Consider the following 57671-nt stretch of genomic DNA (forward strand, 5'->3'; position numbering starts at 1 on the left):
AGCCATGCGCAGAGAATAGCCGAAAACTAGAACACGTTCTACTACTCGAGTGAATGACGAGATCGCCGTGGCGCATCCGGATATCCGGTATCAAGGGGTGTGACCTCCGACAAGCTGCTCGAGCGGCCCCCGGCGCCCGCCGGGCGCCCGCGACCGCACCGCGTGGCCGCCGCCGTCGCGGGTGTGGTCGCCGTCGGTGCGGCACTCGCGGTGGGTGAACTGGCCGCCGTGCCCGTCTCGCCCAACGCTTCGCCCTACTTCGCGGTGGGTTCGACGGTGGTCGACCACACACCCACTGCCGTCCGGGAATGGGCGATCGGCACCTTCGGCACCTCCGACAAGACCGCGCTGTTCGTCGGGATGGGGGTGATCATCGTGGCGCTCGCGGCGGCGTGCGGCATCGTCGAACGACGGCGACCCCCGATCGGCAGCGTGGTGATCGCCGGGTTCGGGCTCGTCGGTGCGCTCGCCGCGTTCGGCCGCCCCGACGCGCGCTGGACCTTCGTCCTGCCGTCGCTGCTGGCCGGGTTCGTGGGGGTGGCGGTGCTGCGCACCCTGATCGCGCGACTCGACGACGACACAGGTGACGCACACGGCGCATCCGACTCCTCCGGCGAGCGCCGTTCGGCACCGGTGTCCCGCCGGTTCGTGCTCACCGCCGGCGGGATCGCGGCTGCCGCGCTCGTGGTGGGCGGGATCGGCCGTCGGCTGCTCGCCGACGCCGCGCGCACCGTCGCCGACCGCGCCGGCCTGCGCATCCCGGCACCCGCATCACCGGCACCGCCGATACCCGCCGGCGCCGACCTCGACGTCCCCGGCGCCACCCCGTTCGTCACCGACAACGCGTCCTTCTACCGCATCGACACCGCCCTGCAGGTGCCGCAGCTGACCACCGCCGACTGGTCGCTGCGGATTCACGGGATGGTCGACGAGGAGGTCACGATCAGCTGGGACGAGCTGCTCGCGATGCCGATGAGTGAGCGGCTGGTGACGCTGACGTGTGTCTCCAACGAGGTGGGCGGCGACCTCATCGGCAACGCACGCTGGCAGGGCGTCCCGATGAAGGCCCTGCTCGAACGCGCCGGTGTCCGCCCCGGCGCCGACATGCTGCTGTCGACGAGTTCGGACGGCTGGACGTGTGGCACCCCGGTGTCGGCGATCACCGACAACCGCGACGCGTTGCTGGCGATCGCGATGAACGGCGACCCGCTGCCCGTCGAACACGGTTTCCCGGTGCGCCAGGTGATCCCCGGCCTGTACGGCTACGTGTCGGCCACCAAGTGGGTCGTCGACTGGGAGTTGACGAAATTCTCCGACGCGCAGGCCTACTGGACCACCCGCGGCTGGTCGGCGCTGGGTCCGATCAAACTGGCCTCGAGGATCGACCGGCCCGCCGACGGCAGCGAACTGCGGGCCGGGCCCGTGATCGTCGCGGGGACCGCCTGGGCCCAGCACACCGGGATCTCCGCGGTGCAGGTGCGCATCGACGACGGCGCGTGGCAGCAGGCCGAGCTGGCCACCGAGTACAGCATCGACACGTGGCGGCAGTGGCGCTACACCTGGCAGGCCACCCCCGGCCGCCACACCGTGGAATGTCGCGCGTTCGACATGACGGGCAAGGCGCAGACCGAACAGTTCGCCTCCCCCATCCCCGACGGGGCCACCGGATTGGACTCGCGGACCTACACCGTGTCCTGACCGTTTGCCGGCACGGCCGGGCGGGTTGTGAGCAAGGCCATAGCTGTGATCTTGGCCCGGTGACGTCATGCTATGTTCATCGCACCGAATTTCAGACGGCGCGGTATTCGGGTGGCGATAGCCCCCGGGCTGCGCTCGACAGCGTCCGAGGAGCGTGATCGGCCCGAACACGGACCCGGTCATCGACGCGCAGACGCGAAACCCGACAGAGTGAGAAAAGAAGCGAAGACATGAGTGTGGGTGTCGTGCGCGAGACGGCCGATGGGGAGCGTCGCGTGGCGCTCGTCCCCAAGGTGGCCGCCGCGCTGGTAGGCAAGAAGGTCCCGGTGATCGTCGAATCGGGTGCGGGACTCGGGGCACTGATCCCCGACGACGCGTACACCGAGGCGGGCGCCACGATCGGCGATCCGTACACCGCCGATGTGGTGTTGCGGGTGTCGCCACCGTCGGATTCCGAGATCGCGCGGCTGCGCAGCGGGCAGAAGCTGATCGGCTTCCTCGCACCGCGTAACGCGGACAACAAGATCGGTGCATTGCGTGACGCCGGCGTGGAGGCCTACGCGGTGGAGGCCATCCCGCGTATCTCGCGCGCCCAGGTGATGGACGCGTTGAGTTCGCAGGCCAACGTCGCGGGCTACAAATCGGTGATCGTGGCCGCCGACCTGTCGACGCGGTTCTTCCCGATGCTCACCACCGCGGCCGGCACGGTCAAGCCCGCCACCGTCCTGGTGCTCGGCGTGGGCGTGGCCGGACTGCAGGCGCTGGCCACCGCGAAGCGCCTCGGCGCCCGCACCACCGGATACGACGTGCGGCCCGAGGTCGCCGAGCAGGTCCGGTCGGTGGGTGCGCAGTGGCTCGACCTCGGCATCGACGCCGCGGGTGAGGGCGGCTACGCACGCGAACTCACCGACGACGAGCGCGCCAAGCAGCAGCAGGCCCTCGAGGACGCCATCAAGGGATTCGACGTGGTGATCACCACCGCGCTGGTGCCCGGGCGTCCGGCGCCGCGGCTGGTCACCGCCGCCGCGGTGGAGGGCATGAAGCCGGGCAGCGTGGTGGTCGACCTGGCCGGCGAAACCGGCGGCAACTGCGAACTCACCGAGCCCGGGCAGACGGTGGTCAAACACGACGTGACCATCACCTCGCCACTGAACCTGCCGGCCACCATGCCCGAGCATTCCAGCGAGTTGTACTCCAAGAACCTGCTCGCGCTGATCGACCTGATGCTCGGCGACGACGGCGTGATAGCCCCGGACTTCGAGGACGAGGTCGTCGCGGCTGCGTGCGTGACCCTCCAGAAAGAGAGCGTGGCCTGATGTACACCGGTCTGCTCGCGAACATCGCGATCCTGGTTCTGGCCGGGTTTGTGGGATTCGCCGTCATCTCCAAGGTTCCCAACACCCTGCACACCCCACTCATGTCGGGTACCAACGCCATTCACGGCATCGTGGTGCTCGGCGCGCTGGTGGTGCTGGGTTCGCTTCCCGCAGATGCCAACTGGGGTACCCGGATCATCGCGTTCATCGCGCTGATCTTCGGCACGCTCAACGTGGTCGGCGGCTTCCTGGTGACCGACCGCATGCTCGGAATGTTCAAGGGTAAGAAGGAGTCCGCGAAGTGAGCGCCACTCTCGCCCCCACCGTGCTCGCGAGCGGTCCGACGGGACAGGTCAGCGAAGGACTCGGCTACGGCGTCACCGTCCTCTACATCGTCGCGTTCTCGCTGTTCATCTACGGCCTGATGGGCCTGACCGGCCCCAAGACCGCGGTGCGTGGCAACTGGATTGCGGCCACCGGTATGGGAATCGCGATCATCGCAACGCTTCTGGGCGTGTACAACAACGCCGGCGACGCCGGGGTGCCCGGCATCAACTGGATTCTCATCATCGTCGGCCTGGCCGTCGGTGTGGTGCTGGGCATCCCGCCCGCGCTCAAGACCAAGATGACCGCCATGCCGCAGCTGGTGGCGCTGTTCAACGGCGTCGGTGGTGGCACCGTCGCGTTGATCGCGTGGGCCGAGTACATCGAATCCGACGGCTTCACCAATGTGTGGCAGGTCCCCGACGTCGCGGTCATCGTCGGCTCACTGTTCGCCGCGATCATCGGCTCGGTCTCGTTCTGGGGTTCGCTCGTCGCGTTCGCGAAGCTGCAGGAACTGCTCAACAAGAACCTCGAGAAGCGACTCGTCGCCTCCGCCAAGCTCTTTCAGGCGGCCAACATCGTGCTGGCCATTGCCGCGGTCGTGATCGCCGTGATCATCGGACTCAAGGCCGATTCGTCCACGGCCACGCCGTGGTACTGGATCGTCGCGCTGTTGATCATCTCCGGCGTGATGGGACTGTTCGTGGTGTTCCCGATCGGCGGCGCCGACATGCCGGTGGTGATCTCGCTGCTCAACGCGCTCACCGGATTGTCCGCGGCCGCAGCAGGTCTCGCGCTGAACAACCAGGCCATGATCGTGGCGGGCATGATCGTCGGCGCGTCCGGTTCGATCCTGACCAACCTGATGGCCAAGGCGATGAACCGGTCGATCCCCGCGATCGTCTTCGGTTCCTTCGGTGGCGGCGACGAGGGCGGAGCCGGTGGCATGAGTGCCGCGGGTGGCACGGTCAAGGCCACCTCGGCGGCCGACGCCGCGATCCAGATGGCCTACGCCAACCAGGTGATCGTGGTGCCCGGTTACGGACTCGCCGTCGCGCAGGCCCAGCACGCGGTCAAGGAGATGGCGTCGCTGCTCGAGAGCAAGGGCGTCGAGGTGAAGTACGCCATCCACCCCGTCGCCGGACGCATGCCGGGACACATGAACGTGCTGCTGGCCGAGGCCGACGTGCCCTACGACTCGATGAAGGAGATGGACGACATCAACGGCGAATTCAGCCGCACCGACGTCGCCATCGTGATCGGCGCCAACGACGTGACCAATCCGGCCGCGCGCAACGATCCGAGTTCACCGATCCACGGCATGCCGATCCTCAACGTCGACGAGGCACGGTCGGTGATCGTGCTCAAGCGCTCGATGTCGTCCGGATATGCCGGTATCGAGAATCCGCTGTTCTTCGCCGACCACACCTCGATGCTGTTCGGGGACGCGAAGAAGTCGGTCGACAGCGTGGTGGAGGAACTCAAGGCGCTGTAGCGCCGCGTCGTAGCTGTTGGTCATGCGAGCCGTCGTTTCGCGCCGATCACACATCGATGCGGGTCATCGCCGGGGGTCGGGCCACCGGCGGGACTAGTGTGCTCAATCATGATCCGGTCGGTGTCGGCGCGTGTCCTCTTCGTCCTGGGCACCGTATGCCTGCTGGTGGGATTGCTGGCCGGCGTGGCCAATCGCGAGGCGGTCAACAGTGACCGATTCGCGGCGCACGTCGACTCGATGCGGCAGGAGCCGGCGGTGGCCCGGCAGTTGGGGCTGGTGGTCTCCGACAAGGTGATCGGGGCCTCGCCGGAACTCGTCGCGCTGCGGCCGCTGGTCGAGCAGGTGTCGATCTCGGCGGTGTCGAGTCCCGCCGCCGGACCTGCGGTACGTGCGGCCACCGCGTCGATCCATCGTTCGCTGACCACCGGCGACGCCAATGTGGTGCTGCGCCTGGCCGACCTGGGCGCGGTGACCGTTGCGGCGCTGCGCACGGTGAGACCCGATCTCGCCGCACGCCTTCCGGCCAACATGGATGCCACCCTGTCGTCGATCGGCGCGAGCAGCATCGACAACCGGCTGATCGCCGTGGCCCACTGGGTGCGGGTGTTGGCGTGGCTGCTGCCGCTGATCGGCGTGGTGCTGTTGCTCGGTGCGGCCTTTCTGCGCCCGCCGATCGGTGCCGGGCGCCACCGACGCCTGTCGACGATGGCGATCACTTTCGGCGACGCCGTGGTGTGGATGGCCGCGGGCCTGGTCGCGCTGATCCTCGCGGCCACCGTGATCGCCGCGTTCACCCCGACCGACGATCTGGCGAATGCCGTCGGGGTCGCGGTGGCATGAGGTGGACGGGCGGCTGTGGATCATCGCGGTGATCGCTCTCGTACTCGGGCTGGCCGTCCGCGCGGCGGGCACCATGAGTCCGGTCGCGGATCTCGAGGAGTTGCGCGAGCGACTGATCGACACCGTGGTTCGCCGCCCGCGCACGTTGTCGGCGATCGCCGCGCGCGGTGGTGTGCTGGTGCTGGTGGGTGTGCTCGCGGTACTGCGGCCGCAGGCGATGTTGACGTGTGCCGCGGCCGTGGCCGGGGTGGTGTTGCTGCTGTTCGGAGTCCGCGAACTCGTCTACGCCCTCGTCACACAGTCACGCACGAGTGCGAGTCGTCGCCGTGCGATGCGATTCGCCATCCCGTCGGTGGCGATCCTGGCGGTGATCGCGCTGGCCGCGCTGACCGGGGTGCTGGCGTGGTCGCAGGCCACGCCACCGTTGAGCCTGACCACGCGGGCCGACCCGGACGGGTGCAACGGGCACCGCGAACTGTGCGATCGCCGCTACACCGATGTGGCGTTCCCGGCGACGCACAACTCGATGTCGGCGCAGGACGGCAACGGCTGGTTCATCGCCGAGCAGAAGACCGGAGTGATGGGCCAGCTCGACGACGGTGTCCGGGTCTTCCTCATCGACAGCTGGTACGGACAGGTCTCCAACAAACCACCGATCGTGGCCAACACCGAGGACAGCCGCGCGCAGGCCTACGCCGCCGCGGAGGCGACCTACGGTCCCGGGGTTCTCGAAAGTGCGCTGCGGGTGCGTGATTCGCTGAATCTCACCCCTGTCGGGCCGGTACGGCCCTATCTGTGTCACGAACTGTGCGAGCTGGGGTCCACCGAGTGGTTGCCGTTGATGGTGAAGGTGCGGGAATGGATGGACCGGCATCCGCGCGAGGTCGTCACCTTCTTCGTCCAGGACATGGTGCGCCCCGCCGACGTGGAGACGATGCTGCGCGAGGCCGGCCTCTACGACATGCTCTACACCCCGGTGCCGGGAGAGCCGTGGCCGACGCTGCGCGAGATGATCGACTCGGGCCACCGGCTGGTCTGGCTCCACGAGAACGTCGGCGGCGGTCCGGAGCGCCCGTGGCTCCTCGACGGCAATACCTGGGTGCAGGACACCCCGTACGAGTTCCACACCGCAGAAGACTTCTCCTGCGCGCACTTTCGGGGAGCGCCGGATGCGCCGCTGTTCCTGGTGAATCACTGGTTGAGCAACTTCAGCACCCGAATCCGCGACGCCGGTGAGGTCAACCGCGAGGAAGTCTTGTTCAACCGGCTCGAACAGTGCCGCGCCGAGCGTGGCATGATCCCTAATTATGTTGCCGTGGACAATTATTCGATCGGTGACCTGTTCGCGTCGGTGGACCGCCTCAACGGGGTGGGCTGAGGCGGTTCACCGCTCCGGGCGGTGCGTTACCGACCCGACACCCGCTCGCGGCCCCGTTGTTGCCGCCACCGCCTACTGTTACGCGAGTGACTCGTGTGACGAGAGTGAAACGGTTCCGATACACCGCGGTGGCGGTGATCGCGGCCGCTGCCGTGGGCGGCGGGCTCGGTGCACTGCCCACCGTCGACCACATCCCGGTGCACACGACGGCCACCTCGATCGATCCGGCCTCGCTGTACAACTCGGCGCAGCAGAAGTTCGCCGGTGGCGACGTCGCCGGCGGACTCGACGTCCTCAAGCAGGCACTGACGGTGGCCCCCGCCGACGCCGACAGCCTTGCGCTGCAGGCGGTCTGGGCCGACCAGGCCGACGATTCCGGTACCAGCAAGGCGGCGCTGAGCCGCCTCACCATGATCAACCCGACGCTGGCCACCACCGCCCGCAACATCATCGAGGGTGTCACCGCAGCCGCCGCGATCGTGCCCGACACCACGCCCAAGTCCGTGTCCGGCAGCCCCGCCATCGTCATCCTCGGCTACGGCCTCGGCGCCGACGGGACGATGGCCCCCGAGCTCGTCAACCGGCTCACCGCGGGCAAGTCGCAGGCCGACGCGAGCCCCGCGTTGCCGATCGTGGTCACCGGGGGAGTGCCGAAGAAGGGGGTCACCGAGGCCGCCGCGATGCAGAAGTGGCTCGTCGCCAACGGGGTGGCCGGAAGCAGGATCACGCCCGAGGACAAGTCGGGTTCCACCGTCGCCAACGCCCAGAACACTGCCGCGATCCTCGCCTCGCGTGGCATCCGGGACATCGTCCTGGTGACCTCCCCGAACCATATCCGTCGCGGCGCAGCGGATTTCGCGGCAACCGGTCTGCGTGTGGTGGCCACTGTCACCACCGCCACCGACATCGGCAAATACACGAGCCCGCTCACCAGGGATCAGCAGAAGGGTATCCGCCTCGAGGCCACCCGGACCGGGAAGATCCCGGCCACCAAGCAATCGGGATTGCAGCTACCGCAGGACCTTCCGCAGAACCTGCCCGATACCGGACCCGGCCTCATCCCCGAGATCGGTGGCAAGATCCTGCAGCAGTTACTCGGGAGCGGATCGACGAGCTGAGTGACATCGGCCACAGCCCCTCGAGGTGCGCAGAAGCCCTCACAAACCAAACTCGGGGGCTGTGTCCAAGTCGTTACATAGGTACGTTCGTGCCATGTCGGCAACTACCGGGTTCTTTCCCCGTCCCAGTGACCTACTGAAGTACGACGTGCCCGCCTCCCTCGTGGTATTTCTTGTGGCACTGCCACTTTCGCTCGGGATAGCGGTCGCATCCGGCGCGCCCGTGATGGCCGGACTGATCGCCGCGGTGGTCGGTGGGGTGGTCGCAGGTCTCATCGGAGGTAGCCCACTGCAGGTGAGCGGACCGGCCGCGGGTCTGACGGTGGTGGTCGCGGGGCTCATCGCGGAATTCGGCTGGAAGACCACCTGCGCCATCACGGTGGGGGCGGGGATACTGCAGATCGTGTTCGGCGCGAGTCGAATTGCCGGCGCGGCACTGGCCATCGCCCCGGTGGTGGTCCACGCGATGCTCGCCGGTATCGGAATCACCATCGCCCTGCAGCAGATTCACGTGCTGCTGGGCGCGAGATCGGAGAGTTCGGCGGCCGAGAACCTCGGGGCGCTGCCCGGCAGCCTCGCCGACATCAACTGGGCCGACGCCGCGATCGGTGCCGTGGTGATCGTGCTGATGCTGACCTGGAAGTATCTGCCCCCATTGATCCGGAAGGTGCCGGCGCCGCTGGCGGCGATCGTCGCCGCCACGCTGTTGGCACTGGTGGCCGGGCTCGACGTCGATCGGGTCACCCTGAACGGCAACTTCTTCGAAGCCATCTCGCTGCCCGAACTCCCGAGCGGCGGCTGGGGTGCGTTCGCGTTGGGCGTCATCACCGTCGCACTGATCGCCAGCGTGGAGTCGCTGCTCTCGGCGGTCGCGGTGGACAAGTTGCATGACGGGCCGCGCAGCAACTTCAACCGCGAACTGCTCGGACAGGGCAGTGCCAACATCGTCTCGGGAATGATCGGTGGGCTACCGGTCACCGGGGTCATCGTGCGAAGCACCGCGAACGTCGCCGCCGGAGCGCGAACCCGCTGGTCGGCGGTCCTGCACGGTGTGTGGGTGTTCGTGTTCGCGGTGTTCCTGACCGGCCTCGTGGAACAGATTCCCACCGCCGCGCTGGCCGGACTCCTCGTGGTGATCGGCATGCAGCTGGTCAAGCTCGCGCACATGAGGACGGCGCTGCGCACCGGCGACCTCTGGGTGTACGGCGTCACCGTGGCGGGCGTGGTGTTCCTGAACCTGCTCGAAGGTGTGGCGATCGGCCTGACGTTGGCGGTGATCCTGGTGCTGTGGCGGGTGATCCGGGCCGACCTCCGGTCGCAACCGGTTGCCGGAACCGACGATTGGCTAATCCGCGTCCGCGGATCGTTGAGCTTCCTGTCGCTGCCGCGGCTGAATGCCGCCCTGCGCAAGGTGCCGCCGGAGGCCGACGTCACCGTCGAACTCGACACCGACTTCCTCGATCACGCGGCGTCGGAGATGCTCGAGGACTGGATGCGCGCGCATCGTGCGGCCGGTGGTGCGGTGACGTTGCGTGAGCGGGGTAAGGCCCGGCTCGAGCACGCGCCGCTTGCGCCGCCGCGCAGGCACACCGGCGGGGTGATCGGCCTGACCCCGTGGCGCAGCGCCCGCATCGACGTCGACGATTCCGGTGCCACCGAGGTGCCGCCACAGTTGCGGTCGATCATGTCCGGTGTGGCCGAGTATCACCGCGACCACTCGGATGTGTTGCGGGCACACCTCGACGATGTCGTGGAGTACCAGGAGCCGGATGCCTTCTTCCTCACCTGCGCCGACTCGCGGATCATGCCCAACATCATCACCTCGAGCGGCCCGGGTGACCTGTTCACCATGCGAAACGTCGGCAATGTGGTCGGTGGTCCGCGGGGAACCGCGGAAAGTGTCGACGCCGCACTGGATTTCGCTGTCGGCGAGCTCGGCGTGACCTCGGTGGTGGTGTGCGGTCATTCCGCGTGCGGCGCCATGCGTGCGCTGCTCAACGATTCGGTGGCATCCGGTGACGGGGCATCAGGTGACACATCGTCCGGTGAGGCGGGTGAGGGCCCGGTCTCGGCGGTCGACCGCTGGCTCTGGCAGGCACGCCCCTCGCTGGCCGCACTGCAACTGGGCCACCCGGCAGGCCGGGCCGCAGCCGCCATGGGCTTCAACGAGGTCGATCAGCTGGCGGTGGTCAACGTGGCCAAACAGGTCGAGAAACTCAGTCGCCACCCACTCGTGGGTCGGGCCGCGGCCGAGGCGCGGCTGCGGATCGTCGGCCTCTTCTTCGACATCGGCACCGCGCGTGTCCTCGAGGTCACCGCGCACGGCATCTGTCCGGCCGGTGGGGGACACCTCGTGTCGCCGGTGGCCGCGGGATCGCTCACAACCTGACCGACTCGCTCAGAACATGACCGAACGGAAGTGGGTGATCACCCGCTGACCGTCGAGGATGTGGAACGCGATCCCCGGGGGCTGGCCGCGGTTGATGATGTCCTTGCCCTCGAACGGCAGGTTCAGCGTCGACGCCACGCCCGGTGCCACGCACAGCGGGCGGTCGGCGAAGCGGGTGACCGCGGGGGTGTGCGCATGGCCGCACAGGAACGCGACGATGTTGGGGTGGCGTGCCACCAGCCCGGCCACCCGCTCCTCACCGGTCTGGCGGATGGTGTCCATGAACGGCATGTCGAGGATCACCGGGGGGTGATGGAACGCCACGAAGACCGGTGTCTCCGGTGGCACCTCGCCGATGCGTTCGGACATCCAGGCGATGGTGGCGTCGTCGATGAAACCGTCGTTGCGGTCGGGGATGGAGCTGTCGACCACCACGAACAGCACCCCGTCGATCAGTCGTGAGGCGTTGATCGGCTCCGACGACTCCGCGCCCAGCAGTCCCTGGCTGAATGTCTCGCGCACATCGTGGTTGCCCGCGGTGATCAGCATCGGCAACGGGCTGTCGAGCACCAGGCCCGCCTCGCGATACTCGCTCGGCGAGCCCTCGTCGGCGATGTCCCCGGTGACCAGCAGCGCGTTGATACCGTCGGCACGCGCGTTGATGTAGCTCAGCGTCGACTCGATGCGGGCACGGTTGAACCGCGTTCCATTGAAGTGGAGGTCGCTGATGTGGGCGACGACGAACAAGGGCTCTCCTGAGATCGGCTCACCTGAGGCTAGCCAAGGGTGATCGCGTGCGCTCACCCGATGGTGTTCGCGAGTAGCTTGCGCAGCTCGCGGTAGTGGTATTCCGCGGCGTCGTGGTTGTAGGCGTCGGTGTCGGCCATCGTGTATCCGTGCGGTGCGCCCGGGTAGACCGTGGCGATGTGGGTGACCCCGGATTCGATCAGCGCATGCTCGAACCGGGCGATCGCCTCCGCGGGCATCGAGCGGTCCCGGTCGGCGTGCACGGCGAGCAGGGTCGCCGACACGGTGCCCAGCCACAGGTGCGGACTCTGCGGAGAATCGATCACCAGTCCACCGGTGTGGAACAGCGCGACCGCGGCCACGTCGTCGGGCCGGGTGGCCGCGGCGAGCAGGGCCAGCCGCCCGCCGGCACAGTAACCGGTCACGGCGATCGGTCCCGGTGCCACCTTCTGCAGTGCGTCGATGTACGCGGAGAGGTCGGGCGTGACCACCTCCGGTGTCAGCGCCCGCATCCGCGGCAGGGCGACCGCGAAGAAGGCATCACGGCTCTGCGCATCGAGCAGATCGTCCTCGGGCGCCAGCTCGTCGGCCGAGCCGTCACGGTAGAACAGGTGCGGCACCAGCACGGTGTAGCCCCACGACGCGATACGGTCGGCCATCTTGCGGGTCTGTGCGCGTAACCCGATCGCGTCGACGATGAACAACACTCCCGGATGGGTGTCGCCGCTGCGTGTTTCGGGTGGTCGCGTCAGATAGGCCTCGGCGGTGCCGTCGGGCGTCGGTACCTCGATCGTCTCGCCGCTGATCGTGGTCATCGGACCTCCTTCATCGGGGGTGACACTGCTGGGGGCTACGGGGTGTCATAGGTCGCCGGGGAGTTTGTCGCGGCGGATACCCCGCCAGCTGGGGTGTCGCAGATGGCCGGTGCTGGTCCAGTCCATGAACCGCACCTCGCCCACGATCTTGGGCAGCACCCAGATGGCGGTGGATTCCACCGGCCGGTCGAGTTTGTCCAGAAAGGGACTCCGCGAGATCCGGAGGGGTTCGAGTTCACCGGCGAGCGAGGTGAGCTGGGCGTCGGTGAAGCCGGTACCCACCCGGCCCACGTAGCGCAGCCCGGTCTCCTCCGGCAGCCCGAGGAGCAGTGAGCCGATCGTGCCCGCACGGTTGCCGCGGCCGAGGCGGTAGCCGCCGACCACCACCTCGATGTCGCTCCAGTTCTTGTGTTTGAGCCAGGAACTACTGCGTCGTCCCTGCTGATAGACCGACGAGCGGCGTTTGGCCACCACCCCTTCCATGCCGTGTTCGCGGCTGAACTCGACGGCTTTGGCACCCGGTCCGGGAAGCAGCGCGGGGATCTCCACGTGCTGTGAGCGTTTGAACGCCGGTGCGAGTTCGTCGAGCAGTGCCCGGCGCTGCGACCACGGTTTGCGCAGCAGCGACGTGCCGTTGAGGTAGAGGATGTCGAACAGGTAGAGCTTGAGTTCGTACGGCTCGTCGGTGTTGTTGCGTGCGGTCAGGAGTGTGAAGTTGGTGCGGCCGGTGGCGTCGAGCGCCACCACCTCGCCGTCGAGGACCACGTCGATCAAACCCAGATCGTCTGTGATGGAACGTAATTCGGGAAAGTCGGCGGTCATGTCGATGCCCGAGCGGGAGGTGAGGGCGAACTCGCCGCCGATCCAGCGCACCAGGATGCGATAGCCGTCCCATTTGCCCTCGAACGCCCAGTCGCGTCCGTCGAGCCCGTCCACCGGCTCGTCGGTGGCCAGCATCGGCCGGGGATGGCGCAGGCTGTCGGGCAGGATGGGCCGCGGTTCGTCGCTCATCAGATGGGCGAGCCAGTTCTTGTTCCCGGTCTTGATCAGCGCGTAGCGTCCCTGCACCCGCTGCCCGTGCAGCCGGACGATGATCTCGTTGTCGCGCCACTTCTCGGTCTCATAGGTGCCGCGGTCCCAGATGTCCACGTGCCCGCCGCCGTACTCGCCGGCCGGGATGTCGCCGGCGAAGTCGGCGTAGGCCAGGGGGTGATCCTCGGTCTGTACGGCCAACCGGTTCTGGTCGGGGTCGATGGGCAGATTCTTCGGCACCGCCCACGACACCAGCACCCCGTCGCGTTCGAGCCGGAAGTCGTAGTGCAGGCGCCGCGCATGGTGTTCCTGGATCACGAAGACGGGCGCCGCGGAAGCCGCGCTCGGCTCGGTGTCGTCACCGAACGGTTCCGGTGTCCTCGATTCGTCCCGTTTGCGGCGATACTCGCCCAGGTCGATCACGCCGATCGGCTCGGACGCGACGTCAGCCGCCGCGGGCGTGGGATCGTCGAGACCGGCCAGCAGGTCGCCGTGGGTGGTCACCCGCTCGAGCACCTCGGGGTAGAGCAGCTGGGCCAGGTGGGGTTCGGCGAGCTCGTCCCAGGTCCGCGGCGCGGCGACCCACGGCTGCGCGCGTCCGCGCAGCGAGTAGGGGGCCAGGGTGGTCTTCGACGCACTGTTCTGACTCCAGTCGATGAACACCCGACCTTCACGCACCGATTTCGACATCGTCGCGGTGACCATGTCGGGATGAGCGGCGGCCAGCGCCGTGGCGATCTCCTTGGCCACCGCACGGGCGGAGTCGGGTGCCACCGGCCGCTCGAAACGGGCGTAGACGTGAATCCCCTTGCCGCCGCTGGTGACCGGATAGGAATCCAGACCGGCGGCCGACAGCATGTCGCGGATCCGCAGTGCCACCTCCGCGCACCGCTCCAGCGTCACCGACGGCCCGGGATCGAGGTCGAGGACCAGGCGGTTGGCCCGGATGCCGTCGATCCCCTTGGCGCCGCTCGACTTTCCGGGTCTGCGACCCGAGTGCGTCTGCGCGGTGTCCTCAGCGGGCACCAGCCATTGCGGCGTATGCAGTTCCAGCGCCGCCATCTGCGCCAGCCACACCAGCGTCGCCGCCGAATCGGCCATGACGTAGGTGATGGGCCGTTCGCTGTGTTCCACCCGGAAGCGCGGCACCCAGTCGGGTGCGCCCGCGGGCAGGTCCTTCTCGAAGAACGGTGTGGACTCCACCCCGTTGGGCCAGCGTTTGCGGGTGATCAGGCGTCGCTTCAGGTGCGGCAGCATCACCGGCGCGATCCGCGCGTAGTAGTCGACGACGTCGACCTTGCGGGTGGCCCCGTGAACACCGGACTCGGCGGGATAGAGCACCTTCGACAGATTTGTCAGGGAGACCGACCGGCCGTCGATCTCCAGACTCTGTTCGGGCGCCATGACTCCATTGTGCCCAGGTTGAGAGCCACCGATTGTGGCGTTGCGTGAGTTCAGGGTGACCACAATCGGGCTGCGCGGATGGCACAATGGGGCGCATGCGCTCGATCTGGAAGGGCGATCTGAGCTTTGGTCTGGTCAACGTGCCGGTCAAGGTGTACTCGGCCACGGAAAGCCACGACCGCAAGTCCTATCAGGTCGACTCCTCCGACGGCACCAGGATTCGATATCGGCGGGTGCGAGAGGGCACCGACATCGAGGTCGATTTCGGCGACATCGCCAACGCCTACGAATCCGAGGAGGGCCGGCCGGTCATCCTCACCAAGGACGATCTCGCGACCCTTCCGGTGCAGAAGAGTCCGGAGATCTCGATCCTCGAGTTCGTGCCGATCGACCAGGTGGATCCGATCTTCTTCGACAAGCCCTACTATCTCGAACCGTCGTCGAAATCCCCCAAGGCGTATGTGCTGCTCGCCAAGGCGCTGCAGGAGACCGAGCGGCTGGCGATCGCCTCGTTCACCCTGCGCAACCGCACGCGGATGGCCGCATTGCGCGTCACCGGACGTGGTGTGATGACCCTGCAGACGCTGCTGTGGCCCGACGAGGTGCGTAAACCCGATTTCGGCTTCCTCGACGAGGACGTCCCGATCCGCGACCAGGAATTGAAAATGGCGTCGTCGCTGATCGATTCGATGGCCACCGACTACGACCCCACCGAGTTCTCCGACACCTATCAGGAGGAACTGGCCAAGCTGATCGAGGCCAAGGCCGACGGGTCGCAGGCATTCCCCGAGGAGGCCGAGACACCGGCATCCGACGACGATTCCGAGGTCGCCGATCTCCTTGCCGCGCTACGTGCTTCGGTGAAGGATCGCGGGGGCTCGTCGGACAGCGGCGACGCGTCCGACGAGGACGAGTCGACGGCCGCGAAGACGACCGGCCGGAAAGCACCGGCCAAGAAGGCCGCCGCAAAGAAGGCTCCGGCGAAGAAGACGGCAGCAAAGAAGGCCCCGGCGAAAAAGGCGGCCGCGAAGAAGCGGGCGGCGAGTTGACGGCCAAAACCGCTGGCTGAGGACCCGGCCGCTGCGGCATGCTCTGTGAGTGACCGTGTCGACCCCCGCCACCCGCCTGCCGCGCGCCCTGCGCCCGCTGGCCGATGGCACCTTCCGCCGGCTGGTCACCGGACTGATCCTGGCGATGTTCGCCGACGGCGTCTGGACCATCGCGCTGGTGTGGCAGGTGATCGCGCTGGGCGGCGGGCCCGGGCAGGTGGCGTGGGCGTCGGGTGTCTCGGCGGTGGGCATGGTGGTGTCCACGCTCGCCGGTGGCGTGCTCGCCGACCGGGTGTCGCAACGCTCCATCATCATCGGCCTGGAGATCGTCAAGATGCTGGCCTTCGGCGCGGCCGGTGTCGCGTCGATGCTCGGGGTGCTGACATTGCCGGCTGTGGTGGTGGTCGCCCTGCTCGGCGGGGTGACCGTCGGCATGTACTACCCGGCTTACTCGGCGTTGCTGCCGCGCGTGGTGGCGGCGCGAGACCTGCAGGCCGCCAACGGAATCGAAGGTTTCGCACGGCCCGTGGTGTATCAGGCGCTGGGTCCGTTGAGCGCCGGCCTCATCATCGCGGCCACGGCGCCGGGTCCGGCCATCGTGCTCGCCGCGGTGGCCAGCATCGCCTCGGGCGCCTGCTATCTGACGATGCCGCCGCTACCGCCGCGCGCGCGTGCGGTGATCCTGGGCAATCCGGTGCGTTCGGTGGTCTCCGACCTCGCCGAGGGTTTCGGGTACGTCTGGCGGACCCCGTGGCTGTGGGCGACGCTGGCCTTCGCCACGATCCTGGTGCTCGCCACGATGGGACCGCTGGAGGTGCTGGTGCCCTTCGCGTTGCGCGAACGCGTGCATGGTGGCGCCGAAGACCACGCGCTGGTGCTGGCGGCCTACGGCGGGGGTGCCGCGATCGGCGCGGCGTACTTCGCCTCCATCCGGATGCCGCGCCGGTACCTGTCGATCATGTTCGTGATCTGGGGTCTGTCGAGCCTGTCGCTGGTGGTCATGGGCGTGGCGGCGCACACGTGGCTGTTCATCGTCGCCGGTGCGCTGCTCGGATTCGGATTCGACGCCCCGTCGGTGCTGTGGGGCACGTTGCTGCAGCGCCGGGTCCCGCCCGCGCTGCTGGGGCGGGTCGCGAGCCTCGACTTCTTCGTGGCGGTGGTGCTGATGCCGGTGTCGATGGCCATTGCCGCGCCGCTGAGTCAGGCGATCGGACTCACCGCCACCTTCGTCCTCGGCGGTATCCTGCCGGTACCGGTCGCGGCCGCCTGCTACCTGGCGGCACGGCTCTGGCGCGACGAGGTCGCCCATCCGCTGCGCGACGAGGTACACATGACGACGCTTGCCGACGATCGGAGTTGACCCGCCGTGCGCCATGAGATCGTCACGCTTGCCGCGGCCGCTTCGTGGCGTACCCCGGTGGTGTTGTGGCAGGGCCTGCGGGCACGCCGGGTGGTGATACGGCTGCCGCAGGCCGCCGGTGACCACGGTGTGATCGCGGAGCCGGCGAGCGGTCGGCGGACCCGCGTGGTGGTCCTCGGCGACAGCCTCGCCGGCGGGGTGGGCGTGACTCACCATGAGACGACGCTGGCCGGTGGCGTGGCCACCCGCATCGCCCGTCGAACGGGTGGACCGGTGGCCTGGCAGGTGCTGGCGCGGACGGGATACACCGCCCGCGAGACCATCTCGCTGATCGACGCGGACGTGCTGGGCGCCGCCGATGTGGTGGTGGTGTCGGTGGGTGCCAACGACACCAAGAACATGCACTCGGCGGCCCGCTGGCGGACCGACCTGACCGCGCTCCTCGACGAGGTGAGTGCGGCCGCTCCGTCGGCGCGCGTCGTGTTGCTTCCGGTTCCGATCCTGCAGATGTGTCCCGCGCTTCCGCCGGCGCTCGCACGGGTACTCGGCTCCCGGGCGGCACACTTCGACGCGATCGCCGACGATGTGTCCGCAGCCTATCCCGCGGTGTACCGGTTCGACCGCTTCGTACCGCCGGGCGACGATCTGTTCGCGGCGGACGGCTTTCACCCGTCGGCGACGTTTCACGCCATCTACGCCGATCAGATCGAGTCGGCGCTGTTCGCTCACCGGCCTTGACGCACAACGACTCTCGTCGCACACGTCAGCGCAGGTGCACCAGGGCCCGGTCGGTGGCCTCGACGATCAGATCGGTGAGTGCCGACAGCAACGCCGACCCCAGTGTCCAGTACTGCCAGTAGAGCGGGACGTCGACGGTCATCTCGGTGAACCGGATCACCTCGCCCGCCGCCAACGCGTCCCCTGCTTGCGCGAGTGGCACTGCACCCCAACCGATTCCGGCCTCCACTGCGCGGTGGTACTCGGCGGATGCGGGGATGTACACGGTCGGCGGTGTGGGCGTGGGCGAGGTCAGACGTTCCAGCACGGACTGTTGCACCCGGTCGTTGCGGTCGAACACCACCATCGGGGCTCGTGCCAGCGCTGCGGCGGTGGGACCCTCGGGCATCCAGGTGTGCAGGAACTCCGGGGTGGCCACCGGCAGATACCGCATCGCGCCGAGTGCTCGCACCGTGGTCCCGCGCACGGGTACCGGGTCGGAGGTGATCGCGCCCATCACGTCACCGGTCTTGAGGAGTTGCGCGTTGAGCGCTTCGTCGTCGCGCAGCACCTCCACCGCCACCGGGTGCTCGCGGTGGAACCGGGCCAGCGGCGGCATCAGCCAGGTGGCCAGTGAGTCGGCGTTGACGGCGATCGGCAGGACCACCCGCGGCAGGTCGGCGAGCGCCGTGCCGGTGTCACCAGCCGGGGCGGCGCCGGTCAGTTCGACGTCGGCCTCCGCGGCGAGCAACTCCCACTGCCGCGCCAACCGGAGCAGTACCTCGCCGTCGCGGGTGGCGGTGATCGGCTTGGTCCGGCGCACCAGCACCCGGCCCACCGCGGTCTCCATCGCCTTGATGCGCTGACTCACCGCCGACGGAGTCACGTGCAGCCGGTCGGCAGCGGCCTCGAAGGTGCCCGCGTCGAGCACCGCGGTGAGCGTGAGAAGACCGTCGCGACCCAAATCCACATAAGACAGTCTAATGATCCGTCAAAAACATTCGCTGGATTTGTGTTCTTGCGGGTCCTAGCGTCGGGATCGTGACCAGTTACCTCCTCGCCGCGGTCGCCGGACTCCTCACCGGCGCCGGCCTCATCGTGGCCATCGGCCCGCAGAACGTGTATGTGCTGCGGCAAGGCGTCCAGCGCGCGCACGTCGACCCGGTCATCGCGGTCTGCGCCGTCTCCGACATCGTCCTCATCGTCGCCGGGGTTGCCGGTCTCGGCGCACTGGTATCCGCGCACCCCGCCGTGGTGACGCTCGCCAAGGTGCTCGGGGGCGCCTACGTCATCGTTCTGGGACTGCTCGCCGCGCGGCGGTGCCTGCGCGGCAGCGCCGCGATCGCCGCCGAACCCGCTGCGGCGGGCACCACGTCACGATGGGTCGCCGTCGGTGCCGCACTCGCGCTGACGTGGCTCAATCCGCACGTCTACCTCGACACGGTGCTCACCATGGGCGCCGTCGCGAACAGTCACGGCACGGGCAGATGGGCGTTCGCCGTCGGCGCGTGCGTGGCCAGCGTCGTATGGTTCACGCTGCTCGGCCGGGGCGGAAGCAGGCTGGCGCCGCTGTTCGCCAAGCCCCGCGCCTGGCAGATCCTCGACGCCGCGGTCGCGGTGATCATGGTCGGCATGGGCAGCGCGCTGCTGCTGTCGGCGTGAGGACCCGAGCCGAAAGTAGGGGAAGAATATTCTTCCCCTACCTTCGCGATCATCCCCGGGAATTATCACGGGGAAGGTGCGAAAAGCGGGGGAAGAATATTCCTCCCCTAGTTTCAGCAGCGGCCGCACACCGCAGCGGCCGTGCACCGCAGCCCACGTCAGCGTGCGCCGACGGCGACCGGGTCCTCGCGATCGGTGGGGGTGCCGTCGTCGATCGGGATCTTGCGGATCGCGGTGCCCTCGATGTCGACGTTGGGCAGGATGCGGTCCAGCCAACGGGGCAGCTTCCACGCCCAGTCGCCCATCATCGTGATCACCGCGGGTACCACCGCCATCCGGATGATGAATGCGTCGAAGAACACCGCTGCGGCCAGCGCGAATCCCATCATCTTGGCGATGGTGTCCGGCGCGAGCATGAACGCGGAGAACACCGAGATCATGATGATGGCCGCCGAGGTCACCACGCGTGCGCCGTGCTGGTACCCGACGATCACCGACTCCTTGGCGGACACGTCGTGCACGTACTCCTCACGCATTCGGGACACCAGGAACACCTGGTAGTCCATCGCCAGGCCGAACACCACGCCGATGAGGAAGATCGGCAGGAACGAGATGATCGGTTTGGTGTGGTCGATGAGCCCGAGGTGACCCTCCTGGAAGATCCACACGGTGGCCCCGAACGTGGCACACACCGAGAACAGGAAGCCGATGGTGGCCGTCAGCGGCACCAGCAGCGACCGGAACACGATGGTCAGGATGATGAACGCCAGGCCCACCACCACGATGAGGAACGGGATCAGCGCGTCGCTCAGCTTGGTGGAGATGTCGGACATGATGGCCGTCTGACCGCCGACATTCACCGTCGCGCCGTCGGGTTTGGTCGCCGCGAAGCCACGGATCTGGTCCATCAGTGCGTGGGTTTCCGGACCGGACGGTGACTTGAGCGGGGTCACCGTGATCAGTGCGGCGGTCGCCCCGGCCTGCGGATCGGCCTTGTCGGGGCCGTTGCCCACCCAGGTGACCTGTGCGGCGTTGGCGACGTTCGGCAGCGTCTTGACGTGTGCCACCACGTCGTTCGCGGCGGTGGCGACGTTGCCGCCGTCGGCGTCGCTGACCACCACCAGCAACGGCCCGTTGACGCCCTCGCCGAATCCGCGCTCGAGCAGTTTGGTGGCGGCGTACTCCTTGTCGCCGGTCGCATCCATGCCCAGTTCCATCTTGCTCATCGGGATCGCGGCGATCGCCAGCAGCACGAGGCCCACCAGGGCCACCGGCAGCGGGAAGCGGGTGATGAAGCGGGCGATACGCAGACCGTTCGACGGTTGTGAATCGGGTTCGTCGCCGCGGCGCAGCCCCGGGATGTGGGGTGTGAACACGAAACGGCCGAATGCGCCGAGCAGCGCGGGGATCAGCGTGATGGCACCGAGCACGGCCACCACCACGGCCAGGCCCGCGGAGATCCCCATCTGGGTGATGAACGGGATACCGACCACGCTGAGCGCACACACCGCGATCACCACCGTCAGCCCGGCGAACACGACGGCCGAGCCCGCGGTACCCACCGCGCGCCCGGCGGCGGCCTCCCGGCTGCCGCCCAGATTCAGTTCGGAGCGGTATCGGGACACGATGAACAACGCGTAGTCGATGGACACCGCGATCCCCAGCATCGTGATGATGGTGGTGGCGCTTTGCTGCACGTCGAACACCTTGGCGCTCAACGTGACCAGCAGCATCGTGATGCCGACGCCGAAGATGCCGGTGACGATCGGGATGAACGCCGCCACCACCGCGGCGAACGCGATGATCATCACGATGAAGGCGATCACGAAGCCCAACAGCTCCGACACCCCGCCCTGCTGGAACACCTGCATCAGCGAGCCGGTGCCCTCCACCTGCAGCCCGTTGCCGCGGTACTTGGCGAGCAGATCCTCGAACTGCTTCATGTCGGCCGTGGTGAGATCGCGTGCCTTGATGTTCTGCTTGATCTGGATGAGGCCGACGGTGCCGTTGTCTCCGAGCACCTTGGGAGCCAGGGCCGGTCTGGCCTCGGCCACGGTGACGGGGTTGGCGATGGACTGCGGGTCTTCCACGTGCGGGAGGGTGCGGGCCTCGGCCACCAACGCGTCGATCTGCGCGGTGTGGTTGGCCAGCCCGTCGGGGGCGGCCACCAGGATGCTCGTCGACGAGTTGAGCAGTTGTTCGTTGGCCGCCGGGAAGTCCTGCTTCATCACCGACATCGCGCGATCCGAGTCGGTACCGGGGAGTTCGAAATCGGTCGCGAACTTCGGCGCCAGTGCCGCGGTGAGCGCACCGAGCGCCACCAGCACCACCAGCCACGCCGAGATCACCCACCACTTGTGCCGAAACGCCGACCGTCCGAGTCGGTACAACCAGATCGCCATGTGATCCCTTCCGTGGTGGGTGACCGCCAGCCTATCGACTGTTCCTGATACGGGTTCACCACCAACTGCGCCGCCGGTCCTAGCATGTGAGCCATGTCACCGCTATCTCCGGGACGCGCCCGCCAGAACGACATCTACACCGCAGGGCTGCACGGTCGTACGCCGCGCGTCCCCACCGATTTCACCGAACTCGAGAGGCGCGCACGAGCCGCGATGTCGGAGCGGGCCTGGGCCTACATCGCCGGCGGCGCGGGCGCAGGACGGACGATGTCGGCCAACCGGGCGGCGCTGGACCGCTGGGCCATCGTGCCGCGGGTGCTGCGCGACGTGTCCCAGCGCAGCCTGGCCATCGAACTCTTCGGTGACCGGCTGCCCGCGCCGGTGCTGTTCGCGCCGGTGGGGGCCGGTGATCTGGTGGCCCGCGACGCCGATCGGCTGATCGGGCGCGCCGCAGCCGAACTCGGCGTGCCCTACATCTTCTCCAATCAGGGTGGGGTGCCGATGGAGTCCGTGGCCGCGGAGATGGACCGGGTGCGTGCGGGTGCGCCGCGCTGGTTTCAGCTCTACTGGTCCACCGACGACGCGCTCGTCGACAGTCTGCTCGCCCGCGCCGAACACGCCGGCGCCTCGGCGGTCGCGGTCACCCTCGACACCACGATGCTCGGGTGGCGTCCGCAGGATCTCAACCGGGGTTCGCTGCCCTTCGCGCGGGCCGAGGGCATCGCGCAGTACACCTCGGACCCTCGCTTCGCCGAGATCGTCGAGCAGCGTGTGGCGGCCGACGACGGCGAGCGCCCCGAGATCTCGACCGGAGCCATCCGCACCCTGTTCGCGATCGCCCGCAACACGCCGGGATCGTTGCTGCGCAATCTGATTCGCCCGCAACCACGCACCGGGGTGCAGACCTTCCTGGACATCTACTCCCGGCCGTCGCTGAGTTGGGAGCAGATCGAGAGTCTGCGGACCCGCACCCGCCTGCCGATCGTGCTCAAGGGGATTCTGCATCCCGACGACGCCCGACGCGCCGTCGACGCCGGGGTCGACGGCATCATCGTCTCCAACCACGGCGGCAGACAGATCGACGGCGCGATCAGCTCGCTCGACGCCCTCGCGGCCATCGCGCCGGTTGTCGACGGCGCGATCAAGGTGCTCGTCGACTCCGGAATCTATTCCGGCGCAGATGTTTTCAAGTCGATCGCGCTGGGCGCCGATGCGGTGTGCATCGGCCGGCCGCACATGTACGGCCTCGCCATCGCCGGAGCCGCGGGCGCCCGCGACGCGGTGGCCGACATCATCGCCGAACTCGACCTCACCCTCGGGCTGGCGGGATACACCTCGGTGCGTGAGGTGAGCACCGACGCGCTCGCCAAGCTGGGATGAACGTGGCGATGACGATATGTTGGTTGCCATGAGCGGTGTGGGCGCGGAGGTGGGTGAGCAGACCGGCCGCTGGCGTGACTTCGGTGAACCCGACCTGCCCGTTCCGCTCGCGGCCGCGCTCGCGGCGTTCGCCGAGCACGGCTATCACGGCACCTCGGTGCGCGAGATCGCGGCGCGCGCGAACCTGTCGGTGCCCGGCCTCTATCACCACTACCCGTCGAAGCAGTCGCTGCTGCAAGGGGTACTCGAGCGCACCATGACCGATCTGCTGGCACGGTCCGAGCAGGCGATCGCCGAGGCCGGTCCCGAACCGGTCGACCAGTTCGACGCGGTGGTCGAGTCGCTGCTGCGATTCCACATGTACCGCCGTGAGCAGGCGTTTGTCGGGTCCACCGAGATCCGCAGCCTCGACGATTCCTACCGGCACACCTATATCGGGCTGCGGGATCGCCAGCAGCGGATGGTCGACGACATCGTGTTCGCCGGGGTGGACGCCGGCGATTTCCGCACCCGCTACCAGAAGGACGCCAGCCGCGCCGTCACCACGATGTGCGTGGGCGTCTCCACCTGGTTCAAGCTCGACGGCGAGTTCGGCGCGGATGAACTGATCTCCCGCAATCTGCAGATCGCCCGCGACGCGGTCGGCTACGTCGAGCGCTGAACCGGCATCTGAACCCTTGACGTGGCCCGCGGGGCTCTGGCATGGTGACGCCTACCGAGCGATCGGTCGGTCCCTGAGGAGGAACATGTCCATCGACTTGCGGTACGGCCCCGAGGTCGACGACCTGGTGAAGCGGACGTCGGCGTTCATCCGCGAGGTGGTGTTACCCATCGAGAACGCCAACAACGGTGACATCACCGCCGCCGGCGGCGACGACCTGCGGCGCGAGTTGAACCGGCAGGCCAAGGACCTGGGGATCCTCGCACCGCACGCACCGGTCGAGTTCGGGGGCGCCGGACTCTCGATGTCGGATCGGGTGCCGGTCTTCGAGGCGGGCGGTTACTCCACCTTCGGGCCCGCCGCCCTGCACATCGGCGCACCTGACGAGGGCAATGTGCACATGCTCGCCCATATCGCCGACGACGAACAGAGACTGACCTACCTCGCACCACTCGCCCGCGCAGACGTGCGCTCGGCCTTCGCCATGACCGAGCCCGCGCCCGGCGCCGGATCGGACCCCGACGCCCTGCGCACGCAGGCCACGCGGGTCGACGGCGGCTGGAAGATCAACGGGGAGAAGCGATTCATCACCGGCGCCGACGGCGCCGGCTTCTACATCATCATGGCCCGCACCGCCGGCGCCCCCGGTGATCGCGGCGGGGCCACGATGTTCCTGGCGCCGGGCGACACCCCGGGAATCGAGATCACCCGCCACATCCACACCACCGACCGGGCCATGATCGGCGGCCACTGCGAGGTCCGGTTCACCGATGTGTTCGTCCCCGACAAGGACGTGCTCGGCGAGGTCGACCAGGGATACCGATACGCGCAGGTACGCCTGGGGCCCGCCCGGATGACCCATGTGATGCGGTGGCTCGGGGTGGCCGTCCGATGCCACGAGGTGGCCGTCGACTACGTCGCGCACCGTGAGGGGTTCGGCGGCACGCTCGGCGACCTCGGCATGATCCAGCAGATGGTGGCCGACAACGAGATCGACCTCGCCGCCGCCCGTGCTCTGCTGGTGCAGGCCTGCCACGAACTCGATCTGGGCAACCACGCGTCCACCGAGACGTCGATCGCCAAGACCTTTGCCGCCGAGGCCTATTCGCGGATCGTGGACCGCAGCATCCAGATGTGCGGCGGACTCGGCGTGTCCGACGACCTGCCGCTGGCCCGGCTGCAGCGGGAACTGCGGCCCTTCCGGATCTACGACGGACCCTCGGAGGTGCATCGCTGGGCCATCGCCCGTCGCGCGGTGGGGCGGGCACGCAAACAGCGTCAGTCCCGCGATCACGGGGCGAGCTGATGGCCACCGCGCTTGCTCTGGAACCCGAACTGCTGCAACGATTCCTGGTCGATCAGGGGGTGCCGGTGGCCGGGCCGCTGCAGGTGCGGCTGATCAGTGGCGGCAAGTCGAATCTCACCTACACCGTCACCGACGGGGCGCATACGTGGGTGGCGCGTCGGCCACCGACGAGCGGCCTCACGCCGTCGGCCCACGACATGGGCCGTGAATGGGCGGTCACCTCGGCACTGGCGCACACCGATGTGCCCGTCGCCGCGCCCGTCGCGTTCGACGCGGACGGATCGGTCCTCGGCGCCCCCTGCACCATCGTCGAATTCGTCGACGGCACCGTGATCCGCACCGCCGACGACCTCGCCGCGCTCTCCGACGACGACGTCGAACGTAACGCCGACGCCCTGATCGCCACGCTCGCCGCCCTGCATGCCGTCGACTACGAGGCGGTGGGCCTCGGCGAGTTCGGGCGTCCCGCCGGATTCGCGCAACGGCAGGTGCGGTTGTGGGCCCGGCAGTGGACCCACGTGAAGACCCGCGACCTCGACGACGTCGATCGGCTGGTGGGTGCGCTCGGTGAGCGGGTGCCCGCGCATGCGGGCACCGCCGTGGTGCACGGCGACTACCGGGTGGACAACACGATTCTGGCTTCTGGTGATCCGGGAACCGTTGCCGCGGTGGTCGACTGGGAGATGTCGACACTCGGCGACCCGATCACCGATGTCGCCCTGATGTGTGTGTACCGCGCCCCGGTGTTCGATGCCGTCCTCGGTTTCACCGCCGCGTGGACCAGTGACCGGTACCCGACGGCCGACGAGATCGCGCACCGTTACGCGGCGGTGAGCGGCAACGATCTGGGCGACTGGTCGTTCTATCTCGCTCTGGCGAACCTGAAGCTCGGCGTGATCGCCGAGGGGATCAGCCACCGTGCGCGCGCGGGCGCATCGTCGGGCGAGGGATCGGAGAACGCGGCGGAGGCCACCGGCGAATTCATCGCGGCGGGTCTGCGCGAACTGTCACGCTGAGGCGCGCGATCTCAGCGGAAGGTGGCCACGCCGCCGTCGCGGTCGGAGAGGTGCGCGTATTCGTTGGTCGACACCACGGTCACGCCGCTGCGTCCCACGATCAGCTTGCTGAACGACGCATTGACCATCGAGCGGGCCAGCACCGGCCACCGCCGTGGCGGCACCTCCCAGAGGTCGGCGATCCACTGGGTGATGGTGCCGGCCGACGACACCACCAGCACCGTCTGTCCGCTGCCGGCCAGTTCGGTGGCCCGTGCGGCCGCCGCGGCCACCCGGGCGCGGAACTGCGGGTAGGTCTCACCGGCACTCGCCGACGGGTCGTCGCCCATGCTGGTCTGATCGATCCAGTGGGCCAGCCCGGCGTCGAGGCGCTGTTGATAGGAGCGCGAATCGGCGAACTCGTCGGCGGTCGCGGCGCCGACCAGCGCGGGTAACGAGTACTCGTTCCAGCCCGGATCGACGATCGGGGCGGGTGCGGAGCCGAAGCGTGCGAGCACCGCCGAGAGCGTTTCGGTTTGCCGGGCCAGATCGCCGCTGATGGCCGCGGTGAAGCCGCCCACCTGCGAGGCGAGCAACGCCCCCGTCAGTCCGGCCTGCACCAGGCCCTTGTCGGTGAGGCCGGGCCCCATCGAAGCATCGACGGTCTCGCCGGTCACCCCGTATGCCGTCGGGTTGGCCTGGCCGTGGCGCACGAGATAGATGGTTCCCATGCGGTCCGAGACTATGCGGTCGGATTCGGAGCGGCCGCCCTACCCCGCCGCTGTCGGTGGCCGCCTAGTGCCAGGGACTCGGTGCGGTTCTGGCCGGCGCGTCGTACGGCGCCGGGGGCAGGCCGAACCGGGCGAAGTCCTCTTCCATCGTGTCGCTGAAGAATGCGACCACGTGGGCCACACTGCCGGACTCGTCGGTGTCGCGGACCTGCAGGTCGAGCACTTGGAGCTGGAACGGGCGGTGCACGCCGTCGGGTTCGCGCATGTACAGGCCGAACGCAGCCTGTCCATTGGCGATGGCGGGCAGCAGGATCTGATCGCCCGGCCCGGAGGCGGGACAGTTTCCGCGGATCAGGGCGGCGATGGCCTCGGGGCCCTGATACCAGCCGGTGTACGGCGGCATCTCCCAGATCGCCTTGTCGGTGAACATGGCCACGATCGCGTCGACGTCGTAGCGTTCGAACGCCGACACGTATTTGGCGAGCAGCTCCCGTTTCGCCTCGTCGGCCAGTGCGCCCGGTGAATCCTGTTGCGGTCGAACGGTTTTCATCTGCTCCCGAGCCCGTTGCAGCAGACTGTTGACCGTGGCGGTTGTGACGCCGATGGTGTCGGCGACCTCGGCCGCGCGCCACTGCAACACGTCGCGCAGGATGAGCACCGCACGCTGACGTTCGGGCAGGTGTTGCAGGGCGGCGATGAAGGCGAGCCGGATGGATTCGCGCGCACCCACCACGTAGGCCGGATCGGCGTCGGGTCCCGGCGTGATCTCGTCCACCGTTCCGGCGAACGGCTGCAGCCACGGCACCTCGTTGTCGGTGAGCAGGGTGTCGGTGGGATCGAACGCATCCCCGCCGAGTCCGGAGGGCAGCGGACGGCGTTGCGTGCTCTGCAGCGCCGTCAGGCAGGTGTTGGTGGCGATCTTGTGCAGCCAGGTGCGCATCGAGGCCCGGCCGTCGAACGTGGCGTAACCGCGCCAGGCGCGCAGGTAGGTCTCCTGGGTGAGGTCCTCGGCGTCGTGGTGAGATCCGGCCATGCGGTAGCAGTGGGCCAGGATCTCGCGCCGGAACGGTTCGGCGGCCGCGAGGAACTCGGTGTCGGAGATCGGGTTGGTGGATGCAGGCATGGCCTGGGTGGACATGTGTGCCAGATTACGTCAGCGCACCGACAGCCTCCACCGCGCGCAGTCGCCGAGTTTCACCCAGCGTGCGCCCAACCCATCCCAGAGCGCCGACCACGGCCTATCGTCGCCGGTGAACGCGTCTGCCGTCGTCTGCCACGGCCGTGACCTGCGATGTCATGGCCGGGCACGGGGTTGCGGGTGGTGGCCGTCGATTGCTAGCTTCGAGCCCATGACGAGCGAGCAGGCCCGCGCCGCGGCCCCGATCCCAGAGGTGACGTACATGATCACCGCGCTGGGCTGTCGGCTGCCGCTTGCTCGCGTTCTCTGTTGTTGTCGAATGCGCTGAGTCTCTCGTCCCGAGCACGTCCCCGCATTCCCTCCGGGCGCCTATCCGCGTCTGCCTGACGCCCTCACGCCATGGGCGAGGGCCGCGCCGCCCGGTTCCCGACAACACCACCGAGGAACATCCATGACCGCAACCGTCGATCACCCCCTGCCTACCGCTACCCTTTCGACACCGGTGCGAAGGCCGGTCTCGCGGCCGTCCGGGCCGCGTCAGCCGCTCGGCCGGGCGCTGCCCGTGCCGTCGGAGACCGCGCGCGGGGTGAAGGGAGGCCGGTCCATTCAGATTGCGACCCCACGCCTGGAACTCTCCGACAAGCCCGCCGCGCTGGTGCTACGCACCGCACGACTGACGGGTCCGGTGTTCCGTGACGACGCCGCAGCGGCCACCGGCCTGTCCATTTCCACGGTGAACCGCCAGGTGGGTGCCCTGCTGAAGGCCGGTTTGCTGCGCGAGCGCGCCGACCTGGCACCCGCCGGGGCCATCGGCAGGCCACGGCTGCCGTTCGAGATCAACGTCAACGACTTCCTCACCCTCGGCATCCACATCGGCTACCGCGTCACGTCCATCACCACACACGATCTGCTTCATCGCGTGGTGGGTGCCATCCAGATCCCCACCCCGATCGCCGACAACCCCGAGCAGACGCTCGCCGCCATCGGCGACAGCGCCCGGCGGTTCGCCGCGCGCTGGACCAGCCGACGGGTGCTGTGGGCCGGCGTGGCCCTCGGCGGACGCGTCGCCCCCGGGGGGTTTGTCGATCACCCGCGACTGGGCTGGTCCGGGGCACCGGTGGGCAGCGTCATCGCCGAGGCGGTGGGCCTGCCGGTGTCGGTGGCATCCCACGTGGAGGCGATGGCGGCGGCCGAACTCGTGGTCAACCCCGAGGACAAGCGGTCGAGCTTCCTCTACTTCTACGCACGCGAGATGCTTGGTATCGCGTTCAGTGTCGACGGCTCGGTGCACACCCCCGCCGCGGGACCGCCGGTCATCGGCCACTTCCCGACCGGGGGCACCACGCTGCTCGACCCGAATCGCACCGGCCGCCTGGAGCCGACGGCCAGCGACACCGGTGTCGTCGAAGCGGCCACCACCCTGGGCCTCGACGTCTCCGACATCGAGGGCGTGCACGCCCTGGCCCGCGGTGGTGACGCCACCGCACGCGCCCTGCTCGAGGAGCGCGCGCAGGTGCTGGGCCGCACCGTGGCTCTCGTCGCCGACATCTTCAATCCCGACCATGTGATCCTCGGTGGCCAGGCGTTCACCGACTATCCCGCGACCCTTCCGCTCGTCGCCGCGGCCATCCGGGACACCTCGGTGGTGCCCAAACGTGATGTGCGGGTGTCGCATTCGGGAATCACCGTGCAGCAGCAGGCAGCCGGTGCGGTGTCGTTGGACGCGGTGTACAACGACCCGCTCGAGGCGCTGGCCGCCACCGCCTGAGCACATAAACGCCACGATCCGCCACGAACACCACGCACGCGCAGTGTTCGTGGCGAGAGTCGGGGTTTCTGCGGGGCCGGGTTCAGTCGGCGGTGCGGCGGGCGTAGTTGCGCAACGCGAACGGGGCGAACACCAGGGTGAGGATCACCGCCCAGATCAACGTCGACAACTCGGGGTACCGCAGTGGCAGGGCGGCCTCGGGACCCGCGGCCGGTCCGTTGCCCCACAGCACGCGCATCGCCTGCACCAGCGACGACATCGGATTCCATTCGGCGATCGTGCGCAGCCACGGCTGCATCGCGGCCGTGGGCACGAACGCGTTGGACACGAACGTGATCGGGAACAGCACCGAGAACATGAACCCGTTGACCGCCTCCACCGACCGCAGCCAGGACCCGATCATCACGCCGAACCAGATCATCCCGAACCCGAAAAGCAGCACCAGCAGGAACCCGAGCGCGCCCTCACCGACGGACGTGGTGATCCGCCAGCCGATGATGAGCCCGGTGATGGCCATGACGACGATGCCGATGGACGAGTGGATGAGGCTGGCGATGCTGCGTCCGATCAGCACCGACGACCGGCGGATGGGCAGCGACCGGAACCGGTCGACGATGCCCTTCTCGATGTCGGCGGTGATGCCGGTGGCGACGATGAACGCGGTGAACACGATGGTCTGACCCATGATGCCGGGCAACAGGTATTCCTTGTAGCTGACATCGGGGTCGCCGGTGCTGATCGCCGGACCGAACACGTACGCGAAGAGCACCACGAACATGATCGGCTGGATGGTCACGTCGGAGAGCATCTCGGGCATCCGGCGGGTGTGGATCAGGTTGCGTTTCACCATGATCCACGACTGTTGGGCGAGGTTCGTCTGGTGTGTGGTGGGGCGCTCGGCGATGGCGGAGGCGCCCGCGACGGTGGCGGTCATGAGGTTCTCTCGGTCGGTGTGGGCGCGGCGGCGTCACCGGCGCCGGGGTTCGGGGAATCGGTGTTCTCACTCTGCTCGGCACGGTGTCCGGTCAGCGAGAGGAAGACGTCGTCGAGGCTCGGGCGGGCCAAGCCGATGTCGTCGAGCGCGATCCCGGACTCGTCGAACCACCCGGCAACCCGGGTGAGATCCGACAGGCCGGCGGCCGCGGTGGTGAGCTTGCGGGCACCGCGGTCGACGAAGACCTCGTTGCCGCTCTTGGCCAGCAGCGCCTCGGCCTCGGCGAGGAGTTCGGCGTCGGACACCGTCACCACCACACTCGCGGCGCCGGCCTGCTCCTTCAGCTGCAGCGGCGTGCCCTCGGCGATGATGCGTCCCCGGTCGATCACCACGATGTTGTCGGCGAGCTGGTCGGCCTCCTCGAGGTACTGCGTGGTCAGCAGCAGAGTGGTGCCCGCGGCGACGAGCCCGCGCAGCACCTCCCACAGCTCGGTACGGCTACGGGGGTCCAGACCCGTGGTCGGCTCGTCGAGGAACAGCACCGGCGGGGCGGCGATGAGGCTGACGGCGAGGTCGAGCCGCCGCCGCATCCCACCGGAGTAGGCCTTGACCTCCTTGTCCCCGGCGTCGGTGAGCGAGAAACGTTCGAGCAGTTCGTCGGACCGTTTCGCCAGTTCGCGGCGGCCGATGCCGTAGAGGCCGCCGATCATGCGGAGGTTCTCGCGGCCGGTGAGGATCTCGTCGACCGTGGCGGCCTGACCGGTGAGACCCATGTTGCGGCGCACCATCTCCGGTTCGGTGACCACGTCGTACCCGGCGATCCGGGCCGAGCCGCTCGTCGGCAGCGACAGTGTGGTCATCATCCGGACCGTGGTGGTCTTGCCCGCCCCGTTGGGGCCGAGCAGGCCGAGCACCGAACCGGTGGGGACACGGAAGCCGACACCGTCGACGGCGGTGAAATCGCCGAAACGTTTGACGAGATCCACCGCCTCGATGGCGATGGACTCGGGGGACGCGGGTGCCTGATGAACAGGTGATGCGGTGGACTGTCGCATAATTCTCCACGGTATCGATCGACTCGGACAATGACGACGGGTTTTTCCGTCATGAGACCGACCGGACGCCGCCCCGGAAGTCATCGGTGCCGCGGGTCTAGGCGACCGGCTCGACCCGCTCCCTGGTGGTGGGGTCGTAGTACTTGTTCGCCTCGAGCACCTTCGCGCGCAACCGCCGGTATCCGCGCACCGACAGCGGCGAGATGGAGCGAACGTAGAACCGCTCGTCGTCGGCCAAGTCGTCGGCCACCGGTTCGCTGACGAGAGTCGTTCCGGGACGGGCAGATTCACACAATCTGGCGGAGATGTTCACCGCCTCGCCGAACACGTCGCCCACGCGGCTGAGGATCTGGCCCCTGGCCAGTCCGATCCGCAACTGGGGGATCACCTTGCGCTCGCCGAGTTCCTGGACGTCGAGTGCGGTCAGTGCGGCCGATGCGCTGTCGGAACAGGTGAACATCACCCCGTCTCCCAGTGTCTTCACCACCCGGCCGCCGTGCCGGGTCACCGCGCCGAACGTCTCCTCCTCGAATGACTCCAGGAGTTGTTCGAGATCGGCGAGCGCGGTGCGACGCGACATGCTGGTGTATCCGACGATGTCGGCGAAACCCACGACGAGTTCCATCCGTTCGTCGGATTCGCGTGCCTCGTCGCGCTCGAGTGCCTGGTCGAGATGTCGTCGCCAGATGAGCGTCTGGATCGCGCTCAGCGCGGAGGCCATCTGGTCCAGCGTCCACGGCACGTCGGGATTGCGTTCGAGTTCGGTGAGGATCTCGGCCTCCCAGTCGGCCAGCCGTGACATCGACTGGCCGATGGCCCGTGCCATGGCCACCTGGGCGTTGCGCGGCAAGGTGTGCTCGCTGTCGGCAAACATCGCCAGCGCGGTCACCTCGTCGGCGGTGAAGATCTTGTCCGGGGACTGATGCCTCGCGAAACCGAAAGCGTTCCACATCTTCTCGGCGTACTCCTGCGACAGGCCCAGTTCGCTCACCAGTTCGCCGCGGGTGAACTCGGGTCGTCGCGCGCCGGTCATCGACGGCCCGTAGGTCGCACTGCGGTGCACCACGTCATGGGGGTAACCGTATCGGGAAACCGCTGTTCGTCCACAGAGGTCACCGATAGTGGGGCCAACCTGCACCGGTACATCCGAACGGGCCGTGCGGTGACCTTTCTGGCGGAAGCCCACTCAGATGTCGAGGACGCCCTTCATCAGAAAGCACATCTGCGCGCCGAAATCGGGTCGCGAGGTACCGCGCCGCATCCGGACCGCGTCGTTGACGATCGACAGCGCGGCGTGCACCGCCACCGCGCCCTGATCCATGCGAAGTCCGGGGTGCACGCGTGCGAGCAGGTCGATCCAGCGTCGTACGTAGCGGCGCTGCACGTCGAGCAACCCCGTCGCGGCCGGTTGTCCCGCCATCACTCCCGAACTGTTGAACGACACCGACAGATCCGGTGTGGAGGTGATCACCGTGACGTAGGACTCCACCAGCAGGCCGAGCAGTTTCGCCGGGTCGGCGGTGGAGGCCTGCGCGGCCATCACGCCCGCCTCCAGCCGCATCGCACTGCGTTGCCCCATCCCCACCAGGATCGCGAGCTTGGAGGAGAAGTGTTTGTAGACGCTCGGGCCGGTGATTCCCACCGCAGCGCCGATCTCGTCGATCCCCACATCGGTGTACCCGCGGTCGGCGAACAACGCGGCCGCCGCGTCGAGGATCTCGTCGCGCCGCGACACCGGCAGCCCGGCGACCGGCGCCGGCACCGGCAACGCCGGCGCGGCACCCGGATCGAGTGCCAGCAGCCGGTTGGTGAGCGTGGCCAGTTCGGCGTGCGCGCGCGCCGACGACATGCGGGTGCGATGCACCGACAAACTGCCCGCGACGCTCAGCGCCGCCCACGCCAGCGCCCGGCAGTCCCGCTCGTCGACGCCCGGGCGCTGCGCGGCGATCGCGATACCCCACCGGGCCAGCACCCCGCGAGTACGAGCCACCACCAGAGCATTCTGCTCGTCGGTGAGGTAGTTGCTGGTCCAGCGCCACAACGACACCGACTCGGGGTGGCGAACCCCCAGATCGCACAGGATGTCGACCAGCTCGGGGATCGGCCGCCCGGGATCGGCGAGAGCGCGGTCGGTGCACGCCTCGAGATCGTCGACACCGGCCAGGACCGCGGCGCCCAACAGCGCCTGCTTGTCGGTGAAATGGCGATACACCGACGGCGCGGTGACCCCGGCCGCGCGGGCCACGTCGGCCACCGAGACATACGGGTAGCCGCGCTCGAGGAACAGCGACGCGGCATGGTCGACGAGTTGTCGCTTGCGGTCGGCGGGACGGGCCCGACGAGGTGCGCCCGAGGCGTCGCGGACCGGTTTCTCAGTAGGCATTGTGAATCGACCATAGCTCACATCGGGTGACCGAGGTGACAACGTGACCACCCGCTATGGTCAAACAAGTTATTCCGGGTTAGCCTCGAAGGGTAACCATCGCCGGTTCGTGTGAAAGGAACATTCGTGCCCGATCAAGCATTCATCTACGAGGCGATCCGCACGCCCCGTGGCAAGCAGCGCGGCGGATCGCTGCACAGCATCAAGCCGGTCGATCTGGCCTCCGGCCTCATCGACGAGGTCATCGCCCGTCACGGCAGCCTCGATCCCACCGAGGTCAACGACGTGATCCTCGGCGTGGTGTCGCCGGTCGGTGAGCAGGGCGCCGTGATCGCCCGCACCGCCGCACTCAACGCAGGCCTCGAAGGCGTGCCGGGCACCCAGATCAACCGTTTCTGCGCGTCGGGTCTGGAGGCCACCAACCTTGCGGCCGCCAAGGTCGCGTCCGGCTTCGACGACCTGGTGCTCGCCGGTGGCGTCGAGTCGATGTCGCGGGTGCCGATGGGTAGCGACGGCGGCGCCCTGTTCATGGACCCCGCCACCGCCTACGACAACTACATCGTGCCGCAGGGCATCGGCGCCGACCTGATCGCCACGATCGAGGGCTTCAGCCGCGACGACGTCGACGCGTTCGCCGCCGAATCGCAGGAGCGTGCCGAAAAGGCATGGACCGGAGGCTACTTCGCGAAGTCCGTGGTCCCCGTCCGCGACCTCAACGGCGTGCTGGTCCTCGACCACGACGAGCACCGCCGCCCCGGTACCACCGCGGAACAGCTCGGCAAGCTCAAGCCCGCGTTCGCCGCACTCGCCGAGATGGCCGGCTTCGACGACGTGGCGCTGCAGAAGTACCACAGCGTGGAGAAGATCAACCACGTCCACACCGGCGGCAACAGCTCCGGCATCGTCGACGGCGCAGCCCTGGTGCTGCTCGGCAGCGAGGAGGCCGGCAAGCGCAACGGCCTCACCCCGCGCGGACGCGTGGTCAGCTTCGCCGAGGTGGGTAGCGAGCCCACCATCATGCTCACCGGTCCCACCCCGGCCACCGAACTGGCGCTGAAGAAGGCCGGGCTCACCGTCGACGACATCGACGTGTTCGAGCTCAACGAGGCATTCGCCTCGGTGGTCCTCAAGTGGATGAAGGATCTGAAGATCCCGCACGAGAAGGTCAACCGCAACGGCGGCGCCATCGCGATGGGTCACCCGCTCGGTGCCACCGGCGCGATGATCTTCGGTACCTGCCTCGACGAACTCGAGCGCACCGGCGGCCGCTACGGCCTGGTGACCCTGTGCATCGGCGGCGGCATGGGTGTCGCGACGGTCATCGAGCGTCTCTGACCCTTCGAGACGCTCGCAAGCTCGCTCCTCAGGGACCGGAACTACACAAAGGAACTTTTGAAAAGCAATGAGTGACAACATGATAGCCTGGGAGAAGGACGCCGACGGAGTGGTCGTCCTCACCATGGACGACCCGAACCAGGGCGCCAACACGATGAACCAGCTGTTCATCGACTCGATCGCCGCCACCGTCGACCGTCTCGAGGCCGAGAAGGACGACATCGCCGGCGTGGTGCTCACCTCGGCGAAGAAGACCTTCTTCGCCGGTGGCGACCTCAAGGACATGACCGCCGAGCGGACCGGGTCCAAGGAAGAGCTCGCCACCGCGATCAGCGAACGCACCAACGGCATGAAGAAGGTGCTGCGCCGCCTCGAGACGCTCGGCAAGCCCGTCGTCGCGGCCGTCAACGGTGCCGCGCTCGGCGGTGGCCTCGAGATCGCGCTGCACACCCACTACCGTGTCGCCGCGGACGTGAAGGGCAGCCAGCTCGGCCTGCCCGAGGTGACCCTCGGCCTGCTGCCCGGCGGCGGTGGTGTGGTGCGTACGGTGCGTCTGCTCGGTATGCAGAACGCGCTCATGGGCGTGCTGCTGCAGGGCCCGCGTCTCAAGCCCGCCAAGGCCAAGGAGATCGGTCTGGTCGACGAGGTGGTCGGCTCGGTCGACGAGCTGCTGCCCGCCGCCAAGGCGTGGATCGCGGCGAACCCCGAGGCCGCACAGCCGTGGGACAAGAAGGGCTACAAGATCCCGGGCGGTGCCCCCACCAACCCGTCGGTCGCGGCCAACCTGCCGGCCTTCCCGGCGTTGTTGCGCAAGCAGATCAAGGGCGCCAACATGCCCGCGCCGCGTGCCATCCTGGCCGCCGCGATCGAGGGTGCCTACGTCGACGTCGACACCGCCGACCTCGTGGAGACCCGCTACTTCGTCTCGCTGGTCACCGGCCAGGTGGCACAGAACATGATCAAGGCGTTCTTCTTCGACCTGCAGCACATCAACAACGGCGGCTCGCGCCCCGAGGGCTACCCGAAGTACACCGCCAAGAAGGTCGGCGTGATCGGTGCCGGCATGATGGGTGCGGCCATCGCATACGTGTCGGCCAAGGCCGGCATCGACGTGGTCCTCAAGGACGTCAGCCTCGAGGCCGCCGAACGCGGCAAGGGGTACGCGGTCAAGCTGGAGGAGAAGGCACTCTCGCGCGGTAAGACCACCGCGGAGAAGAGCGAGGAACTGCTCGCCCGCATCCACCCGACCGAGAAGGCCGAGGACTTCAAGGGCGTCGATCTGGTGATCGAGGCCGCGTTCGAGTCCGTCGAGGTCAAGAACAAGGTGTTCGCCGAGATCGAGGACATCGTCGAACCCGACGCGATCCTCGGGTCCAACACCTCCACGCTGCCGATCACCATCCTGGCGCAGGGCGTCAAGCGCCAGGAGGACTTCATCGGTATCCACTTCTTCTCGCCGGTCGACAAGATGCCGCTGGTGGAGATCATCCGCGGTGAGAAGACCTCGGATGCGGTGCTGGCCAAGGTGATCGACTACACGCTGCAGATCCGCAAGACCCCGATCGTGGTGCACGACAGCCGCGGATTCTTCACCAGCCGCGTGATCGGCACCTTCATCAACGAGGCCATCGCGGCCGTCGGAGAGGGCATCGAGCCCGCGTTCATCGAGCACGCGGGTAGCCAGGCCGGTTACCCCGCGCCGCCGCTGCAGCTCTCCGATGAGCTGAATCTCGTTCTGATGCAGAAGATCCGCAAGTCCGGTGAGGATGCCGCCAAGGCCGAGGGCACCGAGTTCCCGCAGCACGGCTCGTTCGCCGTCGTCGACTACCTCGTCGAGCAGGGCCGTCCCGGCAAGAAGGACGGTGCGGGCTTCTACACCTACGACGAGAACGGCAAGCGCACCGGACTGTGGCCGGGCCTGCGCGAGAAGTTCAACTCGGGCTCCACCACCATTCCGTTCGAGGACATGCAGGAACGCATGCTGTTCGCCGAGGCACTCGAGACCGTCAAGTGCATCGACGAGGGCGTGATCACCTCGGTGCCCGACGCCAACATCGGTTCGATCTTCGGCATCGGCTTCCCGGCGTGGACCGGCGGTGTGGTGCAGTACATGAACCAGTACGAGGGCGGCCTGCAGGGCTTCGTCGACCGTGCCCGCGACCTCGCGTCGAAGTATGGCGAGCAGTTCGAACCGCCGCAGTTGCTGGTGGACAAGGCGGCCAAGGGTGAGAAGTTCTGACCCGTCGCTGACCTGAACCGATCGTCTCTGGATCGATCATCACCGAAGGCCCCGGCCGGACCCGTTCCGGCCGGGGCCTTCGGCGTAGGTCGGCCCGTGCGCAGAGGTAGATTTGCCCGGGTACAGAAGTATTGCTCGGGCGCACAGGAGGAATCATGAAACTGTCGATCCGAAATCAACTGCCGGGCATCGTCACCGAGGTCCAGATCGGGGTGGTGTCGGCGGTGATCCACGTCCGGCTGAAAAACACCGACTACATTGTCACGTCGTCGATCACCAAAGAGGCGGCCGAGGACCTCGAACTCGCCGTCGGCAAGGACGTGACGGTGCTGATGAAGTCCAGCGAGGTGAGCCTCGGAGTGTGAGGCGCCCCGTCGTCGCCGCGACCCGCCCCTACGCGCTGCCGACGGGCAGCCGAGCAGATGCGGAGATGTTACGGTTGGTCTCGTCGAATCTGCGTCAGAACAGGGGCAGCAGTGTCGCAACTGCGGATCAAGAAGGCGGCCGAACTGATGGGCGTCAGCGACGACACGGTGCGCCGCTGGATCTCCGGTGGGGAGCTGCGCTCGCGCCGTGATGGCGCCGGACGCGCGGTGGTGGACGGCCGTGAGCTGGCCGAGTTGGCGCGCCGCAGGGCTCCGGCCGACACCGGTGACGGCACCGACGTCGTCCGCTCGGCCCGCAATCAGCTCGTGGGATTGGTCACCGCGGTCAAATCCGACCCGGTGATGTCGCAGGTCCACATGCAGTGCGGCCCGTTCGAGATCACGTCGCTGATGAGCACCGACGCCGTCAACGAACTGGGGCTGGTCCCGGGCGAATTGGCCACTGCGGTGATCAAGGCGACGACGGTGATCGTCGAGAAGAAGGGAATCGGGCAGCAATGAGAAGTTTCGCAATCCGTGCCGGCATCGCGTCGGCGGCCGCGGTGCTGGGAGTGTGGGCGGTCGCAGGGTGTTCGAGCGATGACACGTCGACCGGGTCCACATCACCGGCATCGGAGTCCGTCGCGTCGGGCACCGTGAACGTGGCCGCGGCAGCATCACTGAAGACGGGCTTCACCGAGTTGGCGGCGACCTTCGAGAAGCAGCATCCCGGCTCGAAGGTGTCGTTGCAGTTCGCGGGGTCGGCGACGCTGGCGAATCAGATCATCCAGGGGTCGCCGACCGACGTCTTCGCCAGCGCCGATGAGAAGAACATGGAGAAGATCGGCGATCGCGCGCTCGACCCGCAGATCTTCGCCACCAACACCCTCGTCATCGCGACCGCTCCCGGAAACCCCAAGAAGATCACCGGATTGAAGGATCTCGCCAACCCCGACATCAAGACCGCCGTCTGTGCCATCCCGCAGCCGTGCGGAAACGCCAGCGCGGCAGTCGAGAAGAACGCGGGGGTCACCATCACCCCGACCACCGAGGAGCCCTCGGTGACCGCGGTGCTCACCAAGGTGACCAGCGGACAGGTCGACGCCGGACTCGTATACGTCACCGACGCGAAGTCGGCGGGAGACAAGGTGTCCACCGTCAGCGACCCCGCGTTTGCGTCCGTGGTCAACAAGTACCCGATCACGGTGATCAAGGGCAGCAAGAGCGAGGCGCTGGGCAAGGAGTTCGTGGCACTGGTGCTCTCCCCCGAGGGTCGGCAAGTGTTGGCGCGGTTGGGGTTCGGGGCTCCGTGACCGCGGGCGTCGGCGCCCACCGTGACGTCGCTGCCGCCGGTGACGTCCGTGCACACCGTGATGTCCGGGTGATTCCCCGATGGACGTATGTCCCTGCGTTGCTGGGGATTGCCCTGATCGTGGTGCCGCCGGCCGCGATGCTCATTCGTACCCCGTGGGACCAGTTCTGGTCACAGGTCACCTCCACGTCATCGCTGCAGGCCTTGGAACTCTCGCTGCGGACCGCTTCCGTCAGTACCGTCGCGTGTGTGGTGCTCGGGGTGCCGATGGCCATGGTGTTCGCCGCCTCCGACGGTCTGGGTATCCGGGTGATCCGGTCGCTGGTGTTGCTCCCATTGGTGCTGCCGCCGGTGGTCGGAGGTCTCGCCCTGCTCTACACCTTCGGGCGCTTCGGTTTGATCGGAAAGCCGTTGTCGGCGTGGGGGATCGACATCGGATTCACCACCACCGCGGTGGTGCTCGCGCAGACGTTCGTGGCGCTGCCGTTTCTGGTGATCAGCGTGGAGGGCGCGCTGCGCACCCTGGGGTCGCGCTATCAGCAGCTGGCATCGACGCTGGGCGCGAGCCCGACCCAGGTGCTCTGGCGGATCACGGTGCCGCTCATGTTGCCCGCGCTGCTCGCGGGCATGGTGCTGTCGTTCGCCCGGGCGATGGGCGAATTCGGCGCCACCATCACCTTCGCCGGCAACGCGCCGGGAGTGACACAGACGGCGCCGCTGGCCATCTACGTGGCTCAGATCGACGATCCGGATCAGGCGTTACCGCTGTCATTGGTGCTGGTGCTGATCTCTCTGGCGGTGGTGGTGGCCGTGCACGGCCGCCGTGGCGGCGCGGCAGGGTCGCCGGTGTGAGCGTTCGGACGAAACCGGCGGTCGCCGACACCGGACTGAACGTCTCGGTCCGTAATCGTGTGCCGCCACTCGACGTCGACATCGAGGTTCCCGCCGGTGGTGCACTGGCCGTGATGGGGCCCAACGGGGCGGGCAAGACCACCCTGCTGCACGTCGTCGCCGGGCTGCTGCGGCCCGACGGGCCGGCGTCGATCTCCCTCGGCGGCACCGAACTGGTGGGCCGGGGCCGATTCGTGCCACCGTCACGACGCGGGATCGCGCTACTCACCCAGGATGCCGGGCTGTTCCCCCATCTGACGGTGCGCCAGAATGTGGCCTTCGCGCCGACCGTGGCGCGGGTCGGTCGCCGCGCGGTGGCCGACCGGACCGATCATTGGCTCGAGGTCACCGAGACCAGCGACCTCGCCGACCGGAAGCCCGCGCAACTGTCCGGCGGTCAGGCGCAGCGCGTGGCGATCGCCCGGGCGATGGCCGCACAACCCCGGCTGTTGCTGCTCGACGAGCCGCTGCGGGCGCTCGATGTCGCGGTGGCCGCACGGATTCGGGCATTGCTGCGTACCGCGCTCGCCGACAACGGTCAGACCGCGTTGTTCGTCACCCACGACGTCGTCGACGCGGTGATGCTCGCGCAGTCCGTGGTGATCATCGACGGCGGGCGCGTGGCCGAGCACCGCGACGTACGAAGGTTGCTGTCGGCGCCCCGCAGCGAATTCGGTTCTCAGCTCGCCGGTCTCACGCTGCTGGAGGGCACCTGGGACGGGCGTCACCTGCACACCCCGGTGGGTGAGGTCACCGGAGAGGCCGGTGACGGTCTGGTGGAGGGGGGCCGGGGTTTCGCGGTGTTCGCGCCGTCGTCGGTGTCGCTCTTCACGCGCCGACCCGAAGGAGCGAGCCCGCGAAACATCTTTACCGCCGACGTTCTTCAGGTGGAGCCGCACGACGATCGGGCGCGGGTGCGTGCCACCAGCGCGGGCGTTGACCTCAGTGCCGAGGTCACCTGGGAGTCGGTGACCGAACTCGGCATCGACGCCGGTGTGTCGCTGTATCTGACGGTGAAGGCACCCGACGTCCGGATCTATGCGTGAGCAGACCTCACACGCCGGCCAGGAACGCCGCCACCGTCGCCTCGAAGGCCTCCTTGGCCTCGATCATCACCCAGTGACCGCAGCGCGGGAACACGTGCAGTTGCGCGTCGGGGATCAGGCGCATCGGCACCATCGCCATATCCGGCGGACTCACCCGGTCATCACGACCCCACGTGAGCAGGGTGGGGCAGGACACCTTGTGCATCATCGACCAGTACGGCGGCGCATCCGACGATGCCAGGAACTGCTGCTGCATCTCGAAAGCCGCCGACGAGTACATCATCCGCGCCGTCTGCTGCGCGTCGGGATCGATCGCCGCCTGCCAGCGCTCCTCGATGAGCTCTTCGGTCACCAGGGCACGGTCGTAGACCATCGACTGCAGCCACCGGATGAGCCGGTCGCGGTCGGGGGCGTCGGTGAACTCCTGCAGCAGCCGCAATCCCTCGCTGGGGTTCGGGCTGAACACATTGGGACCCACACCGCCGATGGTGACCAATGCGCGCACCCGCTCGGGCTTCTTGATGGCGAGATTGATGCCGACGACCCCGCCCATCGAGTTGCCGATCACCGCGGCGTCGTCGATGCCCAACGCGTCCATGAATCGGATCACCGACGAGCCGGCCGACAGCACCGGATGCCCCTCCACCGGATCGCTCACCCCGAATCCGGGGAACTCGAGGACGAAGCAGTGGTGGGTGCGGGCGAAGAAGCCCAGATTGCCGCGATAGTTGCGCCAGCCGGTCACCCCCGGCCCCGAACCGTGCAGCAGGATCAGCGGGGGCGCCGACCGGTCGCCGGCCTCGTGATACCGCAGCACGCCCTGCTCGGTGGCCAGTTCGCGCTTCGTCGCATCGTAGGAGACATCCACCGATCCAGACTAGAACGTGTTCTAGTTCTTGTCACGGGCGCCGCGGGTGGGTGGCTCAGGCGTTGAGCGCCTCGTCGTCTTCCTCACCGAAGGTGTCCTCGAGCGTCTCCGGGGAGTGGTCGACGTCGATCTCGGCGACCGGCCGCCCGCGCGCGGACGCGATGGCACCGAGACGCCGGTGCGCGCGGTCGGCGGCGTAGGCGACGAATTCGGAGTTGTCGATGCCGAACGGCGGTTCGTCGAACTGGGTGTTGGTCCACTCGATGAGCCCGAGCGCCAGCGGCATCAGCTCGCTCATCCGGGTGACCACCACATCCCAGAGCGCGTCGTCGGCGGCCACATGCCGCCGGCAGGTGAACGTGCCCCACGCCATGTGCCTGCGCTCGTCGTCGCCGATGAAGCGGATGAGCCGTTGCATGCCGGGCAGGATGCCGCGCCGGGTGCACACGCGCTGCCAGGCGTAATAGCCGGTGAGTGCCAGCGTGCCCTCGATCACGTGGTTGTAGGTGACGCTCGCGCGGACCTGATTGCGCGGCGACGGGTCGGCATCGAGACGATGCAGCGAATCGGGTAGTTCCTCGAAGAAGAGTTGGCGGTAGTACGGATTGTCGGAGACGAACGGGTTCAGCTCCCCGGTGAGGCCCACGGCGTCCATCCACAGGCGGAAGACCTCGGTGTGCTTGGCCTCCTCGAAACAGAACTGCGTCAGGTACATCTCGTCGCCGAAGCGGCCCTCGGCGGCCATCGCCCGCATGAACGGCTGGATGTCCTGGGTGACGGCCTCCTCGCCCGCGACGAACTCCGACACCAGGAAGGTGGCGCTGCGCCGCTGCTCGTCGGTCATCTCCGCCCAGTCCGCGGCGTCGCGGGACAGATCGATCGCGGTGGGGTCCCAGAACCGGGCATTGCCCTTCATGAACAGGCGCAGCGGAAACGACGACCAGTCGAACCCGCCGCGACGCAACGACGCGAAGTCGTCGCGACCGGTGGCGGAGCTCTCCGCGATGGTCATCCGGGCACCTGCTAACGATCGTTCACCTTGGGTCAAACGACGTTAACAGTGCGGGCGGGGGTCGCCGGGCAGTTCTGGAGAACTCTCAGCTTTGGCGTCCGGCCGGCGGATCAGGAGTCCTTGCGCGCGAGTGCGCTCGGCCACCAGATTCGGCGTCCGATGTCGATCGACAACGCGGGGACGAGCAGGGTGCGCACGATCAGGGTGTCGATGAGGACGCCGAAGGCCACCAGGAACGCCACCTGCACGAGGAACAGCAGCGGGATCACCGCCAGCGCCGCGAAGGTCGCCGCGAGGACCACACCGGCCGACGTGATCACGCCGCCGGTGGCGGTGAGCCCGCGGATCACCCCTTCGCGGGTGCCGTGCCGGATCGATTCCTCCCGCACCCGCGTCATCAGGAAGATGTTGTAGTCGATGCCGAGAGCCACCAGGAACACGAATGCGAACAACGGGACCACCGGGTCGGCGCCGGGAAAGCCGAAGGGGCCGTTGAACAACAGTGCCGACACACCGAGGGTGGTCGCGAAGGACAGCACGGTGCTGGCCAGCAGGATCGCCGGTGCCAGCAGGCTGCGCAGCAGCAGCACCAGCACGGCGAACACCACCAGCAGCACCACCGGGATGATGACGTTGCGGTCGCGGATCGCGGTGGTCCTGGTGTCCAGGTCGATCGCGGTGGTGCCGCCGACCAGCGCGTCCGCGCGCGGAATCGTGTGCACCTTGGAGCGGATGTCGGCGACGGTGTCCTGCGCGGCCAGCGAGTCGGCGTTGTCGCGCAGGGTGGCCTCGATGGCCACCCTGCCGTCCTTGACGACGGGCACGCCGCCCTGCTCGAGCACGTTGGCCTCGGCGACGCCGTCCACCGAACGCACCGCGTCGACGACCTGATCGGTCTGCGACGAGTCGGCGATGATCCAGGTGGGCGAGCCGCTACCGGCCTCGAAGTGCTGGGCCTGGATCTGCGCCCCGCGCACCGAGTCGACGGTGCCCAGGAAGTAGTCGGTCTGGGCGATGCCGTCGGAGCGGAACATCGGCGCGAAGGCCGCCCCGATCAACAACACCACCAGGGTGCCTGCCCAGACCGCACGCGGACGTGCCGCCACCCATTCGGCGATGTTGTGCCACAACCGGTGCGTGCTGTCCGCGTCGGCCCCGTCGGGGTCGCTGCCGTCGGGGTTGCTGCCGTCGGGGTTGCTGCCGTCGGGGGTGTGGTCGGACAGTTTCGGCCGGAGCGGCCAGAACGCCGTGCGGCCGAGGAGCGCGAGCACCGCGGGCAGGAACGTCATCGACGCGAGGAAGGACCCGACGATGCCGATCGCGGCGACCGGACCGAGGCTGCGATTGGAATTGAGATCCGACAGCAGCAGACACAGCACGCCGAGGATGACGGTGCCCGCCGAGGCACCCACCGGTTCGATGGTGGCCCGCCAGGCGCGGCGGATCGCGGCGTACTTGTCGGCGGTCTGCGTGAGTTCCTCACGGAATCTCGACACCAGCAGCAGCGCGTAGTCGGTGGCGGCGCCGAACACCAGGATGAACAAGATGCCCTGGCTCTGCCCGTTGAGTTCGAGCACGCCGTGCTTGGTGAGGAAGTACACCGCACCGGAGGCCAGACCCAGCGCGAACACCGCGGAGATGAGCACCACGAACGGCAGGATGGGGCTGCGGTAGACCACGATCAGGATCACGATCACCACGGCGCCGGCGACGAGCAGCAGCAGGCCGTCGATTCCGGCGAACGCCTCGCCGAGGTCGGCGATCTGTCCGGCCGGGCCGGTGACGAGCACGGTCAAACCGTCGGGTGGATCGGCGAGCGCGTCGCGCAGTTTCTCCACCGTGTCGGCGGGTTCGCCCGCGGTGGCGATCGGAACGATCAGCTCGGCGGCCTTACCGTCCTCCGAGCGGATCGCCGGGGAGAACGTCTGACCGAATCCCGTCGAACCGGCCAACGGCGCGGTCTTGGTGGCCAGGAAGGCGCCGTCGGCATCGGTCAGTCCCGATCCGCGCTCCGCGACGACGATCGCGGGGACGTAGTCGGTGTTCTGGAAATCCTCCAGCAGCTTGTTGACCCGGGTCGACTCGGCCGACGCGGGCAGGAACGCGCTGTTGTCGTTCGTCGACACCGACGAGAGCTTGCCCGCGAACGGACCGGTGAACGCGCCGATCGCGATCCACGCCAGCAGCGCCAGCGCGGGGATCAACCACCGCAGACGGGTAGTGGACGGCCGTGACTGCTCGCGCGTCGCCATGGACCCCATCCTGTCATCTGAACGACCGGTGAGGGTGAGACAACTCGAGCACAAGGCTGTGCACGAAACCGGAGAACCTCGTAAAGCGCACTCCGAGCCGTGTGAATTGCGAATAGTATGAAACCGCAAATTCAATGGACGAAGCCGACTCAACGGACGAAATGGAGAAGGCGATGAGTTTCACCCCGGCCATGGACGAAGCGGTCGAGGCCATGACCGCCCTGCTCAATGAGCGTTTGGCCGATCACGAGGACGACGTCGTCGCCGTGCTCACCAAGGCATCCACCGGAGATCTACCGATGGTCGAGACCCTCACGGACTCCGACCGCGCGATCATGCGAACGATCTTCGGGCTCCTCGTCGACATCGGACCCGGCACGTTGTGGAAAGAACTGCAGCCGGTGATGGGGACCGTGCTGTCGCGCGCCAAGGACGGCTCGAACGCCGGCGACCACAAATCGAGCATCCTCGGTCTGTTCGACAAGATCCTCCACGGCCTCGTCGCACGCGGATCACGCATGTTCTCCGACCACGGGCTGCCCGGCGTCGCGGTGCTGACCCTCAGCTACGTCTTCTACGAGGACTTTCACGATCCGCAACCGGAGAAGGGCGTCTACGACGTCGCGGGCACCGCCTTCGAGAAGGTGAAGTGGATCTACCGCTACTGGTTCAACCAGATCGAGGTGGTGGAGCAGGGGTCCGGGCTCGCCGACTTCTTCGCCGACCAGGTGCTGACCCCTGGGCATCTGCCCGAGCTCACCGACGCGTCGACGCGCTCGGTGGTGTCGCTGTCGTGTGCCGGCGATCTGCTGGCCGTCGACGTACTGGTTCCGGAGAACACCGACCGGTTGTTCGAGGACATCGCCGACTTCTACAGCAGTGCCGACATCGTCAGCGCGAACCTCGAATCCACTGTGTCCAAGGATGATCCGATCGGTCGGCATCAGTCGCCCGGCCTGGCGGCACAGATGAACACCTCGCAGGACATGTTCGACCGGTTCGTCGACGACGCGAAGATCAACTACTTCAGCGTGGCCACCAACCACTGCCTCGACTGGGGCGAGCGCGGCATCCTCAATACCCTCGACGTGCTGGCGAAGTCGGGCGCCCACTATTCGGGAACCGCCGCGAGCCAGGCCGAGCAGGATGACGTCGTGGTGGTGGACCGCAATGGCATCAAGGTGGGTCTGTTGTCGTTCACCTTCGACGTGAACGATCAGCCCTGGCCGGACGGCAAGCCGTACCTGGCCAACATGGTGCGCGTCAACGACGCCGACCCCGCCCCCGACTACACGCTCGTCGAACGCCACGTCGCCGCGGCCAAGGCCAAGGGTGCTGAATACATTGTGGCGTACTGTCATTGGGGCTGGGAGTTCGAGATGCACCCGCACGCCAACGTGGTGAAGGCGGCCCACGAGATCGTCGCCCGAGGGGTGGATGTGATCCTGGGCAATCACCCGCACGTCAGTCAGCCGGCGCAGGTGATCGAGCGTGATGGCAAACCCAACGCGCTGGTGACCTATGCCTTCGGCGACTTCGTGAGCTATCACCCCTATAGCCGGAATTCGAAGTTCGCGTGGGCGATCAAGTTCGACATCGAGAAGATCGTCACCGGCGACGACACCGTGGTGTCGTGGCGGAATCTGCAGGCGCTGCCCATCTACATCGTGAACAGTGACCTCGGTGATGGTCGATACGACTGCCGCATCGTCAAATTCGAGAACGTGCTGGCCGATCCGGACGGATACGGACTCACCGATCGCGAGAAGTCGGAACTGCCGCACCTGCGGGATGTGGTGTGGGACAAGATTCTCGCGCCCCTCTCACACATCCCCGCCGATGGGTGACCGCCGGTCAGTCGTCGTCGCCCTGCGACGATGACTTCCGGCGGGACTCGACGAGGACGGTGAGGAACCGGATCCCGAGTCCGAGGAGGATGAAGCTGCTGGCCATCTGCACCGACACCGCGATCCGGGCGGCCTGCGTGGCCGGGGTGATGTCACCGAACCCGGTGGTGGTGAACACCGTCAGGCTGAAATAGAGCGCGTCGACCCGGGTGAGGCGGACGGTGAAACTCCCGTCCGCGTACTCGGAGAACATGAAGTACATGGTGGCGAACGAGACGATGTAGAAGGTGGCGAGCGCCACCAGCATCTCCAACGCTGCGGCCACCGGAAACTTCGAGTGGATGAAGTGCCGGACCTCCCAGAAGACAAAACCCGCCAGGAGCAGTGCGCCACAGATGAATCCGACGAGCTTGACGTCGCTCTCCCGGTTGATCGGCAGCAGGAAGTAGCCGACGAGCAGGATCACGCCCGCCAGGATGGGACGGACGACCGCCGAGATCAGCTGGGCGTTGGTGTACTGCCGCCCCTCGAACTCGCGGTTCGCGCCGGAGCTACCAGATTCGGACACGGTCGGCGTCCGGAAGGTAGAGGGCATCACCTTCGGCCACGTCGAACGCGTCGTAGAACGCGTCGATGTTGCGGACCACCCCGTTGCACCGGAACTCCGGCGGTGAGTGCGGATCGATCGACAGTCGTCGGATGGCCTCGGCATCACGGGTTTTGGTGCGCCAGATCTGGGCCCAACTGTAGAACACGCGCTGCACGCCGGTGAGACCGTCGATCACCGGTGGAGTGGCAGGCTCGGTGGCGAGACGGTAGGCGACCAGCGCGATCGAGAGCCCGCCGAGATCGCCGATGTTCTCGCCGATGGTGAACTCACCGTTCACCGTGTACTTCGGATCGAGTCCCTCGGGGGTGAACGCGCTGTACTGCTCGATCAGTTTGCGTGTGCGGGAAGCAAATTCGCTGCGATCGTCGTCGCTCCACCAATCCACGAGGTTGCCGTCGCCGTCGTACTTGGCGCCCTGATCGTCAAAACCGTGACCGATCTCGTGTCCGATCACGGCGCCGATGCCGCCGTAGTTGGCGGCGTCGTCGGCGTCGGGATCGAAGAACGGCGGTTGCAGGATGGCCGCCGGGAAGACGATCTCGTTCATTCCCGGGTTGTAATAGGCGTTCACGGTCTGCGGCGTCATGAACCATTCGTCGCGATCGACCGGCGCGCCGATCTTGGCGAACTCCCGCTCCTGTTCGAACGACGATGCCCGCGCGACGTTTCCGATCAGATCGCCCCGGTCCACGGCCAGCGCGCTGTAATCGCGCCACTGCGCGGGGTAGCCGATCTTGGGGGTGAACTTGTCGAGTTTGGCCAGGGCGCGTTCCCGTGTGGTGGGCGTCATCCACGGCAGGTCGGAGATGTTACGGCGGTAGGCGGCAACCAGATTGGCGATGAGATCGTCCATCCGGGCCTTGGCCTCGGGTGGGAAGTGCTGCTCGACGTACAGCTTCCCGACGGCGAAACCCATCGCGCCCTCGACGAAGGCCACTGCGCGCTTCCAGCGGTCCCGGATGGCCTCGGTGCCGGTCAGGGTGCGACCGTAGAAATCGAAGTTCGCCGCCACGAACGGCTCGGAGAGATACGGGGCCGCGCTGTGCAGCAGGCGCCACGTGAGCCAGGTCTTCCAGTGCGCCAGCGGCGATTGCTCGACCAGCGTGGTCACGTCCTCGACGAAGGAGGGCTGACCGACAACGACCTCGGCGAAGGTGGTGTCACCGACCGTGCCCAGCCCTCCGAACCATTCGTGAAGATCGAAGCCCGCTGCCGCCGAATCGAACTCGCCGAGGGTCATCAGGTTGTAGGTGAGTTCGGCGTCCCGGCGGCGCACCACGTCCCAGTGGTGGCCGGCGATCGCCGTCTCGAGGTTCAGCACCGTCGTGGCGCGCTCGTCGGCGTCGTCGTGACCGGCGAGGGCGAACATCTCGGCCACGTGGGCGCGGTAGGCGTCGCGGGTGTCGGCGTGCTTGTCCTCGCGGTAGTACGACTCGTCGGGCAGCCCGAGGCCCGACTGCACCACGTGCACCAGATAGCGATCCGAGCGCCGCGAATCGGTGTCGACGTAGAGGCCGAAGAGCCCGCCGACGCCGTGACGCTGGAGCCTGCCGAGACGGCGGGCGAACGCGGCGACGGAGTCGATCGCCTCGATGGCCTCCAGCTCACCCTGGATGGGGCCGATGCCGAGCGCCTCGATGTGGTCGGTGTTCATGAACGATGCGTACAGATCCCCGATCTTCACCGCGTCGCTGCCGCTGGGCGGGTCCGACTCGGCGCACGCGGTGATGATGTCGCGGACGTTCTCCTCGGCACGGTCACGCAGCACGTGGAACGCGCCGTCGACCGAGCGGTCGTCGGGGATCACGTGCGAGTCGAGCCATTTGCCGTTGACGTGCACGAACAGATCGTCTTGGACACGCACCGACTCGTCGATCCATTCGAGGTCGAGTCCGGACGGGGCGGCATCGGTCTTCGAAGCAGTCACGCACTCCATCCTGTCATCCCCGTCGAGATTTTTCGGCGCCGCGGGATCCGTCACACCTCTCCGAGGGCGACGTCCATCGCCCACACCAGGATCTCCGCCCCGGCCTCGCCCGCGGTCAGCGCGATCTCGCCGGTGTCGGTGCCACGGCAGGCGTCGCCGGCCGACAGGGTCACATCCGCCGGCGTATCGGCGCTCACCGAACCGGCGACGACGAAGACGTGCAGGAACCGTGCCGCCGGCAACGAGGCCACGCCGCCGGGCGGCAGACGCGCGGCATACAGCGTGGCGCGCCGATTGGACATGTGGATGGCGGCATCGACGTCGGGATTTCCCGACGCCACCGTCACGAGTCCGCCGCCGGCGAGATCGGCGGAGATGTCCCGCTGCTCGTAGGACGGTTCGATGCCGTGGTCGTCGGGCGCCAGCCACATCTGGATGTAGTGCGCGGGCTGGGTTCCGCTGCCGTCGAGGCCGGGCCAGGCGTCGTTGCGCTCGGAGTGTTCGACGCCCGAACCGGCGCTCATGCGCTGTGCGAGCCCCGGATAGATCACCCCGGAGTGCCCCGCCGAGTCGCGATGCACCAGGCTGCCGGACACCATCCACGTGACGATTTCCGACTCCTGGTGCCAATGTGGCTCGAATCCGCGTCCAGGTAGTAAAAGTTCTTCATTCGATGCAATGAGTACGCCGTGGTGGGTGTTGGATGGGTCGTAGAGGTCGCCGAATGAAAAGGAATGGCGGGAGGTCAGCCAATCAGTAGAGGTCAGACCCCGATCTCCGGACCGTTGCAGCGTGAAGCCCATGGGCCATTATCGGCACATGGGTCCGGAGTGTCGACGGGCCGGCATCGAGCCGTGTCCGACGACCCCGCGGTACGCACCGGCCGCCATCGTCGTCCGGGCGACGATATCCCGCCTCGCGTCACCCGTCCCGCAGCCGCGCCGCGCGCCGTGGAAACCGCGCCGCGTGTGACGGACCCGAGTGTGACGCACAAGGTAGGCGTGACGGATAAGGCGCGTGCGCCGGGCGACGCCGAATCTGTGTCCGGCCGCCCGGTCACAGCTGCGCGAGACCCGATCGTGACCGGTCCGATCCCCGTTTGCAAGCCAGGGGGATCGCAATCGGATGTGACTAGAGTGAAAATTGTGAACATGAAGTATCGCTTGAGGTGGGCTGCGCTCGTCGCGTGCCTGGTGGTCGGTGCGGCGGGCGGAGTGGCCACCTGGCAGTTGGCCTCCACCGGCCCCGACACCGGTGCAGCGGCTGCCATCGGCGAGTTCGCGTCGGCGCTGGGGAGGCAGGACGCGGGTGCCGCGGCGAAGTTCACCACCGCGCCCGGGCAGGCCGGCGAAGCGCTCACACAGACCCTGCAGGCGATGGGTGCCCAGCGGGTGGACGTCTCGGTGGTCAAACCGGTCGAATACAGCGACGGGACCGCCTCCTTCGGCTTGAACACCACCTACCGGTGGGCGGCGGACCGCACCTTCGAGGCCAGTAGTTCGGGTACCGCTCGGCACCTGTCGACGGGCTGGAAGATCACCTGGGAGCCCGCGGTCATCTATCCGGGGCTTCCGGTGGGCGGGAATCTGCGCGAGATCCGCACCGACGCCACGCCTGCGCCCTCGGTGCGCAGCATGTCGGGGCGTGACTTCATGTATCTCCAGCCGGTCAACGAGATCATCCTGGACCCGGCGCAGACCCGGAACGTCGACGGCTCGGTGCGGGCGCTGGCCCGCACCCTGGCCCCGATCGCCCCGCTCGTCACCAGTGATGTGCTCAACCAGAAACTCTCGGCCGCGCAGGGCAAGCCGATCACCGCGGTCACGCTCCGCAACTCCGACATGGAGGTGCTCACCAGCAACCCGAACGTGGTGCCCGGTGTCACGGTCCGCAAGGCCGGGATGCTGGTGATGGCCGATCGGCGCCTGTCGTCTCCGCTCGAGGCGGGTCTCACGAACTATTGGCAGGCGATCCGCGACGCCACCGCGGGCTGGCAGGTGCAGATGGTGGGACCGGGGATGGCGCCGCGTCGACTCGCCGGCGCCCAGGGGCCACCCGGACCCAGCGTCAACACCACCATCGACCAGGGTCTGCAGCTCACGTTGGGTGACGCCGCCGTCGAGGTCGGGCAGCCGGCCACCATCCTGGCCCTCGACGCGAAGACCGGCGGCATCCTGGGGATGGCGCAGAACGGTTACGCCGCCGACCGCGGCATCAACGTCGACCAGGCGTATCCGGTGGGCTCGACGCTCGACCCGGTGCTGTCGGCGGCCGACCGCGCCGCCACCGCCAACCAGGAGTCGGTCCAGGCCGTGCTCGACCGTCTCGGTCTGGGCGTGCAGTTCACCGTTCCCGGTGCCAGCACACCCACGTCGCCGCAGCCCGGTGTGGCCACGATCGACTTCCGCCCCGACGCCCCGACGATGTCGATGATGAACATGGCCGCCCTCGGCGTGGCCATGGCGCGCGCCGATACCGGCACGATGACCTCGGTGGCGCCCTTCGTCATCAAGGGCGCGTCGACGAAGGTCGTGGGCGGCAAACTCGGCGATTTCGACACGGCCCTGAGCGGTCCGATCCTGCGGGCCATGGCGGTCACCGCGAAGACCGGGGACGCCAGCGATCTCACCTCCGCCCCGGGCCTCAAGGCGCTCGTGGGCACCAACGGCCCGCAGGGTCCCGGCTGGTTCGTCGGAGTCCAGGGCGGCAAGGTGCTCGTGATCTACACCGAGGGTGCGAAGTCGGGAACCGCGGCGCTGCAGGTGGCCCAGAAGTATTTCCGGATCAGGTAGTACTTCCGGATCAGGTGAGGGTGCGCGTACGGGTCAGGTATGCCGCCACCGCTCGCCAGCCGAGCAGGAACACGCCGAGCGCGACACTCGCCACGATGACGAAGCTGACCGCGACGCCCTGATGAAGCAGGAAACGCAGGATCATCCCGACCGCCACCGTGCAGACCCACACGACCAGACCCGCGGGGACGATACGTTCGGGCCGGAAGTGGTGGCCGAACCATTCGGATGACTCGACGTGGGAGTACACGTAGGCGATCGACCAGCCCGCGGCCGCCCCCACCAGGAACGGCCAGAGTGTCTGGACGACGCCGAGCGGCGTGAACCCCTCGTGATGGCTGGACCGGCCGATGAGCACGAACACCGTCACCGCGATCGCATCGAGAAGGGCCGACACCGGCATCGGAAGGCCGGTGGACTGCCCAGGCGTGGTGTCCGCCGCGTCAGACCTCGACATGGTGCTCAACCGTAGCGCGTCGTGCGCTCAGCGGGAACCGGAGGTCCCCTCGTCGGGTCGGCGGGCGGGGTCGAACGCACCCGCGGCGATGTCCTGGTCGATTTCCTGCTCGATCGTGTCGTCGCTGCGGATGCGTGACCGGAACCGCAGCAGCACCACCACCCAGCCGATGGCCGCGATCAGCACATAACTGATGATCCGGTAGACGAGAACGGCCGTCAGCGCGTCCGCGGCCGGCATTCCGGCGCTGGTCAGCGCTGGGACGAGCACAGCGTCGACAACGCCGATACCTCCCGGCAGCAATGGCACGGCGGTGCCCACCGCCTTGCCCGCCGCGTAGGCCACCATCAATCCGGCGATCCCCGGGTGGGCGCCCACCGCCCAGCACGCGAACATCAGACAGGCGACGTCGGCAACCCAGTTGAACAGGCTCCAGCCGAAGGCGACGGTGGTGTCGCGTCGGCTCAACTGCACCGCGCGCAGCTGCTCGAGGGTCTCACTGAGCCTGCTGATCCCGTGATCCTGCGGCTTGCTCCGCATCTGGTTGAGCCAGCCGAGCAACCGCTCCCCGGTGGACTGGAGTGACTCCGGGTGGCTGGCGAGGTATTGCAGGACCACCGCCACGGCCACGAATCCGACGACGGAGAAGATCACCGAGAACGGGCTGGTCTTGGCGCCGGCGAGGACCGCACCGCCGAAGCCGAGTACGGCGAGTCCGATCCCGGCCAGCAGACCCGACATCACCACCTGCCACGAGGCGACGACCGGCGTCGCACCCCATTTGCGCGTCTCCCGGTAGGTGAAGGCGGGGGCGATCACCTGACCGCCCGGCATCGTCTGACTCAACGAGTTGGCCGCGAGCACCACCGCCAGCGACTGCATCTGCCGGACGCGCACCCCCGCCGAGCGCAGCAATGCGCGCTGGACCTGCGCGAAACTGTCCATGGACAGCACCGCGGCCACCACACACGCGACCAGCCAGACCCAGTCGAGATCTCCGATCCGGTGCGCGGCCTGCTCCAGTTTTGGCCAGATCAGCACCACCTCCACCGCCAGCACCACGAGAACGACGGCGAGCAACACCCAGCGCAGCCACCAGAATCGTGGTCGGGGAGCAGCGGTACCGTCGACCGCCGGAGAATCCGACCTCATATCGCACACCCTATCCACAGCTACGCTGACACTCGTGAACGCCGCAGCATCGACCCCCGACCCGGCCGCCGACGGCCCGGGTCGTCCCGCACCGCGATCGCTGGCCGAGTACGACCGCTCGCGCGTGCATCCGTTCGTCCGGGCCAGCGCGGAATGGACCTGGCGGCTGTTGATTCTTGTTTTCGGGGTGTATCTGCTCGGCAGGTTGTTCCTCAAGTTCGACGAGGTGTTCGTGCCGGTCGCGCTGGCCATTCTGATCTCGGCGTTCCTGGTACCGGGCGTGGACTGGCTCAACCGCCGCCGCTGGCCGAGATGGCTGGCCGTGGTGCTGATGCTGGTGATCGCGCTGGGAGTGGTGGCCACCGTGCTGACGTTCGTCGGCCGCGCCTTCGTCAACGGCTTCCCCGACCTCACCCACGAGATCATCGTCACCATCGACACCACCCGGGACTGGTTGGTGCACGGGCCGCTGAACATCGACGAATCTCAGGTCCAGAACTTCGGGTCCAACATCATCACCCTGCTGGAGCACAACCAGGCCAAGGTCGCCGGCGGCGCCCTGGCCACGGCCACCACGGCAACAGAACTGCTCACCGGGGCGCTGCTCACGCTGTTCCTGACGATCTTCTTTCTCTATGGGGGAGGACAGATCTGGGAGTTCTGCTGCCGGGTGATCCCGCGGGGCAGCAGACGGCAGGTGGCCGAGGCCGGCGTCGCCGGTTTCGGCACGCTGGTCGCGTACGTCCGCGCGACGGTCATCGTCGCACTGGTCGACGCCACCTGTATCGGTATCGGATTGGCCATCCTGCAGGTTCCGTTGGCGCTGCCGCTGGCCACGATCATCTTCCTGTTCTCCTTCATTCCCATCGTGGGCGCCCTGATCAGCGGCACGCTCGCGGTGGCCATCGCACTGGTGACCCAGGGGTGGGTCACCGCGGTGATCGTGCTGGCCATCCTCATCGGTGTGATGCAACTCGAAGGCCATGTGCTGCAGCCGTTCCTGCTGGGTCGGTCGGTGCGTTTGCATCCGGTGGCGGTGATCATCGCCATCGCCGCGGGCATCGTGGCCGCCGGCATCGTCGGCGGACTGTTCGCGGTGCCGCTGATCGCGTTCGCCAACACGGCCGTGCGGCATCTTTCCGGCAGCCACGAACGGGCGATCTCGTCAGGTGACGGGTCGTTCCATTATGCGCAGCCGGACGATCCGCATTGGGACGAGAAGAGCATCGACACGGCGGTGGCATCGGCGGAGAAGGCGGTCGACGAAGCGATCACCGACGACCCGGACACGTCGACCGATACGTCAGACCGCAGCGGCACGCCGAAGTCCGCGCCCGACGAATGAACCGACCTACTCGCCGGAACGGCTGCGCCGCAACAGATCCTGCACGCTGATCTGACCGTTGCCGCCGTTCGATTCGCCGTTGCGGGCGTGCCGGTCGGCGCCGCGCTGGCGCCGGTCGCCCTCGGCGCCGCCCGGCGTGGCACCCGGGTTGGACGCGTCGGCGGGGATGGCATCGGACGACAGGCCACGGTCGAGCGGCGACTCAACGCCCGGAACTGCTCGGCGCGCGGCGGCGCCGCGAGCTTCTTCCGGCGTGATCGATGCGGCCAGGGGCCGCTGACCGGCCTGGTCGAGATCGGGACGTCGGACGAGTGCCGAACCATCGCGGGCCGGCGCCTTTGCCCGGACCGGGGCCGGCGCCGGTGCTGGTGGCTGTGCCGGCACCGGTGGTGATGGGGGTGCTGGTGCTGGTGCGGGTGCCGGCGCCGGTGCGCCGAGTCGGATACCGCCGTCGCCCAGCATCCAGCCACCGGTGTCGGGGCCTTCGGAGGAGCGTCTGCGGGGGAGTCGGGGAGCCGGCGCGCGGCGGGGGCGGGGTGCGGTGGCCGCTCCGGCGGGCGCCGCGCCCACCGGGGCGGGAGCGCCGGTCGCCGGGACCGCGGGCCGGCGATCCGACGGCGGAGCCGACGGTCCGACGCGAGCAGGTTGCGGCGCAACGGGTTCCGGGCGCAAGATCGGACGCGCACCCGAGCGCGGACGAGCTCCGGGCATGGCCGTGGTCGGTACCTCGGAGATCAGTGCGCCCGCGCTCATGGGTCGGGAATCAGTTGTGCCGGAACGCTTTTCGCCCGGCTCGTCGTCGAGGATGGTCTCGCCGAGTCCGATCTTGCGCTGCAGCGTCTTCATCCAGCGCGGAGCCCACCAGCAGTCGTCGCCGAGCAGCTTCATCGTGGAGGGAACCAGCAGCATGCGAATGATGGTGGCGTCGAGGATCAATGCGGCGATCATGCCGTAGGCGATGTACTTCATCATCACGATGTCGGAGAGACCGAACGCGCCGGTCACCACCACCAGAATGGCGGCGGCGGCGGTGATTATCCGGCCCGTGTGCGCGGTACCCACCCGCACCGCCTCGGTGGTGCTGGCCCCCTTCTGCCGGGCCTCCACCATGCGGGAGAGCAGGAACACCTCGTAGTCGGTGGACAAGCCGAACACGATCGCGATGATCAGCACCAGCACGGCCGCGAACAGCGGCCCCGGGGTGAAGTTGGCGATCGATGCGCCGTGCCCGTCGACGAAGATCCACGTCAGGATGCCCAGGGTGGCGCCGAGTCCCAGCGCCGACATCAACGCCGCCTTGATCGGCAACACCACCGAGCCGAAGGCGAGGAACATCAGCAGTCCGGTGACCAGCACCAGCAGGATCGCCATCAGCGGGAGCCGCGAGAGCAACGCGTCGATCGAATCCTGGACCAGGGCGGGCGTGCCGGCCACCCACATTCGGATGCCGTCGGGTTTGGCGATGGCACGCAGATCCTTGACCGCCTCGCCTGCGGTGTCGCGGTTGACCAGCCCCGCCGACATCTGGATCACCTGCGGGCCGTTGTAGCCGTAGGTGCCGGTGAGCGCGCCGTCGTCGGCCGCGGGGCTGAACTGCTTGGTGAAGCCGGGTATCCGGTTGGCCTCGTCGGCGATCTGCTGGATCTTCTCGCCGCTGTTGGCGTCATTGCCGTCGTACATGACGACGAGCTTGAGCTCCTCGGTGCGCTCCTTCGGGAAGTACTTGTCGAAGGTCTCCTGCGCCACACGACTCGGGTTGTCCGGCGGTAGATAGGCTTCGCTGATCCCGCCGAACTTGATGCCGCCGATCGGGATGGTGAGCACCAGCAGCAACAGCACGGTGGGCACCGCGGTGGCCACCGGATGGCGCATCACCCAACCGGCCAGACGTCCCCAGAAGCCGTCCTCGACCTCCTGCTTGGACTTGGTGCGCCGCAGGAAGGGCAGCCCGAACGCATCGATCCGCGGACCCAGGATCGACAAGATGGCCGGCAGCACCGTGATCGACAGCAGCGCGGCCAGCGACACCGAGAAGATCGCGCCGTAGGCCACCGATTTGAGAAAGCCCTGCGGCATCATCAGCAGACATGCGATGGCGGCGACGATGATCGTCGCGGAGAACGC

The 57671-nt window shown here is 67.9% G+C and carries 47 protein-coding genes (1 of these 47 running past the window's edge); 27 read left to right on the forward strand and 20 right to left on the reverse strand.

Annotated features, from left to right (window positions below):
* Window positions 1–99: 99 nt before the first annotated feature.
* The 8 genes from ACWDTD_RS13255 (at window position 100) to ACWDTD_RS13290 (ending at window position 10558) form a co-directional block, all read left to right on the forward strand.
* Window positions 100–1698, forward strand: a complete 1599-nt coding sequence (locus ACWDTD_RS13255) for a molybdopterin-dependent oxidoreductase (RefSeq protein WP_449747577.1) — start codon at window positions 100–102, stop codon at window positions 1696–1698.
* 230 nt (window positions 1699–1928) lie between these two features.
* Window positions 1929–3014, forward strand: a complete 1086-nt coding sequence (locus ACWDTD_RS13260; RefSeq protein WP_449747578.1) for a Re/Si-specific NAD(P)(+) transhydrogenase subunit alpha — start codon at window positions 1929–1931, stop codon at window positions 3012–3014.
* Window positions 3014–3319, forward strand: a complete 306-nt coding sequence (locus ACWDTD_RS13265; protein ID WP_449747579.1) for an NAD(P) transhydrogenase subunit alpha — start codon at window positions 3014–3016, stop codon at window positions 3317–3319. Before ACWDTD_RS13260 ends, ACWDTD_RS13265 begins: the two co-directional genes overlap by 1 nt.
* Window positions 3316–4833 carry an NAD(P)(+) transhydrogenase (Re/Si-specific) subunit beta gene (locus ACWDTD_RS13270; RefSeq protein WP_449747580.1) on the forward strand — a complete coding sequence of 506 codons (1518 nt, stop codon included), beginning with the start codon at window positions 3316–3318 and terminating at the stop codon, window positions 4831–4833. The genes ACWDTD_RS13265 and ACWDTD_RS13270 overlap by 4 nt, the downstream gene beginning before the upstream one ends.
* Window positions 4834–4953: 120 nt before the next feature.
* Window positions 4954–5673, forward strand: a complete 720-nt coding sequence (locus ACWDTD_RS13275) for a hypothetical protein (RefSeq protein ID WP_449747581.1) — start codon at window positions 4954–4956, stop codon at window positions 5671–5673.
* Window positions 5648–7051: a hypothetical protein gene (locus ACWDTD_RS13280; RefSeq protein WP_449747582.1), complete on the forward strand. Its 1404-nt coding sequence runs from the start codon at window positions 5648–5650 to the stop codon at window positions 7049–7051. The genes ACWDTD_RS13275 and ACWDTD_RS13280 overlap by 26 nt, the downstream gene beginning before the upstream one ends.
* Window positions 7052–7146: 95 nt before the next feature.
* A complete protein-coding gene (locus tag ACWDTD_RS13285) occupies window positions 7147–8169 on the forward strand; it encodes a YdcF family protein (RefSeq protein ID WP_449747697.1) in 1023 nt (340 codons plus the stop codon).
* 94 nt (window positions 8170–8263) lie between these two features.
* Window positions 8264–10558, forward strand: a complete 2295-nt coding sequence (locus ACWDTD_RS13290; RefSeq protein ID WP_449747583.1) for a SulP family inorganic anion transporter — start codon at window positions 8264–8266, stop codon at window positions 10556–10558.
* A 9-nt stretch (window positions 10559–10567) separates the two neighbouring features.
* Here ACWDTD_RS13290 and ACWDTD_RS13295 read toward each other — a convergent pair whose 3' ends face one another.
* From ACWDTD_RS13295 to ACWDTD_RS13305, 3 genes are read right to left on the reverse strand one after another with little or no spacing between them, the layout of a single operon-like run.
* Window positions 10568–11305, reverse strand: a complete 738-nt coding sequence (locus ACWDTD_RS13295) for a metallophosphoesterase family protein (RefSeq protein ID WP_449747584.1) — start codon at window positions 11303–11305, stop codon at window positions 10568–10570.
* Between the two features lie 53 nt (window positions 11306–11358).
* On the reverse strand, window positions 11359–12120 hold the full coding sequence (locus ACWDTD_RS13300) for a dienelactone hydrolase family protein (protein ID WP_449747585.1): 762 nt from the start codon (window positions 12118–12120) through the stop codon (window positions 11359–11361).
* A gap of 45 nt (window positions 12121–12165) precedes the next feature.
* Entirely contained in the window at window positions 12166–14556 is a 2391-nt protein-coding gene (locus ACWDTD_RS13305) for an ATP-dependent DNA ligase (protein WP_449747586.1), read from the reverse strand.
* Window positions 14557–14651: 95 nt separating this feature from the next.
* Here ACWDTD_RS13305 and ku point away from each other — a divergent pair, with 95 nt between their 5' ends.
* Genes ku through ACWDTD_RS13320 form a run of 3 tightly spaced genes read left to right on the forward strand, consistent with a single transcriptional unit; the run spans window position 14652 to window position 17703 of the window.
* Window positions 14652–15605 carry a non-homologous end joining protein Ku gene (gene ku, locus ACWDTD_RS13310; RefSeq protein ID WP_449747587.1) on the forward strand — a complete coding sequence of 318 codons (954 nt, stop codon included), beginning with the start codon at window positions 14652–14654 and terminating at the stop codon, window positions 15603–15605.
* Window positions 15606–15660: 55 nt separating this feature from the next.
* Window positions 15661–16965 (forward strand): MFS transporter, encoded by a 1305-nt coding sequence (locus ACWDTD_RS13315; RefSeq protein ID WP_449747698.1) that lies wholly within the window; start codon window positions 15661–15663, stop codon window positions 16963–16965.
* A gap of 6 nt (window positions 16966–16971) precedes the next feature.
* Window positions 16972–17703 carry an SGNH/GDSL hydrolase family protein gene (locus ACWDTD_RS13320; RefSeq protein WP_449747588.1) on the forward strand — a complete coding sequence of 244 codons (732 nt, stop codon included), beginning with the start codon at window positions 16972–16974 and terminating at the stop codon, window positions 17701–17703.
* Window positions 17704–17728: 25 nt separating this feature from the next.
* On the opposite strand, the gene ACWDTD_RS13325 is transcribed toward ACWDTD_RS13320, so the two are convergent.
* Window positions 17729–18652, reverse strand: coding sequence for a LysR family transcriptional regulator ArgP (locus tag ACWDTD_RS13325; RefSeq protein ID WP_449747589.1), 924 nt, complete (start codon window positions 18650–18652; stop codon window positions 17729–17731).
* Between the two features lie 71 nt (window positions 18653–18723).
* Here ACWDTD_RS13325 and ACWDTD_RS13330 point away from each other — a divergent pair, with 71 nt between their 5' ends.
* Window positions 18724–19344 (forward strand): LysE/ArgO family amino acid transporter, encoded by a 621-nt coding sequence (locus tag ACWDTD_RS13330; RefSeq protein WP_449747590.1) that lies wholly within the window; start codon window positions 18724–18726, stop codon window positions 19342–19344.
* 158 nt (window positions 19345–19502) lie between these two features.
* Here ACWDTD_RS13330 and ACWDTD_RS13335 read toward each other — a convergent pair whose 3' ends face one another.
* Window positions 19503–21746 (reverse strand): MMPL family transporter, encoded by a 2244-nt coding sequence (locus tag ACWDTD_RS13335; protein ID WP_449747591.1) that lies wholly within the window; start codon window positions 21744–21746, stop codon window positions 19503–19505.
* 93 nt (window positions 21747–21839) lie between these two features.
* Between ACWDTD_RS13335 and ACWDTD_RS13340 the strand changes: the two genes are divergently transcribed.
* The 4 genes from ACWDTD_RS13340 (at window position 21840) to ACWDTD_RS13355 (ending at window position 26109) form a co-directional block, all read left to right on the forward strand.
* Window positions 21840–23126, forward strand: a complete 1287-nt coding sequence (locus tag ACWDTD_RS13340; protein WP_449747592.1) for an alpha-hydroxy-acid oxidizing protein — start codon at window positions 21840–21842, stop codon at window positions 23124–23126.
* A gap of 16 nt (window positions 23127–23142) precedes the next feature.
* Window positions 23143–23787, forward strand: coding sequence for a TetR/AcrR family transcriptional regulator (locus ACWDTD_RS13345; protein WP_449747593.1), 645 nt, complete (start codon window positions 23143–23145; stop codon window positions 23785–23787).
* An 85-nt stretch (window positions 23788–23872) separates the two neighbouring features.
* Window positions 23873–25093, forward strand: a complete 1221-nt coding sequence (locus ACWDTD_RS13350; RefSeq protein ID WP_449747594.1) for an acyl-CoA dehydrogenase family protein — start codon at window positions 23873–23875, stop codon at window positions 25091–25093.
* A complete protein-coding gene (locus ACWDTD_RS13355; RefSeq protein WP_449747595.1) occupies window positions 25093–26109 on the forward strand; it encodes a phosphotransferase family protein in 1017 nt (338 codons plus the stop codon). Before ACWDTD_RS13350 ends, ACWDTD_RS13355 begins: the two co-directional genes overlap by 1 nt.
* 11 nt (window positions 26110–26120) lie before the next feature.
* On the opposite strand, the gene ACWDTD_RS13360 is transcribed toward ACWDTD_RS13355, so the two are convergent.
* Window positions 26121–26819 carry a histidine phosphatase family protein gene (locus tag ACWDTD_RS13360; RefSeq protein WP_449747596.1) on the reverse strand — a complete coding sequence of 233 codons (699 nt, stop codon included), beginning with the start codon at window positions 26817–26819 and terminating at the stop codon, window positions 26121–26123.
* A gap of 64 nt (window positions 26820–26883) precedes the next feature.
* Complete coding sequence (locus ACWDTD_RS13365) at window positions 26884–27957, reverse strand: sigma-70 family RNA polymerase sigma factor (protein WP_449747597.1); 1074 nt, start codon at window positions 27955–27957, stop codon at window positions 26884–26886.
* Between the two features lie 451 nt (window positions 27958–28408).
* On the opposite strand from ACWDTD_RS13365, the gene ACWDTD_RS13370 reads away from it, so the two are divergent.
* Window positions 28409–29725 carry an ROK family protein gene (locus ACWDTD_RS13370; RefSeq protein ID WP_449747598.1) on the forward strand — a complete coding sequence of 439 codons (1317 nt, stop codon included), beginning with the start codon at window positions 28409–28411 and terminating at the stop codon, window positions 29723–29725.
* A gap of 82 nt (window positions 29726–29807) precedes the next feature.
* On the opposite strand, the gene ACWDTD_RS13375 is transcribed toward ACWDTD_RS13370, so the two are convergent.
* From ACWDTD_RS13375 to ACWDTD_RS13390, 4 genes are all read right to left on the reverse strand, one after another.
* Window positions 29808–30659: an ABC transporter permease gene (locus ACWDTD_RS13375; protein WP_449747599.1), complete on the reverse strand. Its 852-nt coding sequence runs from the start codon at window positions 30657–30659 to the stop codon at window positions 29808–29810.
* Complete coding sequence (locus tag ACWDTD_RS13380) at window positions 30656–31714, reverse strand: ATP-binding cassette domain-containing protein (protein WP_449747600.1); 1059 nt, start codon at window positions 31712–31714, stop codon at window positions 30656–30658. The genes ACWDTD_RS13375 and ACWDTD_RS13380 overlap by 4 nt, the downstream gene beginning before the upstream one ends.
* 97 nt (window positions 31715–31811) lie before the next feature.
* A complete protein-coding gene (locus ACWDTD_RS13385; RefSeq protein WP_449747699.1) occupies window positions 31812–32747 on the reverse strand; it encodes an adenylate/guanylate cyclase domain-containing protein in 936 nt (311 codons plus the stop codon).
* A 153-nt stretch (window positions 32748–32900) separates the two neighbouring features.
* Window positions 32901–34097, reverse strand: a complete 1197-nt coding sequence (locus ACWDTD_RS13390) for a TetR/AcrR family transcriptional regulator (protein WP_449747601.1) — start codon at window positions 34095–34097, stop codon at window positions 32901–32903.
* A gap of 126 nt (window positions 34098–34223) precedes the next feature.
* On the opposite strand from ACWDTD_RS13390, the gene ACWDTD_RS13395 reads away from it, so the two are divergent.
* The 7 genes from ACWDTD_RS13395 to ACWDTD_RS13425 all read left to right on the forward strand — a co-directional run bounded on the left by ACWDTD_RS13395 (window position 34224) and on the right by ACWDTD_RS13425 (window position 41285).
* Window positions 34224–35432: an acetyl-CoA C-acetyltransferase gene (locus tag ACWDTD_RS13395; RefSeq protein WP_449747602.1), complete on the forward strand. Its 1209-nt coding sequence runs from the start codon at window positions 34224–34226 to the stop codon at window positions 35430–35432.
* A gap of 67 nt (window positions 35433–35499) precedes the next feature.
* Window positions 35500–37671, forward strand: coding sequence for a 3-hydroxyacyl-CoA dehydrogenase NAD-binding domain-containing protein (locus ACWDTD_RS13400; protein WP_449747603.1), 2172 nt, complete (start codon window positions 35500–35502; stop codon window positions 37669–37671).
* A gap of 155 nt (window positions 37672–37826) precedes the next feature.
* Entirely contained in the window at window positions 37827–38036 is a 210-nt protein-coding gene (locus ACWDTD_RS13405; protein ID WP_449747604.1) for a TOBE domain-containing protein, read from the forward strand.
* A 111-nt stretch (window positions 38037–38147) separates the two neighbouring features.
* Entirely contained in the window at window positions 38148–38558 is a 411-nt protein-coding gene (locus ACWDTD_RS13410) for a TOBE domain-containing protein (protein ID WP_449747605.1), read from the forward strand.
* The gene (gene modA / locus ACWDTD_RS13415) at window positions 38555–39349 is read left to right on the forward strand and encodes a molybdate ABC transporter substrate-binding protein (RefSeq protein ID WP_449747606.1); all 795 of its coding nucleotides are present in this window, start codon (window positions 38555–38557) and stop codon (window positions 39347–39349) included. The genes ACWDTD_RS13410 and modA overlap by 4 nt, the downstream gene beginning before the upstream one ends.
* Window positions 39346–40200, forward strand: coding sequence for an ABC transporter permease (locus ACWDTD_RS13420; protein ID WP_449747607.1), 855 nt, complete (start codon window positions 39346–39348; stop codon window positions 40198–40200). The genes modA and ACWDTD_RS13420 overlap by 4 nt, the downstream gene beginning before the upstream one ends.
* Window positions 40197–41285 (forward strand): sulfate/molybdate ABC transporter ATP-binding protein, encoded by a 1089-nt coding sequence (locus ACWDTD_RS13425; RefSeq protein ID WP_449747608.1) that lies wholly within the window; start codon window positions 40197–40199, stop codon window positions 41283–41285. The genes ACWDTD_RS13420 and ACWDTD_RS13425 overlap by 4 nt, the downstream gene beginning before the upstream one ends.
* 7 nt (window positions 41286–41292) lie before the next feature.
* On the opposite strand, the gene ACWDTD_RS13430 is transcribed toward ACWDTD_RS13425, so the two are convergent.
* From ACWDTD_RS13430 to ACWDTD_RS13440, 3 genes are all read right to left on the reverse strand, one after another.
* A complete protein-coding gene (locus ACWDTD_RS13430; RefSeq protein ID WP_449747609.1) occupies window positions 41293–42153 on the reverse strand; it encodes an alpha/beta fold hydrolase in 861 nt (286 codons plus the stop codon).
* Between the two features lie 55 nt (window positions 42154–42208).
* A complete protein-coding gene (locus ACWDTD_RS13435) occupies window positions 42209–43165 on the reverse strand; it encodes a R2-like ligand-binding oxidase (RefSeq protein WP_449747610.1) in 957 nt (318 codons plus the stop codon).
* Window positions 43166–43275: 110 nt separating this feature from the next.
* Entirely contained in the window at window positions 43276–45426 is a 2151-nt protein-coding gene (locus ACWDTD_RS13440) for an MMPL family transporter (RefSeq protein WP_449747611.1), read from the reverse strand.
* A 164-nt stretch (window positions 45427–45590) separates the two neighbouring features.
* Between ACWDTD_RS13440 and ACWDTD_RS13445 the strand changes: the two genes are divergently transcribed.
* Window positions 45591–47264 (forward strand): CapA family protein, encoded by a 1674-nt coding sequence (locus tag ACWDTD_RS13445; protein ID WP_449747612.1) that lies wholly within the window; start codon window positions 45591–45593, stop codon window positions 47262–47264.
* Window positions 47265–47271: 7 nt separating this feature from the next.
* Here ACWDTD_RS13445 and ACWDTD_RS13450 read toward each other — a convergent pair whose 3' ends face one another.
* The 3 genes from ACWDTD_RS13450 to ACWDTD_RS13460 are packed head-to-tail and all read right to left on the reverse strand — an operon-like array spanning window position 47272 to window position 50604.
* A complete protein-coding gene (locus ACWDTD_RS13450) occupies window positions 47272–47832 on the reverse strand; it encodes a potassium channel family protein (protein ID WP_449747613.1) in 561 nt (186 codons plus the stop codon).
* The gene (locus ACWDTD_RS13455) at window positions 47816–49810 is read right to left on the reverse strand and encodes a M13 family metallopeptidase (protein ID WP_449747614.1); all 1995 of its coding nucleotides are present in this window, start codon (window positions 49808–49810) and stop codon (window positions 47816–47818) included. The genes ACWDTD_RS13450 and ACWDTD_RS13455 overlap by 17 nt, the downstream gene beginning before the upstream one ends.
* 41 nt (window positions 49811–49851) lie before the next feature.
* Window positions 49852–50604, reverse strand: coding sequence for a pirin family protein (locus ACWDTD_RS13460; RefSeq protein ID WP_449747615.1), 753 nt, complete (start codon window positions 50602–50604; stop codon window positions 49852–49854).
* Window positions 50605–50952: 348 nt separating this feature from the next.
* Here ACWDTD_RS13460 and ACWDTD_RS13465 point away from each other — a divergent pair, with 348 nt between their 5' ends.
* Window positions 50953–52593, forward strand: a complete 1641-nt coding sequence (locus tag ACWDTD_RS13465; protein WP_449747616.1) for an NTF2-like N-terminal transpeptidase domain-containing protein — start codon at window positions 50953–50955, stop codon at window positions 52591–52593.
* Window positions 52594–52603: 10 nt separating this feature from the next.
* Here ACWDTD_RS13465 and ACWDTD_RS13470 read toward each other — a convergent pair whose 3' ends face one another.
* Window positions 52604–53050 (reverse strand): DUF3054 domain-containing protein, encoded by a 447-nt coding sequence (locus tag ACWDTD_RS13470; protein WP_449747617.1) that lies wholly within the window; start codon window positions 53048–53050, stop codon window positions 52604–52606.
* Between the two features lie 27 nt (window positions 53051–53077).
* Window positions 53078–54202 (reverse strand): lysylphosphatidylglycerol synthase transmembrane domain-containing protein, encoded by a 1125-nt coding sequence (locus ACWDTD_RS13475; RefSeq protein ID WP_449747618.1) that lies wholly within the window; start codon window positions 54200–54202, stop codon window positions 53078–53080.
* Between the two features lie 34 nt (window positions 54203–54236).
* Between ACWDTD_RS13475 and ACWDTD_RS13480 the strand changes: the two genes are divergently transcribed.
* Complete coding sequence (locus tag ACWDTD_RS13480; protein WP_449747619.1) at window positions 54237–55547, forward strand: AI-2E family transporter; 1311 nt, start codon at window positions 54237–54239, stop codon at window positions 55545–55547.
* Window positions 55548–55553: 6 nt separating this feature from the next.
* Here ACWDTD_RS13480 and ACWDTD_RS13485 read toward each other — a convergent pair whose 3' ends face one another.
* On the reverse strand, window positions 55554–57671 hold the 3' portion of the coding sequence (locus tag ACWDTD_RS13485) for an MMPL family transporter (RefSeq protein ID WP_449747620.1). 1008 nt of this gene lie beyond the right edge of the window; the window shows 2118 of its 3126 coding nt (coding positions 1009–3126); the start codon falls outside the window, past its right edge — the gene reads right to left on this strand; it ends in the stop codon at window positions 55554–55556.

The sequence above is a fragment of the Gordonia sp. NPDC003425 genome (assembly GCF_053588635.1).

Bases quoted from the DNA above. Each gene is read 5' to 3' on its own strand.
- ACWDTD_RS13280 (WP_449747582.1), top strand. From the start codon at position 5,648: ATGCCGTCGGGGTCGCGGTGGCATGAGGTGGACGGGCGGCTGTGGATC.
- ACWDTD_RS13435 (WP_449747610.1), bottom strand. From the start codon at position 43,165: ATGACCATCGCGGAGAGCTCCGCCACCGGTCGCGACGACTTCGCGTCG.
- ACWDTD_RS13440 (WP_449747611.1), bottom strand. From the start codon at position 45,426: ATGGGGTCCATGGCGACGCGCGAGCAGTCACGGCCGTCCACTACCCGT.
- ACWDTD_RS13290 (WP_449747583.1), top strand. From the start codon at position 8,264: ATGTCGGCAACTACCGGGTTCTTTCCCCGTCCCAGTGACCTACTGAAG.
- ACWDTD_RS13260 (WP_449747578.1), top strand. From the start codon at position 1,929: ATGAGTGTGGGTGTCGTGCGCGAGACGGCCGATGGGGAGCGTCGCGTG.
- ACWDTD_RS13360 (WP_449747596.1), bottom strand. From the start codon at position 26,819: ATGGGAACCATCTATCTCGTGCGCCACGGCCAGGCCAACCCGACGGCA.
- ACWDTD_RS13300 (WP_449747585.1), bottom strand. From the start codon at position 12,120: ATGACCACGATCAGCGGCGAGACGATCGAGGTACCGACGCCCGACGGC.
- ku (WP_449747587.1), top strand. From the start codon at position 14,652: ATGCGCTCGATCTGGAAGGGCGATCTGAGCTTTGGTCTGGTCAACGTG.
- ACWDTD_RS13470 (WP_449747617.1), bottom strand. From the start codon at position 53,050: ATGTCGAGGTCTGACGCGGCGGACACCACGCCTGGGCAGTCCACCGGC.
- ACWDTD_RS13400 (WP_449747603.1), top strand. From the start codon at position 35,500: ATGAGTGACAACATGATAGCCTGGGAGAAGGACGCCGACGGAGTGGTC.
- ACWDTD_RS13475 (WP_449747618.1), bottom strand. From the start codon at position 54,202: ATGAGGTCGGATTCTCCGGCGGTCGACGGTACCGCTGCTCCCCGACCA.
- ACWDTD_RS13350 (WP_449747594.1), top strand. From the start codon at position 23,873: ATGTCCATCGACTTGCGGTACGGCCCCGAGGTCGACGACCTGGTGAAG.
- modA (WP_449747606.1), top strand. From the start codon at position 38,555: ATGAGAAGTTTCGCAATCCGTGCCGGCATCGCGTCGGCGGCCGCGGTG.
- ACWDTD_RS13265 (WP_449747579.1), top strand. From the start codon at position 3,014: ATGTACACCGGTCTGCTCGCGAACATCGCGATCCTGGTTCTGGCCGGG.
- ACWDTD_RS13390 (WP_449747601.1), bottom strand. From the start codon at position 34,097: ATGCCTACTGAGAAACCGGTCCGCGACGCCTCGGGCGCACCTCGTCGG.
- ACWDTD_RS13370 (WP_449747598.1), top strand. From the start codon at position 28,409: ATGACCGCAACCGTCGATCACCCCCTGCCTACCGCTACCCTTTCGACA.
- ACWDTD_RS13405 (WP_449747604.1), top strand. From the start codon at position 37,827: ATGAAACTGTCGATCCGAAATCAACTGCCGGGCATCGTCACCGAGGTC.
- ACWDTD_RS13335 (WP_449747591.1), bottom strand. From the start codon at position 21,746: ATGGCGATCTGGTTGTACCGACTCGGACGGTCGGCGTTTCGGCACAAG.
- ACWDTD_RS13455 (WP_449747614.1), bottom strand. From the start codon at position 49,810: ATGGAGTGCGTGACTGCTTCGAAGACCGATGCCGCCCCGTCCGGACTC.
- ACWDTD_RS13365 (WP_449747597.1), bottom strand. From the start codon at position 27,957: ATGTCCACCCAGGCCATGCCTGCATCCACCAACCCGATCTCCGACACC.
- ACWDTD_RS13465 (WP_449747616.1), top strand. From the start codon at position 50,953: ATGAAGTATCGCTTGAGGTGGGCTGCGCTCGTCGCGTGCCTGGTGGTC.
- ACWDTD_RS13305 (WP_449747586.1), bottom strand. From the start codon at position 14,556: ATGGCGCCCGAACAGAGTCTGGAGATCGACGGCCGGTCGGTCTCCCTG.
- ACWDTD_RS13385 (WP_449747699.1), bottom strand. From the start codon at position 32,747: ATGACCGGCGCGCGACGACCCGAGTTCACCCGCGGCGAACTGGTGAGC.
- ACWDTD_RS13460 (WP_449747615.1), bottom strand. From the start codon at position 50,604: ATGGGCTTCACGCTGCAACGGTCCGGAGATCGGGGTCTGACCTCTACT.
- ACWDTD_RS13375 (WP_449747599.1), bottom strand. From the start codon at position 30,659: ATGACCGCCACCGTCGCGGGCGCCTCCGCCATCGCCGAGCGCCCCACC.
- ACWDTD_RS13345 (WP_449747593.1), top strand. From the start codon at position 23,143: ATGTTGGTTGCCATGAGCGGTGTGGGCGCGGAGGTGGGTGAGCAGACC.
- ACWDTD_RS13445 (WP_449747612.1), top strand. From the start codon at position 45,591: ATGAGTTTCACCCCGGCCATGGACGAAGCGGTCGAGGCCATGACCGCC.
- ACWDTD_RS13380 (WP_449747600.1), bottom strand. From the start codon at position 31,714: ATGCGACAGTCCACCGCATCACCTGTTCATCAGGCACCCGCGTCCCCC.
- ACWDTD_RS13355 (WP_449747595.1), top strand. From the start codon at position 25,093: ATGGCCACCGCGCTTGCTCTGGAACCCGAACTGCTGCAACGATTCCTG.
- ACWDTD_RS13340 (WP_449747592.1), top strand. From the start codon at position 21,840: ATGTCACCGCTATCTCCGGGACGCGCCCGCCAGAACGACATCTACACC.